The organism is Streptomyces sp. SP17BM10 (assembly GCF_036322405.1).
Lineage (GTDB): Bacteria > Actinomycetota > Actinomycetes > Streptomycetales > Streptomycetaceae > Kitasatospora.
Genome location: NZ_JAQYXB010000619.1, coordinates 169975 through 222114, shown reverse-complemented (window position 1 = coordinate 222114; position 52140 = coordinate 169975). Strand labels below are relative to the sequence as shown.

The following is a 52140-nucleotide window of genomic DNA, read 5'->3' as shown; positions in this document are numbered from 1 at the left end:
CCCGGTTACATTCCGAACCCGGAAGCTAAGCCTCACAGCGCCGATGGTACTGCAGGGGGGACCCTGTGGGAGAGTAGGACGCCGCCGAACAATCATTCACGAGAAGCCCCTGATCCCTTCGGATCAGGGGCTTCTCGCATATCCGGGCACGTCCTTTCTACTGCTGGACGATGCCGCGCTGGTACCAGGTGCCCGTCTTTCCGCCCAGGTCCGCCGGGCCGGCCGGTCCGACGGGGATGAATCCGGCTTTCGTCAGGACCTTCCGCGACGCGGTGTTCTCGTGGGAGGTCGCCGCCCGCAGGGTCCGCAGCCCGTACTGGGACGCGGCCAGTCGGCACAGCTCCAGCACGGTGGCCGTCGCCAGGCCGTGGCCGGCGGCGTGCCGGGCGACCCGGTAGCCGAGCTCCGCCGAGTGCTCCTCCTGCTCGATGTCGACCAGGTTGAACCGGCCGAGGACCGAGCCGTCCTCGGCGAGGAGCACGTGGAACGCGCAGAGGCCGGCTTCCTGCTCCGCCAGCAGAGCGCTGTAGCGGGCGGTGAAGTGATGGAAGTAGTCGTCACCGCGGTCGGTGATCGAGGCTGCGAAGTAGGCGCGGTTCGCCAGCTCGAAGGCCAGGACGGCGCGGGAGTGTTCGGCGTTCAGCCGTTTCAGCTCGGGCACCGCCCGACTCTATGCGGCCGGGGTCCCCCCCGGTTTTCACCGACGCGGACGTCGGCAGTGGCCTCAGAGCCGGCCGGCGGCCTTGAGAGCGAGGTAGGTGTCGGCGAGGGCCGGGGCGATCTTGTTCGGCAGGGCGTCGAGGACGGTGACGCCCTGCCGGCCGAGGCGGTCGGCGGTGCGGCGGCGGTCGGCGCGGGTCCGTTCCGCGGCGGCGGCCCCGTAGACGGCCTCCACGGTGCCGCGTCCGGCGGCGAGTTCGTCGAGCCGGGGGTCGGCGACCGACGCGAGCACCACCTCGTGGCGCTTCACGAGCTGCGGGAGCAGCGGGAGGAGGCCCTCTTCGATGGGGCCGGCGTCGAGGCCGGTGAGCAGGACGATCAGCGAGCGGTGCGGCGCCATCCGCAGGGCGGTGGCGACCAGCGACCGCACGTCGGTCTCGTAGAGAGCGGGTTCCAGGTACGCCATGGCGTTGGTGAACGCCGGCAGGACCTCGTTGGGGGAGCGTCCGGCGACGGTGACGCGCGGGCGGAGGTCGTGGGCGAGCAGGTCGACGCGGTCGCCGGCGCGCGTGGCGAGTGCCGTGAGCAGGAGGGCGGCGTCGAGCGAGGCGTCCAGGCGGGGGGCGTCGCCGACGCGGCCGGCGGAGGTGCGGCCGGTGTCGAGGACGACCAGGATGTGGCGGTCGCGCTCGGGGCGCCAGGTGCGGACGGCGACGGTGTGGCGACGGGCGCTGGCGCGCCAGTCGATGGAGCGGACGTCGTCGCCCGGCAGGTACTCGCGCAGGGAGTCGAACTCGGTGCCCTGGCCGCGGGTCAGCACCGAGGTGCGGCCGTCGAGTTCGCGCAGGCGGGCGAGCCGGGAGGGCAGGTGCTTGCGGCTGGCGAAGGGCGGCAGCGCGCGGACCGTCCAGGGGGCGAGGTGCGAGCCCTGACGGCCGGCCAGGCCGAGCGGACCGAGGGAACGGATCGTCACCCGGTGGGCGTGGTGGTCGCCGCGGCGGGTGGGTACGAGGACGGTGGTGGCGCGGCGCCGTTCGCCGGCGGGGACGGTCAGGGTGTGCCGGGAGCCGGGGCCGGCGGTGCCGGGGCGCCAGGCCGACGGGGCCCAGGCGTCGCGGATCCGGGCCCGGAGGGGCCGGCCGGAGGGGTTGGTGACGGTCAGTTCGACGGGTGCCGGCTCGCCGAGGCGGACCGTGGTGGTGCCGCCGCGGCCGAGCCGGAGGCTGCGGACGGGGGCGGCGAGCACCAGGTCGGCGACGACGGCGAGCAGGACGGCGCCGGTGACGACGCCGATCCCGGTCCAGGACGGCAGCAGCAGGCCCACGACGAGCGCGCCGACGGCGGCGAGCAGGGCGGTTCGCCCGGTGAGGGCCATGCGGTGCGCTCCTTCGGGTACCCGGTGCGGGCGGGGTGGGGCTGGGGTGCGTCCCTAGCGGGGGGCGGGCGTCTGGGCCAGGACGGCCTGGATGACGGAGTCGGCGGTGACGCCCTCCATCTCGGCCTCGGCGCGCAGCGCGACGCGGTGCCGCAGGGTGGGCAGGGCGAGCGCCTTGACGTCGTCCGGGGTGACGTAGTCGCGTCCGGCCAGCCAGGCCCAGGCCCGGGAGGCGGCGAGCAGGGCGGTGGCACCGCGGGGGGAGACGCCGATGGACAGGGACGGGGACTGTCGGGTGGCCCGGCAGAGGTCGACGATGTACGCGAGGACCTCGGGGGAGACGGTCAGCTTCGCGATCTGCTCGCGGGCGGCGGCGAGGTGCTCGGGCCCGGCGACCGGGCGGACGCCGGCGGCGGCGAGGTCACGCGGGTCGAAGCCGGCGGCGTGCCGGAAGAGGACCTGGAACTCCTGGTCGCGGTCGGGCAGCGGCAGGATCAGCTTGAGCAGGAAGCGGTCGAGCTGGGCCTCGGGCAGCGGGTAGGTGCCCTCGTACTCGACCGGGTTCTGCGTCGCGGCGACGAGGAACGGGACGGGCAGCGCGCGCGGTTCGCCGTCGACGGTGACCTGGCGCTCCTCCATGGCCTCCAGCAGGGCGGCCTGGGTCTTGGGCGGGGTGCGGTTGATCTCGTCGGCCAGCAGGAGGTTGGTGAAGACCGGGCCGGGCTGGAAGGAGAACTCGGCGGTGCGGGCGTCGTAGACGAGCGAGCCGGTGACGTCGCCGGGCATCAGGTCGGGGGTGAACTGGATGCGCTTGGTCTCCAGGCTGAGCGCGGTGGAGAGGGTGCGGATCAGCAGCGTCTTGGCGACTCCGGGGACGCCCTCCAGCAGGACGTGGCCTCCGCAGAGGAGCGCCACGACGAGGCCGGTGACGGCGGCGTCCTGGCCGACCACGGCCTTGCCGATCTCCGTGCGCAGGGCGGTGAGGGCCTGGCGCGGGTCGATGGTGGTGCCGGGGGTGGCGGGTGCCGTGCCGGGGGTGGGGTGCTGGGCGGTGGCCTGTTCGGTCACGGCTTCCGTACCTGCCTTTCGAGGGCGTCGAGGTCGTCGGCGAGCCGCAGCAGCGCGGCGTCGTCGGTCGGGTCGGGGCCGTAGAGGAGGGCCCGCACGTCCCCGGCGGGGCGCGTGGTGAGGCGGTCGGCGACGGCGGCGCAGAGTGCCTCGGGGTCGGGTGCGCCGGCGGTGATCGGGACGCCCAGGGTGGGGGCGAGGCGGTGGGCGGCGGCCCGGCGCAGGGCGTCGGCGGCGCGGCCGCGGGCCTTGGCGCGGTGGTAGAGCCGGGCGCGGCCCTCGGTGGTCTCGGCGGCGCGGACCACGACGGGCAGGTTCTCGCTGATCACCGGGCCGAGTCGGCGGGCGCGCCAGAGCGCGGCCAGGACGGCGGCGATCGCGAGTTGCAGGGTGGCCCAGTGCCAGCCGGCCGGGATGAGGTCGGTGAAGCTGCGGCGGGTGGTGGTCTCGGCGGCCGGCGAGCTGTAGTCGGGCAGGTGCCAGGTGAGGTGGGGCCGGGCGCCGAGGAGGCCGAGGGCGAGGGAGGCGTTGCCGTCCTTGGCGAGCTGCTGGTTCTGCAGGAGGTCGGCGCTGCCGAGGACGATCGCGTCGCCGTCCGGGGTCGGGACGCTGACCAGGGAGAAGCCGTGGGCGCGCGGGTAGCAGCCGGTGCCGCGGCTGCCGCTGGTGTAGACGAGGCCGCCGATGTCGACGCTGCCGGCGCGCTCGGCCTCGGGGAGGTCGCAGCCCGGGTCGGTGCTGCGGACGGTGGCCCAGGCGGGGGCGCCGCGTTCGTCGCCCGCGCGGACGCCGGGGACGAGGGCGCTGAGGGCCGCCGGGCCGGGGGCTATGAGGACGAGCCGCTTGTGCCGGGCGGTGGCGACGGCGCGCAGCTGGCCGGCGTCGAGCAGGTCGGGTTCGGGGATCACGAGGGTGTCGTCGCCGGTGGGGCGGACGGTGGGGTCGGTGGTGAGCGTGGTGGCGACGCCGCGCTGCTCGAGCAGGGCGACGACGGCGTGGGCGCCGTCCTTGTCGTAGGAGCGCGGGTCGAGCGGCGGGTAGCGGCGGTCCTGGCTCAGTCCGGCGATGACGACGGCGCCGATGAGCAGGAGGGCGAGGGTCACCAGGTACCAGCGGTAGCGGTGCCACGGGCTGCGGCCGGTGGGGGCCGGGCTGCCGGCGGCGTCGGCCGGCGCGGGTGCCGGCGGCGAGGTGGCGGGCGTGGGGGCGGTGGTCGTCATGCCGCGCCTCCCGGGGCCGGGGCGAGGGTCGGGCGGGTGCGCTCCAGCGCCCGGTCGAGGTCGCGGAGCGACTGGTAGGCGGCCTGGTCGGCGGTGCGCTCGCCGAAGGCGATGTCGTCGAAGGTGCGGGCGGCGGCGGCCAGGGCGGCGGCGTGTTCGGGCAGGGCCCGACCGGCCTCGGCGGCGGCCTCGTCGGCGGTGCGGCCGGGGCGGGCGTCGAGGAGGGTGCGTTCCTCCAGGGCGCGGACGAGGGCGCGCATCTGCTCGCGGACGGCGTCGGCCCACTGTCCGGCGGCGGCGTGGCGTTCGGCGTCGGCCCGGTGCTGGGCGGCGGTGCGGGGGCCGGTCGTGCCGTACACGTCCAGGGTGGTGCGGGCGGCCCGCTTGGGCGCCCCGAGGCGCCACCACAGCGCGGCGGCGATCAGGACGGCGACGACCAGGAAGAACACCAGGCCGGTGGCGCCGCTGGTGCCGTCGCCGGAGATGGCGTTCAGCGCGTCCGAGAGCTGCTCGTTCAGCCAGTTCAGGACGCGCTGCACGAGGCTCGGGTCGTGCCGGTGGTACTCGGCGTTGAGCAGTTCGTCGCGGGCGGCGTCCCGGGCCGGGTCACGCGGGACCGTGACCGGGGCGCCGCCCGCGGCGAGGAGCCTCTCCCCCCAGATCGGCATCCGGCTCAGAGCCTCGTCGGGTCGGTGGCGGCCTGGTCGCCCCAGCCGGTGCCGCCGTGCTCGGGCAGGCCGGCGGCGCGGGCCAGCTCGATGTCGAGCGCCTCGCGGCGGATCCGCTGGTCGACGTAGAGGAGCACGCCGATGCCCGCGGTGAAGGGGACGGTGAGGGTGGAGGCGATGACGCCGGCGATCGCCGTGGCGACCAGGAGGGCGACTGGCTGCTGGGTGGTGCCGCCGCTCTCGACCTGCTGCTGGAGGTCGCCGAGGCCGAGCACCAGGCCGATGATCGTGAACGGGACCGCGATGATCGCCGCCACGACGAAGGCGATGATCTGGCTGAGCACGGTGATGCCGCAGATCCGCCACCACGAGCCGCGCACGAGCCGGCGGGAGCGGGAGAGCGCCGTGATGACGCCCTGCTTCTCCAGCATCAGCGCGGGAGCGGCGAGGCTGAGCTGGATCCAGAGCCAGACCACGACGGGCAGGCTGAGCAGGCCGACGATCACCAGCAGCCCGACGATCGCGGGCGAGGCCGCACCGGCCGCCAGGTAGCCGATCAGCGGGCCGAACCCGAGCACCATGACGCCGCCGGTGATCAGCCCCGTCAGCAGCGTGAGCCCGAGCAGCTGGAGCAGCTGGGCACGGGCTCCGCGCCAGGCCTCCCGGATGGTGACGCCCTGGCCGAGGATCGCGCGGCTGACCACCACGGTGAGCAGGGCCGTCGCGATGACGCCGAGGAGCAGGTTGAGCGGCATGCTGGCGAGCGCGACGAAGACGGCGGTGAAGTCGCCGGTCTTGCCGCCGACCAGCAGTTGGGCGCCGACGCCGCCGGCCTGCTGGAGCACGGCGATGCCCAGCGACAGGCCGAGCGCGGTGCGCCAGTGCTTGCGGATGGTCGAGACGGAGCCGTCGAGGAGCTCGCCGAGGCCCAGCGGGCGCAGGGGGATGACGCCGGGCTTGGGGCTCGGCGGGGCGCCCCAGCCGTAGGGGCCGTACGGCCCCTGCGGGCCGGGCGGCGGGCCGCCCCAGCCGTTGCGGGCGGGCGGGACCTGCGGGCCGCCCCAGGCGGGCGGCGGGACGGGGGCGCCCTGGGGCGGTGCCGACGGCCCGGGCACGCCGGCGGGCGCGTCGGCCGGGGGCCGGGCGTCGTCGCGGGGTGGCTCGGACGAGCCGGGCGAGGCCCAGCCCGGAGTGTCGGTCATCACTGCTCCTCGGAGGGCGTCCTGGGGGCGCGGTGCCGGATGGATCTTCCACCCGCGCGCAGGCCCATCGTGCCATGGGGCGCCGACAGGCCTCAGGGGTATCCGGTCGCGGAACGGAATCGGGGGTGCCGCGGTGGTCCGGGCGCGGCTCCGGCACGGTTCGGAGACGTTCCATCGGGGGCTATTCGCCCGGTATGACCGTAATGCGGGGGTGGCCGAGTTGGCCGTTGTGGAGCATTGGCACTGCTGTGCGGCAGGTCACAATCCGGTAATGAGAGGATGGAGCCATGAAGGGACGCGTCCTCGTCGTTGATGACGACTCCGCACTGGCCGAGATGCTCGGCATCGTGCTGCGTGGTGAGGGTTTCGAGCCGTTTTTCGTCGCCGACGGGGACAAGGCGCTAGCCGCGTTCCGGGAGACCAAGCCCGACCTGGTGTTGCTCGACCTCATGCTGCCCGGCCGGGACGGCATCGACGTCTGTCGCCAGATCCGGGCCGAGTCCGGGATCCCGATCGTCATGCTGACCGCGAAGACCGACACGGTCGACGTCGTGGTGGGCCTGGAGTCGGGCGCCGACGACTACGTCACCAAGCCGTTCAAGCCCAAGGAGCTGGTGGCCCGGGTGCGCGCCCGGTTGCGCCGCGCCGAGGAGCCCACGCCCGAGCAGCTGACCATAGGCGACCTGGTGATCGACGTGGCCGGTCACTCGGTGAAGCGGGACGGCCGGGGCATCCCGCTGACCCCGCTGGAGTTCGACCTGCTGGTGGCACTGGCCCGCAAGCCGTGGCAGGTGTTCACCCGCGAGGTGCTGCTGGAGCAGGTCTGGGGCTACCGCCACGCGGCGGACACCCGCCTCGTCAACGTCCACGTGCAGCGCCTGCGGTCGAAGATCGAGAAGGACCCGGAGCGCCCCGAGATCGTGGTGACCGTCCGCGGCGTCGGCTACAAGGCCGGACCCAGCTGACGTGACGCACCGGGCTGACGAGTCCCCGTCGGGTTCCGCGACCGACGGGGCCGACGCCGTGCGCGGGGACGTGCTGAGTTCGACCACCCGGCGCCGGCGTGGTCCGGCCGCGTTGCTCGCGCTGGTGACCCGTCAGCTGCGTCGGCCCGCGCACCGGGTGACGGCGCTGTACCGCCGCTCGATCCAGCTGCGCGTGGTCGCGGTGTCGCTGCTGGCGTCCATCGCGGTCGTGCTGGTGCTCGGCGTGGTCGTCGTGGCGCAGGTGCGCACCGGCCTGTTGGACACCAAGCTGGCGTCCGCGCGCGAGCAGGCGCGGATCGGTTTCCAGGCCGAGCTGAAGAAGATCGACGAGGCCAAGGACCAGCGGCTGCGCGTCGGCGCGGCGGCGGACCCGAGCACCGACGAGGTCGGGTCCTGGCTGCTGCGGCAGGTCAACGACCTGGCCGCGAGCGGGCAGACGGTCTACTCGGTGATCGCGATGATGCCCGGCACCGGCCAGACGGTGATGCCGGACGCGGTGGGTTTCGGCCCGCGCTACTCGGGCGACATCCTGCCGATCAGCGTGCCCGACTCGCTGCGGGCCAAGGTGTACGCCGAGCCCGGCCAGATGTTCGACCAGCCGACCCGGATCCACCGCTCCGCCGAGAGCGGTGGGCACACCGAGCCCGGCCTGGCGCTCGGCATGCAGTTCGTCGGCCCGACCAACACGAGTTACCAGCTCTTCTACGTCTTCTCGTTCGGGCAGGAGACGGACACCCTCAACCTGGTCACGGGCACCCTGGCGACCGCCGGCGTGTTCGTGGTGATCCTCATGGGCGGCATCGCCTGGGTCGTGGTGCGCCAGGTGGTCACCCCGGTCCGGATGGCCGCCGGGATCTCCGAGCGGCTGGCCGACGGGCACCTGGAAGAGCGGATGAAGGTCACCGGCACCGACGACATCGCCCGCCTCGGTGAGTCGTACAACCGGATGGCCAACGCCCTCCAGGCGCAGATCCGGCAGCTGGAGGAGCTGTCCCGGGTGCAGCGGCGCTTCGTCTCGGACGTCTCGCACGAGCTGCGCACCCCGCTGACGACGGTCCGGATGGCCGCCGACCTGATCTACGACAGCCGCGAGGACCTGGACCCGATGGCGGCCCGCTCGGCCGAGCTGCTGCAGGGCCAGCTGGACCGCTTCGAGTCGCTGCTCGCCGACCTGCTGGAGATCAGCCGCTTCGACGCCGGCGCCGCGATCCTGGACGCCGAGCCGGTGGACCTGCGCGACATCGTGGCCCGCGTGGTGGAGGCCGCCGATCCGCTCGCCCAGGCCAAGGGCAGCGCCGTGGTGATCCGCGGCGACGGCGAGCCGGTGGTCGCCGAGGTGGACTCCCGCCGGATCGAGCGCATCCTGCGCAACCTGGTGGTCAACGCGCTCGAGCACGGCGAGGGCCGGGACGTCGTGGTCCGGCTGGGCTCGGCGGACGGCGCGGTCGCCGTCGGCGTGCGCGACTACGGCATCGGGCTCAAGCCGGGCGAGGCCTCCCGGGTTTTCCACCGCTTCTGGCGGGCCGACCCGTCCCGGGTGCGGACCACCGGCGGCACCGGCCTCGGCCTGTCGATCGCGGTCGAGGACGCGCACCTGCACGGCGGCTGGCTCCAGGCCTGGGGCGAGCCCGGCGGCGGCTCGCACTTCCGGCTCACCCTGCCGCGCACGCGCGGCGGGGAGATCAGCCGGGCGCCGTTCCGGCTGGAGCCGGAGGACTCGCGCAACAACCGGGGCCTCGGCACGTACGGCACGCCGTACCGGCGGGCGATCAGCCCGTCGGGGGCGACGGCCCTCACCGCGGCCGAGGAGCAGGCCGAGACGCCGGACGGCACCGGCAGCAGCCTGGGCAGCGGTCTCGGCGGGGTGCTGAACATCGGACCGGGCCTCGGCAAGGCCCGGCTGCCGCAGGGGCCGCGCGCGGACCCGTCCGACGTGCGCGCGGCGGGGGCCGGCTACCTGGCCACCGGTGCCCAGGTGATGGTGGACCCCACGCCCGGCCGGCCGTCGGTGGCGCAGCGCACGGCGGAGCCGGATCTGACGGGCGGGACGGACACGGAGGGGACGCAGCGTGCGAAGGACGAGCGGCAGGCCTGATCCGCGGCTCGCGGCGGTGGCCGGCGGGGTGCTCGTCGCCCTGCTGGCCGGCGGGTGCGCGGCCATGCCGGACTCGGGCGGCATAACGAAGGTCGAGCTCTCCCAGGGCTCGGCCGACAAGAACCTGCAGGTGCGGGTGTTCCCGGTGGGGCCGGCCAGGGGTGCCAAGCCGCAGGACCTGCTGGCCGGGTTCCTCGACGCGGTGACGGCGGACGAGGGCTACGACACGGCGCGCAAGTACCTCACCGAGGAGGCCGCCGCGGCCTGGAACCCGGACGCGGGCATCACGGTGCTCGCGGCCACGCCCCCGCCGTCCGCCCCCGACGTCCCGGAGACGGAAGCCACGACCACGCTGTCCATCACCGGGCAGGTCGTGGCCGCGGTCGACCCCGGGCACACCTACGCGCTGGTGACGGGGCAGAGCACGAAGTCGTCCGACTTCACCTTCCAGCGGCAGAAGGACGGGGAGTGGCGCATCGACAAGCTGCCGCCCGGCCTGATCATGAACGAGACCAACTTCCGCAACAGCTACCGGCAGGTGGACCGGTACTTCTACACCGCGCCGGACCCGTCGGCCGCGGGCTTCGGGCCGGCTCCCGAGGTGCTGGTCGCCGACCCGATCTACCTGCGGCGGCGGACGGACCCGCTGACGGCGGCGGCCAAGGCGCTGGTCGGCGGGCCGTCGAACTGGCTCGGACCGGCCGTCCGGACGGCCTTCCCGAGCGGTGCGAGCGTCGACCGGGTCAACGTCGACGACAGCCGGGTCGCCCACGTGCAGCTCGGCGGTACCGACCTCGCCGACGCGGTGTCCTGCCGGCGGATGGCGACCCAGCTCTTCTACACCCTCGCCGAGCAGGGCAAGGGCCAGGTCGAGCGGGCGGAGCTGAAGGGGCGGCGGGGCGGCTGCGCGGCCGGCCGCGGCGACTCGCCGTTCACCGGCCCCGGGGCGCTGGCCGGGGTGGGCAGCGAGCAGCAGTACCTGCAGCGCAGCGACAACGGCGCGCTGGTTCTGCTCAACGACACCACGACGAGCTCGGTGCGCGGTGTGCTCGGCAAGCCCCAGCCGGCCGGCCGGACCCCACTCGGCCCCGTCGCCGTCCGCCGGGACGGCTCCCAGGCCGCCGTGCTCAGCCGGGACCACCACCAGCTCTACTCGGTGCCGCTGTCCGACAACGCGGTCGCGCTGCCCGATCCGGTGCTGACCTCGGCGCACACCGGCGACGACGGGCTGGCCTCGCCCAGCTGGGACGGCCGCGGCGACCTCTGGGTGGTGGACCGCAGCCCGGAGAGCCCGCGCGTGGTGACGGTCCGCGGCAACCGGACGTACACCGTCCCGGTCGAGAAGCTGGACGGGCGGAGCGTGCAGATGCTCCGGGTCTCCTCGGACGGCGCCCGGATCGCCCTCGTGGTGAAGGACGCGAACTCCTCCGGCCGGTCGCTGATGTTCGGCGCGATCGTGCACGGCGGGACCCCGGAGGCGCCGACCGTCCGGATCGTCGGGCTGCACACGGCGGCTCCGGCGATCACCGACGTCTCCTCGCTGTCCTGGGCGGAGTCCGACCAGCTGCTCGTGCTGGGCAAGGAGGCCGACCGCCTCCCGCAGCTGCACTACGTCAGCACCGACGGCTCCCCGAGCACCGACGCCCCGGCACAGGGCGGGGAGGGCATGGCGACCGCCGAGGTCTCGGAGGCGAAGGCGAACGTGCTGTCGGCGGCAGAGCCGGTGCTGGCGCTGCAGGCCACGGAGGGCCGGATCTACCGGCTGATCAACAGCCAGTGGCGCGAGGTCACGCTGCCGGACCGGGCGAGCGCGTTCTTCTACCCGGGCTGATGTCCGGGCCCCGGCGCCGGGCTCATGGGGTGCGCTGCGGGCCGGCCGCCGCGACGGTGGCGCCCGCGCGGGCCGGCAGACCGGCGGCGGCCAGCGCCCGGGCGGCTTCGACGAGGCTGGCGCCGGTGGTCACCAGGTCGTCGACCAGGACGGGTTGACGACCCGCCAGGCTCCGCCGGGCGCGCGGCAGGACGGTGAGCGCGCCGTGCAGGTTGCGCCGGCGCTCGGCCGCGGTCAGGTCGGCCTGGTCGGCGACCGGGCGGGTGTGGCGCAGCAGTGGCGCGGCCACGGCGTCCAGGCCGGCCCGGCGCAGCGAGCGCGCGGCGGCCCCGGCCAGCCGGAGCGTCGGGTCGTGACCGCGGGCGCGGACGGCGGCCCGGGCGGAGGGCATCGGCACCAGCAGCAGCGGCGCGAGCCCGGCGCGCGGCCCGAGGGCGGAGCGCACCGCCAGGCCGAGCGCTTCGCCGAGCGGCCCGGCCAGCCGAAGGGCGCCGCGTTCCTTGTGGGCGAGCAGCAACTGCCGCACCGGGTCGGCGTAGGGGGCCGCGGCGTGTGCCCAGGGCAGCAGTGTGGGGCCGGGCCGGGAGGCGCTCAGGGCGTGCCGGCACGCGGGGCAGAGCTGGGTGCGGTCGGTGCCGCAGCCGGCGCAGCGGGTGGGCAGCAGGACGTCCAGCAGGTCCGCCAGTGCGTGACCGAACGGCCCTTGTGGGGAGGGCGGGCGGACGGGCTCGGTGGTGGGTGGCACGGCTGCTCCTGGCGGCGGCAGGCACGAAGAGTGAGCAAAGGATGCGCCGTACGGGGGGTGTTGTCCAGGTATTCGCCCATGCTTCACTCCTAGGAGGGTAAACAGGGTGCAACAGCTTGACCCTTCGCCCGCTGTTCCTGGCCCCTGCCCACGACCGAGCCTGGGGAGGCGAAAACCCCGTGTGAGGTGTTCGATAAGGCTTCAAGGGGTTTCAACCGTCCCTGGTGGGGAGGAAGTGAGGTGAGGGCCAGTCGTTCCCGCCGCTGGCGGTGGGGGCGGGGGGCCGGCAGTGGATGGGCTGGTCCAGCTGGGTCTCAGTCCGGTCCGGTAGCACCCGGATCGGCGTCAGCACGAGGGATCGGAGTTCTGCGTGGACATCGTCGTCAAGGGCCGCAAGACCGAGGTGCCCAAGAGGTTCCGCGAGCACGTGGCCGAGAAGCTGGAGAAGGTCCAGAAGTTCGACGGCAAGGTGATCAGCCTCGACGTCGAGGTGTCCAAGGAGCACAACCCGCGGCAGGCCGACCGGTCCGAGCGGGTGGAGATCACTCTCCGTACCCGTGGGCCGGTGATCCGGGCCGAAGCCGCCGCCGGGGACCCGTACGCGGCGCTCGACCTGGCCTCGGCGAAGCTCGACGCCCAGCTGCGCAAGTCGGCGGACCGGCGTCGGGTGCACAAGGGCGGCAACGGCCGCACCCCGATCAGCGTCGCCGAGGCGACCGCGGCCCTCGCCGGGCTGCCGGAGCCGGCGGCGCCGGAGAGCGAGACCAACGGGGCCGTCCGCAAGACCATGATGGGATCCCTGGAAGTGGAGGGCGAAGGCCCGCTGGTGGTCCGGGAGAAGACCCACCCGGCCGCCCCGATGGCGCTGGACCAGGCGCTCTACGAGATGGAGCTGGTCGGCCACGACTTCTACCTGTTCGTGGAGAAGGACAGCGGCCTGCCGAGCGTCGTCTACCGCCGGCACGGCTACCACTACGGTGTGATCCACCTGCAGACCGACCCCGCCGCCCAGTCGGCGGGTGGCGGCGCGGGCGGTGCGATCGGCGGGGCCAACGACGAGGACTGACCGTCCGGAGCGTCGAACGAGCGATGAACGGGTGACCCCGGTGGCTGCGGCCGCCGGGGTCACCGGCGTTCCGGGGCCGTCCGCGGTCGAACACCGGTCGAGAGCGGTCGCGGGCTGTGGTGGAGGGGTCACTCGTTGCGGGGGAATCGGCATCGGAGGGTGACCGTTGCGTGGCCGCGGCGTGGAATGATTGGCGCACGATGTCCTGCGAAGGGGGAGGAGCGGATGGGCGATCACTTCGGGCTTGGGCCCGCTGGGGGGCCGGTTGCCGGACTGTCCCCGGGAGCGGGGGACGAGCCCGCGTACGCACCGCGCCGGGGTGAGCCGATCCGTGTGCTGGTGGTGGACGACCACGCGCTCTTCCGCCGCGGGCTGGAGATCGTGCTGGCCGAGGAACCGGACATCAAGGTCGTCGGCGAGGCGGGGGACGGCGCCGAGGCCGTGCTGAAGGCCGCCGACCTGCTGCCCGACATCATCCTGATGGACGTCCGGATGCCGCGCCGCAGCGGGATCGAGGCGTGCACGGCGATCAAGGACGTGGCGCCCAGCACCAAGATCATCATGTTGACGATAAGCGACGAGGAGGCGGACCTCTACGAGGCGATCAAGGCGGGTGCCACCGGCTACCTGCTGAAGGAGATCTCCACCGACGAGGTCGCCACCGCGATCCGCGCCGTCGCCGACGGGCAGTCGCAGATCAGCCCGTCGATGGCCTCCAAGCTGCTCACCGAGTTCAAGTCGATGATCCAGCGCCGCTCCGACGACCGGGACCTGGTGCCCGCGCCCCGGCTCACCGACCGGGAGCTGGAGGTGCTGAAGCTGGTGGCGACCGGGATGAACAACCGGGAGATCGCCAAGGAGCTGTTCATCAGCGAGAACACCGTCAAGAACCACGTGCGCAACATCCTGGAGAAGCTGCAGCTCCACTCCCGGATGGAGGCCGTGGTCTACGCGATGCGCGAGAAGATCCTCGAAATAGGGTGACGCGGTGCACTGCGGGCGGCGCTCCCGGGGCCCGCGGTGCCGCTCACGCCGCGAGCAGCTTCTCCAGGGCGGGGCGCAGCCGTTCATCGTGCAGCGCCTCCACCCGCACGGCGTCGCAGCCCACCCAGGACGCCGCCTCGCGCAGTGCCGTCGCCAGCGGCCCGACGTGCCGGTCGGAGTCGAGCGAGACCTGGCGGGCGACCAGGGTGCGCCCCTCGCGGGCCGGGTCCACCCGGCCGACCAGGCGCCCGCCGGCGAGCAGGGGCATGGCGAAGTAGCCGTGCACCCGCTTGTGCTTGGGGGTGTAGGCCTCCAGGCGGTGCGTCATGCCGAAGACGCGTTCGGTGCGCGCACGGTCCCAGACCAGGGAGTCGAACGGCGAGAGCAGCGTGGTGCGGTGGCGTCCGCGCGGGGCGGCGGCCAGCGCGGCGGGATCGGCCCAGGCGGGGGCCGCGGTGCCGTCGGGGCCCCAGCCCGCCACCTCGACCGGGACGAGGCCGGTGTCGGCGAGGACCGGGTCCAACTCCTCGGCGCGCAGCCGGTGGTAGTCCTGCAGGTCGGCCCGGGTGGCCACGCCGAGGGCGGCGCCGGCCTGGGCGACCAGGGTGCGCACGCAGTCCGCGTCGGTCGGGTCCTGCCCGAACAGGGCGTCGGGGACGGCCTGTTCGGCCAGCGCGTAGACCCGCTTCCAGCTCCGGCGCTCGGTGCAGACCACGTCGCCGAAGGCCAGCGCCCGCTCGACCGCGATCTTGGTGTCGGACCAGTCCCACCACTCGGCCGTCCGCTTGGCGCCGCCCAGTTCGGTGGACGTCAGCGGCCCTTCGGCGCGCAGCTTGTCGAGCACGTGGCGGTACGTCTCGGGCGAGACCTGGTGGCCCCAGAGGTGGCCGCGGGCGCGGTAGCGGCGGCGCCGGAACGCGAACAGCGGCCACTCCTCGACCGGCAGGACGCAGGCCGCGTGCGACCAGTACTCGAAGCTGGTGCCGTGGCCCCAGTACGCGGCCTCCACGGCGGGCCGGCCGACGGCGCCGAGCCGGGCGTACGGGACCAGCTCGTGCGAGCGGGCCAGCACCGAGATCGTGTCCAGTTGGACGGCGCCCAGGTGCCGCAGCACCCCGCGCACCCCGGCCCGCCGGTCCGGTGCACCGAGCAGGCCCTGCGCGCGCAGGGCGATCCGGCGGGCGTCGTCGGCACTCAGGACGGCGACGGGGGAGCTGTGGGCGGGCGCGGAGCTCATGCCGGGGAGCGTAGCGCCCGGCACCGACAACGCACGGGCCCGGTCCGCCCGGTCGGGCCCGGACCGGGCGGCCGGCGGCTCAGGCCAGGTCGGACGGGAGCAGCGAGGCGATCCAGGAGTCGTGGAAGACGCCGCGCTGCTGGGCGTACGAGCGCAGCGTGCCCTCGAAGCGGTAGCCGACCCGCTCGGCGACGGCCCGGGAGCCGTCGTTGCCGACGTAGGCGAGCCACTGCAGGCGGCGGACCCCGAGCTCGGTGAGGGCCCAGCGGGCGACCTCGCGGGCCGCCTCGACGGTGTAGCCGCGGCCGCGCTGCTCCTTCGCCGTCCACCAGCCGACGGAGGCGGCGGCCGGGTCGGCGGCGAAGCGGGAGACCGACTGGGTGCCGACCAGGCGCCCGGTGGCGCGGTCGGTCACGCACCAGATGTACTCGGAGCCGTCGCGCAGCCCGTTCGGGGCCAGGGTGCGCACGAAGAACTCCGCGTCCTCGCGCCGGTAGGGGACCGGCACCACCGTCCAGCGCTGGATCTCCTCGTCCTGGCAGGCGGCGAGGATCGCGTCGATGTCCGACTCCTGCGGGGCGCGCAGCACGAGGCGCTCGGTGGTGAGGGTGACGGGCGTGGTCAGGGGCTCTTCCATGCCCGGATTATTCCGTGCCAAGTGGAGGGCGGGCATCCGAATATCCCCCCAACTCGGCGGGGCCGGGACCGTTTTGCCCCGGTGGGCGGTGCTATCGGTCGGGTGCCCGTGCGAGTGACACGGGAATACCGTGCTGACGCACCTCCCGGGGCATTGGACTCCTCGCATACGATGGCCCGTGCGGTGGGGTGGACCCCCCGTGCAGTCGTCCAGTGCCAATACAGGCAAGGAGCCCGCTCTAGTGTCCGTCTTCGACAAGATCCTGCGCGCCGGCGAAGGCAAGATCCTTCGCAAGCTGCAGCGGATTGCTGCCCAGGTCAACTCCATCGAAGAGGACTTCGTCAACCTCACCGACGCGGAGCTGCGCGCGCTGACCGACGAGTACAAGCAGCGGCTCGCCGACGGGGAGTCGCTGGACGACATCCTCCCCGAGGCGTTCGCCACCGTCCGCGAGGCCGCCAAGCGCGTCCTCGGCCAGCGGCACTACGACGTCCAGCTCATGGGCGGCGCCGCGCTGCACCTCGGCTACGTCGCCGAGATGCGCACCGGTGAGGGCAAGACCCTCGTCGGCACCCTGCCCGCGTACCTGAACGCGCTCACCGGCAAGGGCGTCCACCTGATCACCGTCAACGACTACCTCGCCGAGCGCGACTCGGAGTGGATGGGCCGGGTGCACCGCTTCCTCGGCCTCGAAGTCGGCGTGATCCTGGGCAACATGACGCCCGCCGAGCGCAAGCAGCAGTACGCGATGGACATCACGTACGGCACCAACAACGAGTTCGGCTTCGACTACCTGCGCGACAACATGGCCTGGTCGAAGGACGAACTCGTCCAGCGCGGCCACAACTTCGCGGTGGTCGACGAGGTCGACTCGATCCTCATCGACGAGGCCCGCACCCCGCTGATCATCTCCGGCCCGGCCGACCAGGCGACCAAGTGGTACGCCGACTTCGCCAAGCTGGTGATGCGCCTGAAGGTCGACCGCGACTACGAGGTCGACGAGAAGAAGCGCACCGTCGGCATCCTGGAGGAGGGCGTCACCCGGGTCGAGGACTACCTCGGCATCGACAACCTCTACGAGTCGGTGAACACCCCGCTGGTCGGCTTCCTGAACAACGCCATCAAGGCCAAGGAGCTGTACAAGGCGGACAAGGACTACGTCGTCATGAACGGCGAAGTCATGATCGTCGACGAGCACACCGGCCGCATCCTGGCCGGCCGCCGCTACAACGAGGGCATGCACCAGGCGATCGAGGCCAAGGAGGGGGTGGAGGTCCAGAACGAGAACCAGACCCTGGCCACCATCACCCTGCAGAACTTCTTCCGCCTGTACGACAAGCTCGCGGGCATGACCGGTACCGGCACCACCGAGGCGGCCGAGTTCCACCAGATCTACAAGCTGGGCGTCGTGCCGATCCCGACCAACAAGACGCCGCTGCGCATCGACCAGCCCGACCTGATCTACAAGTCGGAGCCGGCCAAGTTCGCGGCCGTGGTCGAGGACATCGCCGAGAAGCACGAGAAGGGCCAGCCGGTGCTGGTCGGCACCGTGTCGGTCGAGAAGTCCGAGTACCTGTCGCAGGAGCTGCGCAAGCGCGGCATCCCGCACGAGGTGCTGAACGCCAAGCACCACGAGCGCGAGGCGCAGATCGTCGCGCAGGCCGGTCGCAAGGGCGCCGTCACCGTCGCCACCAACATGGCCGGCCGCGGCACCGACATCATGCTCGGCGGCAACGCCGAGCACCTGGCCGCTGCCGAGCTGGCGCAGCGCGGGCTCACCCCGACCGACACGCCGGACGAGTACGAGGCCGCCTTCCCGGCCGCGCTGGAGAAGGCGAAGGCCTCGGTCAAGGCGGAGCAGGACGAGGTCAAGGAGGCCGGTGGCCTCTACGTCCTCGGCACCGAGCGGCACGAGTCCCGCCGGATCGACAACCAGCTGCGCGGCCGCTCCGGCCGTCAGGGCGACCCGGGCGAGTCCCGCTTCTACCTGTCGCTCGGCGACGACCTGATGCGCCTGTTCAAGGCCGGCATGGTCGAGCGCGTCCTCTCGATGGCCAACGTGCCCGAGGACGTGCCGATCGAGTCGAAGATGGTCACCCGCGCCATCGCCTCCGCGCAGACCCAGGTCGAGCAGCAGAACTTCGAGATCCGCAAGAACGTCCTGAAGTACGACGAGGTGCTGAACCGCCAGCGCGAGGTCATCTACGGCGAGCGCCGCCGCGTCCTGGAGGGCGAGGACCTGCAGGAGCAGGTCGGCCACTTCATGGACGACACCGTCGAGGCCTACGTCAAGGCGGCCACCGGCGAGGGCTTCGAGGACGACTGGGACCTGGAGAAGCTCTGGTCGGCGCTCAAGCAGCTCTACCCGCTCTCCCTGGACCTCGGCGAGCTGGAGGAGGAGGCGGGCGGCTCCGGCGGCCTGACCTCCGAGTTCCTCATCAAGGTCATCCAGGAGGACATCCAGGCGCAGTACGGCGCCCGCGAGGACCAGCTCGGCGAGGAGATCATGCGCGAGCTGGAGCGCCGGGTCGTCCTGTCGGTGCTGGACCGCCGCTGGCGCGAGCACCTCTACGAGATGGACTACCTCCAGGAGGGCATCGGCCTGCGGGCCATGGCGCAGCGCGACCCGCTGATCGAGTACCAGCGCGAGGGCTTCGACATGTTCACCGCGATGATGGAGGGCATCAAGGAGGAGTCCGTCGGCTACCTGTTCAACCTGGAGGTCCAGGTCGAGCAGCAGGTCGAGGAGGTCCCGGTCGAGGACGCCGAGGTGGTGCTCGACAAGCTGGAGAAGGACGCCGCCCGTCCGGAGATCAAGGCCAAGGGCCTGGAGGTCCCGAAGCCGCAGCGCCTGCACTACACCGCCCCCTCGGACGAGATCGGCGGCGGCGTGGTCGAGGGCGACTTCGACGACCTCGCCCCGGAGGACGAGGGCGACGGCCTGACCCGCGCCGAGCGCCGCAAGGCCGCGAAGTTGGCCAAGGGCCGCCGCCGCAAGGCCTGAGCAGCCACCGCGCCGCAGCGCAGGGCGCCGTTCCCGTACGGGGGCGGCGCCCTGCGCCGTCACCGGGCCTCCACGGCGGTGCACTGCCACTGCCCGGCCGGACCGCGTTGTTCGAGTCGGAAGGCCACCATGTGGTGCCGTCGGCCGAGGTCGACCCGCACGCACGCCTCGACGGCGTCGGGCGAGGGCGATCTGTCGTGCACCGGGCCCAGGCGCGGCCGGGCGCCGGCGCCGCCGCGGCGCAGGGCGCCGGTGCGCACGAGCGAGGCGAGCTGCCCGTAGCCGTCCAGGCTGGTGTGCCGCATCAGCTGGCCGGACGGGCGGGCGCCGGTGAGCACCTCGACGAGCTGGTGCGCGAAGCGCGCCGCGAGGGCGCGGGTGTCGTGCCCGGATGGGGCGCCGGCGCAGTCGGCCCGGGGGTGGCGTGGCCGGCGCCCGGCGGGGTGCGGTGCGCCGTCGTGCAGGTGGCGGTGCGGCCGGGCGGCGAGCGGTGCGGTCACGGGTGTCTCCTCGGGGCCGTGCGGGCGGGCGGGGGTGCTCCGGGGCGTGGTCACGGGTGCTTCCTCGGGGGCGAACAGGGACGGTGCGGGTACGGACGGGTCCTTGGTAGCGGCGGCGGGGAGAGGGCGGCAAGGGGGTTCCGCAACCATGGGGAGCGGAGGGTGAAGTTCACCTATCCGGGTGAACGGTCCGTTGCGGTGGCGGCCTCCCGGGCCGTCCCGGAGGCACGCGGTTGACGTGCGGGGACGGACGGGTAGGCCCGAAAGGGGACGGCCGGGTTCGCCGGTCCGGGTGGTGCGGCCGGGGTCACGCGTTGCGGTGGCCCGCGGTTCGCGCGCAGGATCGGATCCTGACCGGGAACCGCGGCAGCGGGCGCGACGCCCCACGACGACAGGCGGCCGGCATGACGACACCGGGCATGACGAGACCCGTAGCAGCGGCGCAGGCTCCGACCCGGGCGGGCGCCGCCAGGGGAGCACCCCGGCGCGGGCTGGTCCTGGGCGGCGGCGGCATGCTCGGCGCGGCCTGGACGGTCGGCGCGCTGTGCGCCGTCGAGGAGGCGACCGGCTGGCGTCCCGGCGACGCCGACGTGCTCCTCGGCACCTCGGCCGGCTCCATCCTCGGCGCGCTGCTCGCCGCGGGCGTGCCGGCCGACCAGCTGCGCGACCACCAGCGCGGCCTGCCGCTCACCGAAGGCCCGCTGGCCGGCGTGGCGTTCGACTACGAGACGGCCGTCGGCGGTGCCCTGCCGCCCCGCCCGCGGGCCGGGATCGGCTCGCCGGGCCTCCTACGGGACGCCGTCCGCCACCCGCGCGAGTACCCGCTGCTGACCATGGTGTCGGCGGTGGCACCGCACGGCCGGGGCTCGCTCGCCCCGGTCGGCGCGCTGGTCGGCGACCTGCACGGGCCGGGAGACTGGCCGGCGGGCTCCCCGCTGCGGGTCGCGGCCGTGGACTACCGCAGCGGCCGCCGGGTGGTCTTCGGCGACCCGGACGCCCCGGCGGTCGCGATCGCCGACGCCGTGATGGCCTCCTGCGCGATCCCCGGCTGGTTCGCGCCCGTCCGCCTGAACGGCTCGGCGTACGTGGACGGCGGCTGCTGGTCGGCCACCAACGCCGACCTGCTGCTCGGCCGCGGCCTGGACGAGGCGTACGTGCTCGCCCCGATGGCCCTGCGCCTGCGCCCCCGCGGCGACCGGGCCGACCGGGCCGACCGTTCCGACCGGGCTGACCGGGCCGACCGCGGCACCCTCGCCGCGTTGCAGGAGTGGCGCGCCCGGGACCGCCCGCGCGGCGTGCTGGCCCAGCTGGTCAGCCGCTACCGCCGCGCGGTGACCAGGCAGCTGCTGCGCGAGGCCGCGCTGCTGCGGGCGGAGGGCGTCCGGGTCCGGCTGCTCGCGCCGACGCCCGCGGACCTGGTGGCGATGGGCCCGAACATGATGGACCCGGCCCGCCGCGGCGCCGTGCTGGAGAGCGCGCTGCGCACCAGCCGGGAGGCGCTGGCGGCGGCGCGCTGAGCCGCGGCCCGCCGATCCGGCGGGACGTGATCACGGCGGGCGCCCGGCGCTTATTCTTGGGGTCGCTGGAAGCTGTGCCGCTGGACGAACGCTGGACGAACCGGAGAGTGCCACCGATGCGCGTGTACGTGCCCACCACCCTGACCGGCCTGGCGGCGGCGCACCCGGGCGGCGTCCTGGACCAGTCGGCGGCCTACGCCGTGACGCCCGCGCTGCGCGAGTGGTACGTCAGCGACGACATCGAGGAACTGGAGTACGCGGCGCTGAACCGGGCCGCGCAGTCCTCGCTGCGGCTGCTGGCCGCCGACCCGCACGCGCCGCGCCGGCGCGTCGTGGTGGCGCTCGACGTGGCGGACTCCGCCGTCGAGCCGTTCCCCGGCGACGAGTACCAGGACCAGGCCTCGCTGGGCCGCGTGGTGCTGGCCGGCCCGGTGAAGCTCGCGAAGGCGGCGGCCGTCCACGCGGACGTCGCCGACGACGAGGTGCTCGCGGACGTGACGGCGGCCGTGGCCGCGGTGGCCGCCGCCGACGAGGGCGACCAGGACGCCCAGTTCACCGTGGACGGCGCCGAGGACCACGACCTGCTCTGGTTCGCGACCCAGGAGATCCCCGGGCTCCTCGCCTGACCGGGGCTCCTCGCCTGACCGGTCGCTGCGCGGCCGCCCCCGCGTGAGCGGCCGGAGCGCGTGAGCCCCGTCCTACCGGCGCGGCGGCGTGCGAGTTACCGTTCGGACCGTGCGCAATCACATCGTCTGGGACTGGAACGGCACGCTCTTCCACGACATGGAGGCGGTGCTCGGAGCGAGCAACGCCGCGTTCGCGACCATCGGCGTCGGGCCGATGACCATGCAGGAGTACCGCGAGCAGTACGAGGTCCCGATCCCCCGCTTCTACGAGCGCCTGCTCGGCCGGATGCCGTCCCCGGCCGAGTGGCTCCGCCTCGACGGCGCCTTCCACGACCGCTACCGCGAGCTGAGCCCGGCCTGCGACCTGACCGACGGCGTCCGCGAGCTGCTGTCCGGCTGGCAGGAGGCGGGGCACAGCCAGTCCCTGCTGTCGATGTACGAGCACGAGAAGCTGGTGCCGCTGGTCGACGCCTTCGGCCTGACCGGCACCTTCCTGCGGGTGGACGGCCGCAGCGGCCCCTCCGGCGGGCAGAAGGGCGAGCACCTGGTCCGCCACCTGGCAGCCCTGGGCGAGCACGTGGACCCCGCCCGCACGGTCCTCATCGGGGACGCCGCGGACGACGCCCTCGCGGCGATCGGCGCGGGCGCGCACGCCGTGCTGTACACCGGTGGCTCGCACACCAGGGAGAAGCTGGAGCCGGTCGGCGTGCCGGTCGTGGACACCCTCGCGGAGGCGGTCGAGCTGGCCGGACGCCTGACGTCCTGAACTGCGGCGATGCCGCCATGACGACGGCGGACGTGGCACGCGCCACGTCCGCCGTCGGCGTGTCTGGACGGGCGGATCCGCCGGAGGCTGGTCAGGCTGGACTGACACCGGTACAGCAGCAGGACGGAGCCGCGATGCCCATCGACGCAGTGACCCAGGTGCCCGAGCCGGCCAACGAACCGGTGCGGGCGTACGGGCCCGGCAGCGCCGAACGGGAGCGCCTGGTGCGCCGGCTGGACGAGCTGGCGGCCGAGCAGGTGCCGCTGCCGATGACGATCGGCGGGGAGCAGCGCTTCGGCGGCGGCGAGCGGATCGACGTCGTCCAACCGCACCACCACGCCGCCAAGCTGGGCGTGCTGGGCAACGCCACCCGGGAGGACGCCCGCGCGGCGGTGGACGCGGCGCTGGCGGCCGGCCGGGAGTGGCGCTCACTGTCCTTCGACGACCGCGCGGCGGTGTTCCTGCGCGCCGCGGACCTCCTCGCCGGGCCCTGGCGGGAGACCCTCAACGCGGCCACGATGCTCGGCCAGTCCAAGACCGTGCAGCAGGCGGAGATCGACTCGGCCTGCGAGCTGATCGACTTCTGGCGCTACAACGTCCACTTCGCCCGGCAGGTCCTGGCCGACCAGCCGGTGTCGTCACCGGGGGTGTGGAACCGCACCGACCACCGTCCGCTGGAAGGATTCGTCTACGCGATCACGCCGTTCAACTTCACCGCGATCGCCGGGAACCTGCCCACCGCCCCCGCGCTGATGGGCAACACGGTGGTCTGGAAGCCCGCGCCGACCCAGATGCTGGCGGCCCACCACCTGATGCGGCTGCTGGAGGCGGCCGGCCTGCCGCCCGGCGTGATCAACCTCGTCACCGGCGACGGCCTCCAGGTGTCCCCGGTCGCGCTCGCCGACCCGGCGCTGGCGGGCCTGCACTTCACCGGCTCGACCGCCACCTTCCAGTCGCTGTGGCAGACGATCGGCGCCAACATCGGCGGCTACCGGACGTACCCGCGGATCGTCGGCGAGACCGGCGGCAAGGACTTCCTGCTCGCCCACCGCTCCGCCGACCCGGAGGTCCTGAAGACGGCGCTGATCCGCGGCGCCTTCGAGTACCAGGGCCAGAAGTGCTCGGCGCTCTCCCGGGCCTACCTGCCGCGCAGCCTCTGGCAGCGGATCAAGGACGACTTCCTGGCCGAGGTCGACGCCCTCGCCGTCGGCGACGTCTCCGACCTGTCCAACTTCATGGGCGCGCTCATCGACCGGCGGGCCTTCGAGAAGAACCGGGACGCCATCGAGCGCGCCAAGCGCGACCCCACGATCGAGCTGGCGGCCGGCGGCCAGTACGACGACGCGATCGGGTGGTTCGTGCGGCCCACCGTCCTGGTCTCCTCCGACCACCGCGGCGAGATCTTCCGGACCGAGTACTTCGGCCCGATCCTCGCCGTCCACGTGTACGAGGACTCCCGCTGGGAGGACGTGTTCGCCCGGATCGACGCCGCGGCCCCCTACGGCCTGACCGGCGCCGTCATCGCCCAGGACCGCTACGCGATCGCCAGGGCCGTGGAGGAACTGCGCTTCACCGCCGGGAACTTCTACATCAACGACAAGCCGACCGGCGCGGTGGTCGGCCAGCAGCCCTTCGGCGGCGCCCGCGCCTCCGGCACCAACGACAAGGCGGGCGCCGCCCAGAACCTGCTGCGCTGGACCTCGGCCCGCTCGATCAAGGAGACCTTCGTCCCACCGACCGAGCACACTTACCCACACATGGGCTGAAAGCGAACAGAACGTTCCGGTTTGGACATGCTGTCCAGGACGGACCGGTCACCCGGCAGCTTTGCGCCTCCCTGTCCCTGTCCACCTTCGATTGATCCGGTTAGGCTGGCTGGCGTCGTCGGGTGTCTCCGCAGGACGAATCGTCCTACCCACTGCGAAGGCGTTTCATGCGCGCCATGAGGCCTTTTCAGTCGGATGGTGCGGCAGGATTGCGGTAGACCCGTCGGTGTTCATCCACACACGACCGAGTCACGCAACGGCGCGCGACAGGAGCCAAGAAGTCATGCAGACCAAGCTGGACGCAGCCAAGGCCGACCTGCTCAAGAAGGCAGCCGCAGCCGCTGAGAACAGCCAGGTGGGGGGAGCGGCGCCGGGGGAGGGCCTGAGCAACGGCGCTCTTGCCGCGTACCTGCACCACTACTACCTCCACACCGCGCCCGAGGACCTGGTCGACCTCGACCCGGTCGACGTGTACGGCGCGGCCGCCTCGCACTACCGCCTGGGCCTCAAGCGCCCCCAGGGCACCGCCGAGGTGCGGGTGCACACCCCCTCGGTCGAGGAGAACGGCTGGTCCTGCGGCCACACGGTGGTCGAGGTCGTCACCGACGACATGCCCTTCCTGGTCGACTCGGTCACCAACGAGCTCTCCCGCCAGGACCGCGCGATCCACATCGTGATCCACCCGCAGCTGGTCGTCCGCCGTGACATCACCGGCAAGCTCCTGGAGATCCTCGACGTCGACGCGTGCGCGCGCAGCCAGGCCGCCGGCGCCGAGTGGCCCGCCGACGCGACCGTCGAGTCGTGGATGCACATCGAGATCGACCGCGAGACCGACCGCGAGGACCTGCGCTCGATCGAGTCCAACCTGCGCCGCGTGCTCGGCGACGTCCGCGAGGTCGTCGAGGACTGGACCAAGATGCGCGACAGCGCGCTGCGCCTGGCCGACGAACTGGCCGAGGAGCCCCCGGCGGGCCTGCCCGAGCAGGAGGTCGGCGAGGCCTGGGAGCTGATGCGCTGGCTCGGCGACGACCACTTCACCTTCCTCGGCTACCGCGAGTACGACCTCGTCGAGCACGAGGGCGAAGAGGTCCTCAAGGCCGTCGCCGGCACCGGCCTCGGCATCCTGCGCGCCGACCCGCGCAGCCACGACGACCGCCACCACGCCGTCAGCGAGGCCTTCGGCCGCCTCTCCGCGCCGGTGCGCGCCAAGGCCCACGAGAAGAAGCTGCTCGTCCTCACCAAGGCCAACAGCCGTGCCACCGTGCACCGCCCGGCCTACCTGGACTACGTCGGCGTGAAGAAGTTCAACGCCGCCGGCGAGCCGATCGGCGAGCGCCGCTTCCTCGGCCTGTTCTCCTCCGCCGCGTACACCGAGTCCGTCACCCGGATCCCGGTCGTGCGCCGCAAGGTCCAGGAGGTGCTGGACGGCTCCGGCTTCTCCAGCGAGAGCCACGACGGCCGCGACCTGCTGCAGATCATGGAGACCTTCCCGCGGGACGAGATGTTCCAGACGGCGGCCTCCGAACTGCTCTCGATCGCCACGAGCGTGCTCTACCTGCAGGAGCGCCGCAAGCTGCGCCTCTTCCTGCGCCAGGACGAGTACGGCCGCTACTACTCGGCGTTCATCTACCTGCCGCGCGACCGGTACACCACCCGGATCCGCCTGCTGCTCACCGACATCCTCAAGGAAGAGCTGAACGGTGACGCCATCGACTACACGGTGTACGCCACCGAGTCGGTGCTGACCCGCCTGCACTTCGTCGTCCGGGTCGCCCCCGGCACCGAGCTGCCGCAGCTCACCGACACCGACATCGAGCGGATCGAGAACCGCCTGGCCGAGGCCGCCCGGTTCTGGATGGACGGCTTCCACGACCAGCTGCACACCGAGCTGGGCGAGGAGAAGGCCGCCGAGCTCGGCCACAAGTACGCCAACGCCTTCCCCGACGGCTACCGCGCCGACTTCCCGCCGCGCACCGCCGTCGCCGACATCAAGCAGATCGAGGCGCTGCACGGCGCGGGCGACTTCCGCCTCAACCTGTACCAGCCGGTCGGCGCGGGCGACGACGAGCGCCGCTTCAAGATCTACCGGGTCGGCGGCCCGATCTCGCTCTCCGAGGTCCTGCCGGTGCTTCAGCGCCTGGGCGTCGAGGTGCTGGACGAGCACCCGTACGCGCTGCGCCGCTCCGACGGCACCACCGCGTGGGTGTACGACTTCGGCCTGAAGCTGCGCGAGGCCACCGAGCTCACCGACGAGGCGCGCGAGCGCTTCCAGGAGACCTTCGCCGCCACCTGGACCGGCCGGGCCGAGAACGACGGCTTCAACGAGCTGGTCCTCACCGCCGGGCTGACCTGGCGCCAGGCGATGATGCTGCGCGCGTACGCCAAGTACCTGCGCCAGGCGGGCTCCACGTTCTCCCAGGACTACATGGAGGACGCGCTCCGCAACAACACCCACAGCACCCGCCTGCTGGTCAACCTGTTCGAGGCCCGGCTGAGCCCGAGCCACCGCTCGGGCGCCCTGGAGCTGACCGAGGGCATCCTGGAGGAGCTGGCCGGCGCGCTCGACGAGGTCGCCTCGCTGGACGAGGACCGCATCCTGCGCTCCTTCCTGAACCTCATCAAGGCCACCCTGCGGACCAACTTCTTCCAGCACGCCGCCGACGGCGAGTGGCACTCCTACGTGTCGATGAAGTTCGACCCGAAGGCCATCCCGGACCTGCCGGCCCCGCGCCCGGCGTTCGAGATCTGGGTCTACTCGCCGCAGGTCGAGGGCGTGCACCTGCGCTTCGGCAAGGTCGCCCGCGGCGGTCTGCGCTGGTCCGACCGGCGCGAGGACTTCCGCACCGAGATCCTCGGCCTGGTCAAGGCGCAGATGGTGAAGAACACCGTCATCGTGCCGGTCGGCGCCAAGGGCGGGTTCGTCGCCAAGCAGCTGCCGGACCCGTCGGTGGACCGCGACGCGTGGCTGGCCGAGGGCGTCTCCTCGTACAAGACCTTCATCTCGGCCCTGCTCGACATCACCGACAACCTGGTCGGCGGCGAGGTCGTCCACCCGGCCGACGTGGTCCGCCACGACGAGGACGACACCTACCTGGTCGTCGCCGCCGACAAGGGCACCGCGACCTTCTCCGACATCGCCAACGGCGTCGCCGAGTCCTACGGCTTCTGGTTGGGCGACGCGTTCGCCTCCGGCGGCTCGGCCGGCTACGACCACAAGGGCATGGGCATCACCGCCCGCGGTGCCTGGGAGTCGGTCAAGCGCAACTTCCGCGAGCTCGGTGTCGACACCCAGACCGAGGACTTCACCGTCATCGGCATCGGCGACATGTCCGGCGACGTCTTCGGCAACGGCATGCTGCTCAGCGAGCACATCCGGCTGGTCGCGGCCTTCGACCACCGCCACATCTTCCTCGACCCGAACCCGGACGCGGCCGTCTCGTACGCCGAGCGCCGGCGCCTGTTCGACCTGCCGCGCAGCTCGTGGGACGACTACGACAAGTCGCTGATCTCGGCCGGCGGCGGCGTGTTCCCGCGCAGTGCCAAGTCAATCCAGGTCAGCGCCCAGGTCCGGGCCGCGCTCGGCATCCAGGAGGCCCGGCTCACCCCGGCCGAGCTGATGAAGGCGATCCTGCAGGCGCCGGTCGACCTGTTCTGGAACGGCGGCATCGGCACCTACGTCAAGGCTTCGACCGAGACCAACGCCGAGGTCGGCGACAAGGCCAACGACGCCATCCGCGTCAACGGCGAGCAGGTCCGGGCCCGGGTCATCGGCGAGGGCGGCAACCTCGGCTGCACCCAGCTCGGCCGCATCGAGTACGCGTCGGCCGGCGGCCCCGAGGGCGCCGGTGGCTGGATCAACACCGACGCCATCGACAACTCGGCCGGTGTGGACACCTCGGACCACGAGGTCAACATCAAGATCCTGCTCAACGGGGTCGTCTCCGAGGGCGACATGACGGTCAAGCAGCGCAACGCCCTGCTGGCCGAGATGACCGACGAGGTCGGCCACCTGGTGCTGCGCAACAACTACGCGCAGAACGTGGTGCTGGCCAACGCCGTCGCCCAGGCGCACAGCATGGTCAACGTCCACTCCCGGATGATCAACCGCTTCGAGGCGGCCGGCCAGCTCGACCGGGCGCTGGAGTTCCTGCCCGCCGAGCGCCAGATCCGCGAGCGCCAGCAGAACGGCCGCGGGCTCTCGCAGCCCGAGATGTCCGTCCTGCTCGCGTACACCAAGATCACGCTGGCCGAGGAACTGCTCGCCACCGACCTGCCCGACGACCCGTACTTCCGCACCGCGCTGCACGAGTACTTCCCGAGCGCGCTGCGGGCCCGGTTCGCCGACGCGATCGACAACCACGCGCTGCGCCGCGAGATCATCACCACGCTGATCGTCAACGACACGATCAACCGCGGTGGCTGCACCTTCGCCTTCCGCCTGAAGGAGGAGACCGGCGCGACCTACGAGGAGATCGCCCGGACGCACACCGCCGCGCGGGCCGTGTTCGGCCTGGAGGAGATCTGGGCCGAGATCGAGGGCCTGGACAACAAGGTCCCGGCCCGGGTCCAGACCAAGATGCGGCTGCACTCGCGCCGCCTGGTCGAGCGCGCCACCCGGTGGATGCTCAACAACCGCCGCCAGCCGCTGGACATCGCCGCCACGATCGCGTTCTTCCGCGACCGGATCGCCCAGGTCTGGGGCTCGCTGCCCAAGCCGCTGCGCGGCGAGGACCTGGCCTGGTTCGAGTCGATCCACGGCGAGCTCGCAGCGGCGGGCGTACCGGAGGAGCTGGCCACCCGGATCGCCGGTCTGTCCTCGGTCTTCCCGACCCTGGACATCACCGAGGTCGCGGACCGCTCCGGCAAGGACGTCGCGGACGTCGCCGAGCTCTACTACGACCTCGGTGACCGCCTGCAGATCTCGCACCTGCTGGACCGCATCATCGACCTGCCCCGCACCGACCGCTGGTCGTCGATGGCCCGGGCCGCGATCCGCGAGGACCTCTTCGCGGCGCACGCGGCGCTGACCGCCGACGTCCTCGCCTGCGGTCCCGAGGGCGCCACCCCGGAGGAGCGCTACACCGCCTGGGCGGAGCTCAACGGGACGCTGCTGAACCGCGCGAAGAGCACCCTCGACGACATAAGGGGTTCGGACAACTACGAGCTGTCCAGCCTCTCGGTCGCGATGCGCGTCATCCGCACGCTCCTGCGCACCGGCTCCATGCGCTGACGGCTCCACAGAACGGCGGGCCCGCGTCCAGGAATTGGACGCGGGCCCGCCGTCTTCAGGCGGTGACGAGCAGCCCGCACAGGGCCGCGCCGTCAGCGGGTCGCCGCGCGCTGGAGGGCGCTGGCGAGGAGTGCCAGGTCCGTCGGGCCGTTGCCGAGTTCGCGGACCGGGCGGCGGGCGGGCGGGGCTCCGAGCTGGAGCGGGTCTATCGCGACGACCGTCGGGCGCAGGGTCGCGGTGCGCGGGATGCGTCCGCTGATCCGGGCGGTCTGGAAGGCGCAGACGCCGCCGTCCGGCAGCCGCAGGTAGCCGCGGCCCGGGGTGTCCTCGGGGAGGGCGGCGGCGTCGCCCAGGTGGATCAGCAGGTCGGAGTCGGCCGGGTCCTCGGTGCGCAGGGCGATCCGGAGCAGGGCGGCCTCGTCCACCTCGGTGCCGGCGCTCTCCTCGGGCCGGCCGGTGGTGACCGCGAGGTGGATGCCGAGCGGGCCGCCGCGGCGGGCGACGGCGGCGAGCGCGCGGGCCAGCGGGCGGCCGGCCGGGGAGGTGGGGGAGAGCAGTGCGTCGTAGTCGTCGACCACGACGACCAGCCGGGCGGGGACGGGGGCTCCGGGGGCGGCGGCGGGCCGGGGGCCGTCGGCGCTGCGCGGTCCGATGATCCGGGGTCCGGCGGCCGCGGCGGCCCCGACGACGGCGGGCACCGGCACCTGCGGGGCGTCCGGGCCGTGCTGGGCGTCGAGGCCGTGCTGGCCGTCCAGGATCCGGGTGGCGTGCCAGGAGGCGAAGTCGAGGCCGTCGAACAGCCGCTCCCGCAGCGCGAGTTCGTCCTCGAGCGCCTCTGCGGCGAGCAGCGCCTGGCGCGGGTCGGAGGCGGCGTTGACCCGGCCGGTGACGTGCGGGAGCTCGGTGCAGCCGTCCAGCCCGCCCTCGGTGGCGCGGCCCTCGACGATCGTGACGGCCAGCCGCTCGGGCCGCTCGGAGACGGCGAGCGAGGCGACCAGCGTGCGCAGCAGCTCCGTCTTGCCGGAGCCGCGGGCGCCGCCGATCAGCAGGTGCGGGCCGCCCGGGTCGGGGGAGGGGAGGGCCAGTTCGGGATCGGCGAGGTCCAGCGTGCAGAGCTCGTCACGGGTGGTGCCGAGCAGCGCGGTCGCGGCGCCGATGCCGCCGGCGTGGGCGTCCCAGCGGGCGGAGAGCTTGGCGGGGGTGACGGTGTCGAGCTGCAGCAGGTCGAGCAGCCGCAGCGCGTCCGGCAGGGGGCCGCGGGCGGCCGGGGCGGCCTCGCGCAGCGGGGCGAGCAGCCGGGCCAGCCGCTCGGCCCAGGTGTCGGAGACGGCGTCCAGTGAGACCTCGTGCAGGGTCTCGCGGCCGCGGGCGACCGGGCGGTCGAGCGAGAGGTGGGTGCCGACCTCGCCGGTGATCAGGGCGGTGGCGCCGATGCCGCGGGGCAGCAGCTCGGGCTGCTCGGCGAGGCAGACCGGGAAGATGCCGACCGCCGGGCCCTGGCGCAGCAGCAGGTCGAGCGCCTGCCGGGCGCTCTCGGTGGGCGGGCGGCCGTCGACCACGACGACGGTGGCGGGGTGGCCGCCGAGGCCGACCGGGCCGCTGAGCCGGGCGGTCAGCTCGGTGAGCCGGGCGGTGGCCTGTTCGTCGTCGAGGCCGAGCAGCAGGCGGCAGTCCTGGCCCTCGACGGGGCGCAGGTGGGGCAGCCAGAGGGCCCAGGCCCAGGTGTCGACGCGGTCCTGCGGGGTGCGGGCGTGGTCGGCGTCGACGACGACGAGGCTCAGGCCGCTCGGCGGGTGCAGGGCGGCGAGCTGGGCGACGACGGCGCGGGTGAGCGCGTCCAGGCGCTCGCGCGGGCCGCTGAGGCCGAGGCTGCCGGCGGTCTGCAGGTCGAGGGTGACGGGGACGGCGGGCAGCGTCGTGCCGGGGGTGGTGCCGGGGCCGCCGGGGCGGTCGGCGGTGCCCAGGCGCAGGGTGAGCGCGTCGGGGTGGCCGGGGCCGCGCTCCCAGAGCCGGGGGCCGGGGCCGACCGCGTTGAGCAGGAGGGTGGCGAGGTCGGGCCAGCGTTCGCGCTGGGCGGCGGCCTGGCGGATCCGGACGGCGGTGTGGTGGCGCTCGGCGCTCTCCTGGCCGGGCGGTTCGGCCGTGCGGCCGAGCCGCAGCGAGAGCAGTCCGCGGCCGCGGCCCGCGGCGGGCTCGGGGACGGCGGGCGGCTCGGCGACGGGCGGTGCGGGCCGGACCGGGCCGGGGGCGGCGAGCTGGAGGTGGCCGTGGCCGTCCGGGACGGCGGCGCGGGCGGCCCCGCCGGGTTCGGGGGCGGCGAGCTGGAGGGTGGACTCGCCGATCCGCAGCAGGGCGCCGGGGTCGAGCGGGACGGCCTCCTCCAGCGGGCCGGGCGGCACGATCCGGCCGTCCAGGGTGGTGCCGTTGGTGGAGCCGAGGTCGCGGACGGTGACCCGGCCGTCCTCGGCGAGGTGCAGGGACAGGTGCAGCCGGGAGACGTCCGGGTCGTCGAGCGGGACGTCGGCCTCGCCGGAGCGGCCGACCCGGATCTCCCGGCCGTGCAGGCGGTGCACGCCGCCGGCGTCGGGACCGCCCACCACGCGCAGTTCGGCGGCGGCCGCGGCGTCGTCGGGGTCGTCGGCGGTCGGGTCCGGCTCGTTGAGGCTGAGGACCGCACCGTCGAGCAGCGGGGGATGGCCGAGGAGGGTGTGCTCGTCCACCCGGTGCGCCCCGGCGTAGAGGTGCACGTGGGTGGCGGCCCGGGGCCCGCGCACGCCCACGGCGCCGGCGAGCGCGCCCGCGAGGGCGCCGAGCGCGGTGCCCACGGGTGCGGTGACCAGTACGTCCACGTAGGGGATGGCGGTGCCGGCGGCGGTCGGGCCGCTGCGCGGTCGGAGGACGGTCAGCCGGATCTGCATCTCGCCCGCGGTTCCCTTCTGCTGATGTGAAGCCTGGTACCGCTGCCTCGCGGCTCGGGCGGCCGCTGGGCCACAAGAGTGGCGAGTGTCCATCCTGCCATCCGTCACCGACGGTCCGCGCACGGTACCGGATTTGACGATCTTGCGATGATCGCCATGTTGGAGGTGGCGCAGGGTCAGGTCAACCGGTGCTCCGGCGGTGCCCGTGACCCTTCCCTAGGGGATGTCCCCCAACCCGTCCCCGAGACCGCTCGGACGGCCTGCCGGTCGCCTCCGAAACCCGAACGGACACCGTTAGAGTGGCCGCACACAGGGGCCCGGCAGGCTCACCGCACCGGCGGAGGAGCGCCCCGCGCGGGCGGCACGGCGAGGAGTGCGACAGGTGCGGCCAGTCGGCAGCAAGTATGTGCTTGAGGAGACCCTCGGGCGGGGGGCCACCGGCACCGTCTGGCGCGGGCGGGTGCGCGCGGACGCCGACGTGCCGGGCGGCGAGCCCGGCCAGGCCGTGGCGATCAAGGTGCTGCGCGAGGAACTGGCCGCCGACCCCGACGTCGTGATGCGCTTCCTGCGCGAGCGCTCCCTGCTGCTGCGGCTCACCCACCCGAACATCGTCCGGGTGCGCGACCTGGTCGTCGAGGGCGAGCTGCTGGCCCTCGTGATGGACCTCGTCGAGGGCCCCGACCTGGCCCGCTACCTGCGCTCCAACGGCCCGTTCAGCCCGATCGCCGGCGCCCTGCTGATGGCCCAGGTCGCGGACGCGCTCGCGGCCAGCCACGCCGACGGCATCGTCCACCGCGACCTCAAGCCGGCGAACGTCCTGCTCGCCTCCGTCCTGGTGGACGGCACCGAGCAGATGCACCCGATGCTGACCGACTTCGGCATCGCCCGCCTCGCCGACTCCCCGGGCATCACCCGCACCCACGAGTTCGTCGGCACGCCCGCCTACGTCGCCCCGGAGTCCGCCGAGGGCCGCGCCCAGACCTCCGCCGTCGACGTCTACGGCGCCGGGATCATGCTGTACGAGCTGGTCACCGGCCGCCAGCCGTTCCAGGGCGACGGCGCGCTCGCGGTCCTCCAGGCGCACCTGGCCCAGGAGCCGCAGCGGCCCAGCACGATGCCCGAGCCGCTGTGGACGGTGATCGAGCGCTGCCTGCGCAAGGAGCCGGCGCAGCGGCCGTCCGCGACCTCGCTGGCGCGGGCGCTGCGCGTGGTGGCGGCGGGCGTCGGCGTGCACGCCTCCCCGGCGGCCGTGGACGCGGCGATCGCGGTCGGCGCGCTGCTGATGCCGGACCCGCAGCCGACCGAGGTGCCGGGCACGGCCACGGGCGCGCCGTTCTCGCCCCCGAGCGAGGACCGCACCCAGGTGCTGCCCGCAGGCGGACCGGGCGCGCCGCAGTTCGACCCGGCCGCGGCGACCCGGGTGATGGGCACCCAGCCGCCGCCCGCGCCGCCGTACGGCAGCGCGGACCGCACGCAGGTGATGCCGCCCACCGCGGTGCCGCCGCCCCCGCCGGGCCCGCCGCAGGAGGAGGCGCCGCACCCGTGGCAGACGCAGCTGCGCGCCGCGCGGGACCGCAACCAGCAGACGCAGGTCGGCTACTTCGGGCCGGAGGACTTCGACGAGCCGCAGGTCGCCCCGCAGCCCTACCAGGCGGGCCAGGGCGGCCAGGGCGGATACCCGGGCCAGGGCGGGTACCCCGGGGCCTACCAGCCCCAGGAGCCCGGTGGCCCCCGCCCCGACCAGCGCCGCCAGGGCCCGACGCCGCCCGGGTACGCCCAGCGGCCGCCGGTGGCCCCGCCGCCCTACCAGGCGAACCAGGGGGGCCAGCCGGGCCAGGGCGGCCGTCCGCAGCCGCCCGGCGGCTACCGGCAGGCCCCCGAGGGCTACGGCCGCTCGCAGGCCGGCTACCCGCCGCCGCCCCCGCCCACCCCGGTGCGCCGGGCGGAGCCGCCCGCGCCGCAGCGCCGGGAGGCCCCGCAGCGCCGAGAGGAGCCGCCGGCGCCGTCGCGCCGCGAGCCCGCCCCGCCGCGCGAGCGGCGCCCGCGCAGCCGCAACCGGATGTACATCCCGGGGCTCGGCTGCCTCAAGGGCTGCCTGATGGTCCTGGTGGTGCTGGCGATCGCCGCCGTGGCGCTGTGGAACTTCACGCCGCTGCCGCACTACTGGGACAACGTCCAGAGCTGGTACCACACGGCCTACGACTGGGTGACCAACCTCGTCGACAGCGCCAAGAACTGACGCTCCGCCGGGGTCGGCCGTCCTCCGGCGGGCGCCCGGACAGCGGGATTGACGCTTTGTCGACAATTTCGAAGATTTCTCGCCCGCGAGTGCCGCCCCGGGGCCCTCAGGCGGCCCGCGAGGGGGGTCGGGGCGCGTAGGTTGGTCGGTGTTGTCCCGCCCCACCGAGCGCACCGGACCCCCGGACGCGCTCCCGCGCCGCCCACGGAGCAGCATTGGCACGCAAGATCGGCAGCCGGTACACCGTCCACCAGGTGATCGGCCGGGGTTCGGCCGGGACGGTCTGGCTCGGTGAGGGGCCGGACGGCCCGGTGGCGGTCAAGCTGCTGCGCGAGGACCTGGCCGCCGACCAGGTGCTGGTCGGCCGCTTCGTCCAGGAGCGCGCCGCGCTGACCAGCCTCGACCACCCCCGGGTGGTCGGCGTGCGCGACATGGTCGTGGACGGCAGCGACCTCGCCCTGGTCATGGAGCTCGTCCAGGGCACCGACCTGCGCTCCCGGCTCGAACGCGACGGCGCCCTGCCCCCGCAGACCGCCGCCTCGGTCATCGCCGACGTCGCCGACGGCCTGGCCGCCGCGCACGCGGCCGGCATCGTCCACCGCGACGTCAAGCCGGAGAACGTCCTGCTCGACCTCGCCGCCGCTCCCGGCCCCGGCGGCGCCCCGCGCGCCAAGCTCACCGACTTCGGCGTGGCGCGCCTGGTGGACGCCCCGCGCCGCACCCGGGCCACCCGGATCATCGGCACCCCCGACTACCTCGCCCCCGAGATCATCGAGGGCCTGGAGCCGCGCGCCGCCGTCGACATCTACGCCCTCGCGACCGTGCTCTACGAGCTGCTGGCCGGCTTCACCCCCTTCGGCGGCGGCCACACCGGCGCCGTGCTGCGCCGCCACGTCACCGAGCAGGTGCCGCCGATCCCCGGCCTGCCGGACGGGCTGTGGCGGATCGTCTCCGAGTGCCTGGCCAAGGCCCCCGCCTCCCGGCTGCGCGCCGCCGAGCTCGCCGCCCGGCTGCGCGAGCAGCTGCCCGCGCTGGCCGGACTGCCGGTGCTCGCCGTCCCGTCGCAGGGCCGCGCCCCGGCGGAGGAGGCGATCACCCCCGGCGAGGCCGTCTACGCCGAGGTGGACGCCGCCCCCGGCGCCCACAAGCGCCGCCGCGGCCCGGCCGTCCCGCTGGTGCCCGGCGTCGTCCCGGACTCCACCCGGGACACCCACACCAGCCTGCGCCGCCCGTCCGCGGAGGAGCTGGCCGCCTACGCCGCCGAGTCGCGCGCCCAGCGCACGGCCCCCGGCGCCGGCCACCGCCGCGACCGCCAGGCCCTGCTGCGCCGCCGCCGGCTGCTCGCCGTCGTGCTGGCCACCGTCCTGCTGCTGGCGGGCGCCGCCGCGGCCTGGACGGCCTTCGCCGCCACCACCCCGGACCGCGGCCACCCGGCCCGCCCGGCCGTCCACAGCACCGCCCCGCGGGCCCCCTAGGACCCCTGCGGCACCCGTCCCGGGCGGCCGGAGGACCCCGGTGTCGTCATGACCACCCCCGGAACCATTACGCTGGGGGCGTGGCAGCCGTCGATCCTTCCGAAGAGCTCAAGAACCTCGAATCGACCATGGGGTCGATCGAGGCCGTCCTCGACCTGGACAAGATCCGGGCCGACATCGCGGTCCTGGAGGAGGAGGCAGCCGCCCCCACCCTGTGGGACGACGTCGCGAACGCGCAGAAGGTGACCAGCCGGCTCTCCTTCCTCCAGGGCGAACTGCGCCGGGTCGAGGGCCTGCGCAGCCGCATCGACGACCTGGGCGTGCTGTTCGAGCTGGCCGAGGCCGAGGACGACGCGGACACCCGCGCCGAGGCCGAGACCGAGCTCAAGTCGCTCCAGAAGGCCGTCGAGGAGCTGGAGGTCCGCACCCTCCTGTCCGGCGAGTACGACGCCCGCGAGGCGCTGATCAACATCCGCGCCGAGGCCGGTGGCGTCGACGCCGCCGACTTCGCCGAGCAGCTCATGCGCATGTACCTGCGCTGGGCCGAGCGGCACGGGTACCCGACCGAGGTGTACGACACCTCGTACGCCGAAGAGGCCGGCATCAAGTCCGCGACCTTCACCGTCAAGGCGCCCTACGCCTACGGCACGCTCTCGGTGGAGCAGGGCACCCACCGCCTGGTCCGCATCTCGCCGTTCGACAACCAGGGCCGCCGGCAGACCTCCTTCGCCGGCGTCGAGGTGCTCCCGGTCGTCGAGCAGTCCGACCACGTCGACATCGACGAGGGTGACCTGCGCGTGGACGTCTACCGCGCCTCCGGCCCCGGCGGCCAGGGCGTCAACACCACCGACTCGGCGGTGCGCATCACGCACCTCCCGACCGGCATCGTGGTCTCCTGCCAGAACGAGCGCTCGCAGATCCAGAACAAGGCGTCCGCGATGAACGTCCTCCAGGCCAAGCTGCTCGAGCGGCGCCGCCAGGAGGAGAAGGCCGCGATGGACGCCCTCAAGGACAGCGGCAGCTCCTGGGGCAACCAGATGCGCTCCTACGTCCTGCACCCGTACCAGATGGTCAAGGACGTCCGGACCGCCTTCGAGGCCGGCAACCCGCAGGCCGTCCTGGACGGCGACATCGACGGCTTCATCGAGGCCGGCATCCGCTGGAGGAAGCAGCGGGAGACCTCGAACGAGGCGTGAGGATCCCGGCCTCGATGAAGATCGAGCACAGCATCGAGGCCAGCATCCGCCGGCGCGGGCAGCGCGAGACCAGCGCCCGGTGATCGGGCGAACACGGAGAAGGGCCCCCGACCGGGATCGGTCGGGGGCCCTTTCGTTCGGTCCGTGTCGTCGTGCCTCAGGCCAGCGCCTGCCGGGCGATCAGCGCCACCGCGAGCAGTCCCGCCAGCAGGGCCAGCAGCATCGCGGGGGAGAGCGCGGCGAACGGACCCTGCTGCTCCTGCAGCCGGGCCCGGTTGGCGCGGCACACCGGGCAACGGCCCTCGCTCACGCGTCCGTTGCAGTTGGCGCACACCAGATGGTCGCAGGTCATGCGATCTCCTCCTCGCTGCTAGAACCAACGCACCGGACGGGGCTTTGGTTCCTTCGCGTGCCCTGTGCGGGGGAGCGGCCGGGCACGGTCGCTCCCTCCACTCTGCCAGGTTCTGACCGTTCCGGCTCCCGGGCTGTGAGATGCCTCGCAATTTTCGGGGCATAAGGGGACGTTCTCCCCCAACCTCCGGTAGCCGTCCGCTCCGGGCCCTGCGGGCCGACGGCGGATTCGCGTATGGTCCCAAGCCGGGAGCGGCCCTTTCCGTTCCCGTCGCCCGCCCCCGGACCGGGCCCACAGGGGCGGACCGACCGAGGACTGGCGCCGCCTAGGATGGCCTCCGTGATGCAGCCGTGATCAGATTCGACAACGTCTCCAAGACCTATCCCAAGCAGAACCGTCCCGCCCTGGACAACGTCTCGCTGGAGATCGAGAAGGGTGAGTTCGTCTTCCTGGTCGGCTCGTCCGGCTCGGGCAAGTCCACCTTCCTGCGCCTGTGCCTGCGCGAGGAGCGCCCCTCCACGGGTGAGGTGCACGTGCTCGGCAAGGACCTGGGCAAGCTGTCCAACTGGAAGGTGCCGCACATGCGCCGCCAGCTTGGCACCGTCTTCCAGGACTTCCGCCTGTTGCCCAACAAGACCGTCGCGCAGAACGTCGCCTTCGCCCTCGAGGTGATCGGCAAGCCCAAGAGCGCCATCAACAAGGTGGTGCCCGAGGTGCTGGAGCTGGTCGGCCTCGGCGGCAAGGAGGACCGTATGCCGGGCGAGCTCTCCGGTGGTGAGCAGCAGCGCGTCGCGATCGCCCGCGCGTTCGTGAACCGGCCGATGCTGCTGATCGCGGACGAGCCCACCGGCAACCTCGACCCGCAGAACTCGGTCGGCATCATGAAGCTGCTCGACCGCATCAACCGCACCGGCACCACGGTGCTGATGGCGACCCACGACCAGGCCATCGTCGACCAGATGCGCAAGCGCGTCATCGAGCTCGACAAGGGCCTGCTGGTCCGCGACCAGGCCCGCGGCGTCTACGGATACCAGCACTGACCCACCCCCGCTGAACCGTAGGGCCGCCGGCCCGAGCCGTCCGACCAGCAGTACCGACCCTGGAGTTGTTACACGCATGCGCGCCCAGTTCGTCCTGTCGGAGATCGGTGTGGGTCTCCGCCGCAACCTGACCATGACCATCGCGGTCGTCGTCAGCGTCGCGCTCTCCCTCGCCCTCGCCGGTTCCTCGCTCCTGGTCCGCGACCAGGTGAACTCCATGAAGGGGTACTGGTACGACAAGGTCGAGGTGAGCATCTACTTCTGCACCAAGTCCGACGCCCGGAACTCGCCGCAGTGCGGGCAGGGCGCGGCCACCGACCAGCAGGTGCAGGACGTCAAGGCCCAGCTGGACAAGATGGACTCGGTGGTCCAGTCGTCGACCTTCGAGAGCTCGGCCGAGGCGTACAAGCACTGGAAGGAGATGAACCCGGACAACCCGCTCATCTCCGTCCTGGGCCCGGACGCGATGCCGCAGTCCTGGCGGGTGAAGCTCAACGACCCGACGAAGTACGACGTCATCCAGAGCGCCTTCGCCGGCAAGCCCGGCGTCAAGTCGGTCGAGGACCAGCGGAAGATCCTGGAGAACCTCTTCGGCCTGCTGAACGGTCTGCAGACGGCGGCCTTCGTCATCATGGTGCTGATGCTGTTCGTCGCCCTGCTGCTGATCGTCAACACCGTCCGGGTGTCGGCGTACAGCAGGCGGCGTGAGACCGGCATCATGCGCCTGGTCGGCGCCTCCAACTTCTACGTCCAGATGCCGTTCATCGCGGAGGCCGCGTTCTCCGCGCTGCTCGGGGCCGTGATGGCCTCCGGACTGCTGCTCGGCGGGCACTTCTTCGTCCAGAACTGGCTGGCCGACCGGGTGCAGTTCATCCACTTCATCGGGCTGAGCTCGGTGCTGGCGGTGATCCCGCTGCTGGTCGTCGTGGGTATGGCGATGGCCGGTGTCGCGGCGTTCTTCACGCTGCGCAAGTACCTCAAGGTCTGATCCCCCGGCCCCGGGCGGCCCCGGACGGCACTGCGCCGTCCGGGGCCGCCGTCGTTCCGCGCTCGGCCGTTCCGGCCCGCGGCGCCGCGCGCGGTGTCTACACTCCGATGCCATGCTGGAAACTCCACGCAGGGCACGTCAGGTGGCCACCCTCAGCCTGGTGTTCGGAGCCGTGCTGCTGGCCGGGGCCGCCACCGGCGCCTGGGGGGACCCGAGCGCACCGCCGCGCCGTCCGTCCGCGGACACCGTCCGGCCCGCCTCCGTCGCCCCCGGCGTCACCGCGGACCCGGCCGGCAGCTCGCTCTCCGAGCAGCAGGCCGAGCACCTGCTCGGCGCCAGCGGCGACCGCTGGGGGGCGTACTACAGCGCCCAGGAGTACGCGGAGTTCAGCCAGGGCCTGGACGGCCGCTACCTCGGGGTGGGCCTGTCGGTGGGCCGCGGCGAGGACGGCGTCACCGAGGTGTCCCAGGTCGCCCCGGGCGGGCCGGCCGCCGCGGCCGGGATCGCCCCCGGCGACCGGCTGCTGAGGATCGACGCCGACCAGGCCGACCGCCTGCCGGTCACCGAGGTCGTGGCCCGGCTGCGCGGGCGCGACGGCGAGCGCAGGGCCGGCTCCGAGGTCACCCTCGACGTCCGCCGCGGCGACGGCGAGGTGCGCGAACTGCGGCTTCGCCGGGCGCTTCTGGACAGCCAGCAGGTCACCGCGGAACACCTGGACAAGGGCGCGCTGCGGATCGTCGTGCGGGCCTTCACCACCGGCGTGGCCGAGCAGCTGCGCGCCGCGCTGCGCGCCCCGCACACCGGCGTGGTGCTCGATCTGCGCGGCAACTCCGGCGGGTTGGTCGACGAGGCCGTCGCCACCGCCGGGGCCTTCCTGGACGGCGGCGCGGTCGGCTCGTACCAGGAGCGCGGAGACACCAGGGAGTTGACCGCCCCGGCCGGCGGCGACCAGCGCACCCCGCTCGTGGTGCTGGTGGACGGCGGCACGATGAGCGCCGCCGAACTGCTCGCCGGCGCGCTCCAGGACCGCAGCCGCGCCGTCGTGGTGGGCTCGCGGACCTTCGGCAAGGGCACCGTCCAGCAGCCGAGCCGGCTCGCCGACGGCGCCGTGCTGGAGATGACCGTCGGGCGTTACCACACCCCGGCCGGCCGCTCCCTCGACGGCACGGGCCTCACCCCCGACGTCCCCGCGTCCGGCTCCGAGGACGCCGACGCCCTGGCCCTGCGCGTCCTCGCCGGGCTGGGCACCCGCGCTTAGGGGCGACCTAAAGGGGCTGCCCCGGCCGGTCCGAAGTGCGAGAATGACCGGGCTGTGACTCCTCCCCCACGGCCGGAGCCGGGGGCTTCCCTTCGGCCCGGCGGCCGAGGCGCGGACAAGCCCTGCCCGCTGCCCGAGGGCAGGCGGTCGCCGTATCAGGGCTGCGTCGCCCCACGACGCCGAATCGAGAAATGGTCTGATGGCGAAGGAAACCGGACACAAGCTGATCGCGCAGAACAAGAAGGCGCGACACGAGTACTCGATCCTCGACACCTACGAGTGCGGCCTCGTGCTCACCGGGACCGAGGTGAAGTCACTGCGCGAGGGGAGGGCCAACCTGGTCGACGGCTACGCCTACATCCAGAACCACGAGGCCTGGATCGACAACGTCTTCATCCCCGAGTACACCCAGGGGACGTGGACCAACCACGCCGCGCGGCGCAAGCGCAAGCTGCTGCTGCACAAGCTGGAGATCCGCAAGATCGAGACCAAGGTCCGTGACGCGGGCCACACCCTCATCCCGCTGTCGCTGTACTTCAAGGACGGCCGGGTGAAGCTCGAACTCGCGCTCGCGGTCGGCAAGAAGCTGTACGACAAGCGCCAGACGCTGCGCGAGAAGCAGGACACCCGCGAGACGGCACGCGCCGTGGCGGCCGCCCGGCGGCGTCAGAGTTAATCCGCTGGACCCTCGCCCGTCGCCTCGCGTACTATGGCGACAGCAACACGGACGGTCACCGTCCGAGCTGTTTCTCAAAAAAACATGGGGATGATCGGTTTCGACAGGGGATGTTGAAACAGGGGAAGCGAGCCGAGGAACGCGGCAATGATCTCGTTAACCACGTGTCGCAAAAAAATAATCGCCAACTCTAAGCGCGATTCCCAGCAGTTCGCTCTCGCTGCCTAATAAGCACCGATAGCGCTTGGGTGTCAGACCGGGGAGTTCCCGACCCGGACCCTGGCATAATCTAGGGAACTCAACCGTCCGCCCGGGCTGCGGGGGTGGATGGGAAATAAAACAGCAGCTGGGCCTGTTGGCGGCTTGTCCGTGTGACCGCCAGGGCCGAGAAAAGCACAGCGGACTGCGCTCGGAGAAGCCCTGAATTAACTCCACTGGACCCGGGTTCGATTCCCGGCATCTCCACCACCCCATGTTCACAGTGAAGGCCGTCCCCCGCATTGCGGGGGACGGCCTTCACGTTTCCGGCGGCCGAGGCGTAGGATCATCCGTCCGCTCGTCTTCCGGAGCCGGATTCCGCCGCAACCACCGAGGCCATGCAGAGCAACACGGACACCACCCCCGCCACCGACCACGAGACCGTGCGCGAGCGCGAGATCGCCGGTGAGCAGCAGCACCTCGACACCGTCTACCACCGGCTCGAGGAGAAGCTCGCCGAGGCCGAGTACATCCTGGAGGACGCCGCCAAGCGGGTCCACGTCGGCACGCCCGGCGCGCTCGCCGAGCGTGATGCCCAGGTCTACCGGGCCGGCGCCCACCTCCAGCGGCTCAACAACGAGTTCGAGGACTTCCTGTTCGGCCGGATCGACCTCCAGCGGGCCGACGCCCCGGAGGAGCACGGCATCCCCTCCGACACGCCGCTCGACCCGGCCGACCCCGCGGTGGCCGAGACCCTGCACATCGGCCGCCTCGGCGTCCTGGACGCCGAGTACGGCCCGCTGGTGATCGACTGGCGGGCGCCCGCCGCCGCGCCGTTCTACCGCGCCACCCCGGTCGAGCCGGGCCGGGTGATCCGCCGCCGGGTGATCCGCTCCAAGGGCCGCAAGGTGATCGGCGTCGAGGACGACCTGCTGCGCCCCGACCTCACCCCCACCCTGGACGGCGAGGAGCTGGCGGTCGTCGGCGACGGCGCGCTGATGGCCTCGCTCGGCCGCGCCCGCAGCCACTCGATGCGCGACATCGTCTCGTCCATCCAGAAAGAGCAGGACGAGGTCATCCGCGCCGCCGCGGGCGGGGCCACGCTGGTCACCGGTGGCCCGGGCACGGGCAAGACCGCCGTCGCCCTGCACCGCGCCGCCTACCTGCTCTACCAGGACCGCCGGCGCTACGCCGGGGGCATCCTGGTCGTCTCGCCGACCCCGCTGCTGGTCTCCTACACCGAGGGCGTGCTGCCCTCGCTCGGCGAGGAGGGCCAGGTCGCCATCCGCGCGGTCGGCTCACTGGTGGACGGCATCGAGGCGGGCACCTACGACAGCCCCGAGGCCGCCCGGGTCAAGGGCTCGGGCCGCATGGTGCAGCTGCTGCGCCGGGCCGCCCGCGCGGCGCTGGAGCTGGGCGCGCCGCAGGAGCTCAAGGTGGTCGCCCGCGGCGAGGTGCTGAAGCTCGACGCGGGCCGGCTGAAGGCCGTCCGCGGCAACGTGGTGGGTTCGGGCGGCACGCCGCTGAACCTGCTGCGCCCGCGCGCCCGCCGGCTGCTGCTGGACGCCCTGTGGCAGGAGGCCACCCGGCACCTGCCGAAGCCCACCGACCACTACGCCCGCGAGCAGCGCCAGGAGGAGAAGGAGTCCTTCGACGAGTACGTCTCGGACGAGGCGTCGTTCCTGGACTTCCTGGACGCCTGGTGGCCGGCGCTGACCCCGCGCAAGGTGCTCGGCACGCTCAAGCACGCGCGCCACACCAACCGGATCGCCCGCCGCGCCGTCACCCCGGACGAGGCGAGGCTGCTGGCGGGTTCCTGGCGCCACCTGTCGGCGGCCGGCGAGGGCGCGCTGTCGGCGCACGACGTCGCGCTGGTGGACGAGCTCCAGGTGGTGCTCGGCGAGCCGGCCCGGCCGAAGGTCCGCGAGGTGGACGCGGTGGACCTGCTGACCGGCCTGGAGGAGGTCACCACCTTCGCCGACCGCAGCGCCCGCCAGCGCGAGCGCCAGCCGGTGGAGCGCAAGGAGTACGCGCACGTGATCGTGGACGAGGCGCAGGACCTCACCCCGATGCAGTGGCGGATGATCGGCCGCCGGGCCCGGATGGCGACCTGGACGATCGTCGGGGACCCGGCGCAGTCCTCCTGGCCGTTCCCGCAGGAGGCGCAGGCCGCGCTGGACGAGGTGCTCTCGGGCAAGCAGCGCCGGCGGTTCACGCTGACCGTCAACTACCGCAACCCGGCCGAGATCGCCGAGGTGGCGGCCAAGGTGCTGGCGCTGGCCGCGCCGGGCACGCCGTCGCCGAGCGCGGTGCGCCGCGTCGGCGTGGAGCCGCGCTTCGCGGCCACCGCCGACCCGTCGCCGGAGGCCTTCGGCGCGGCCGCCAGGGCGGAGCTGGAGCGTCTGCTGTCCGAGGTGGACGGCACCGTCGCGATCGTCGTCCCGATGGACCGCCGGGCCGAGGCGGCCGGTTGGGCCCGGGGCCTGGGCGAGCGCGTGGTGGCGCTGGGCAGCCTGGAGGCGAAGGGCCTGGAGTACGACGCGACCGTGGTGGCCGACCCGACCGGCATCGCCGGGGAGTCCGAGGCGGGCCTGCGGGTGCTCTACGTGGCGCTCACCCGCGCGACCCAGCGGCTGACCGTGCTGTCCGGCCCGGACGACCTGCCGGACGCGGCCGGCGTGCCCGCGCTGCTGCACGGCTGACGCGCGGCTGACGGCGGGTCCGAGGCCCACGAAGAAGGCCCCTCACCGGGTGGTGAGGGGCCTTCAGACGTTTACGACACCGACCCGCCATGCTCGCCTCGCGGCAAGTGGTCCCTCTGAGGGACGAAGGTTGGGCCCGGGGGCTTGGATCGAGCCGGTGTCCCGTCCAATGTAACGCATCGGCCCGGAGAGGCAAGAAGTCGCGGGCCGCGTCGTCGCCCTCCTGTCACTCGCCCGTCGGCCGCCCGGGGGCCGCTTGTGGGGTCCACACACTCAATGAACGTTATTTCTGGCTACGCCCTGGTAGGTGCGACGATCGAGGTCTAGCATGCGCAGGTGATGCCTTCAACAAAATGTTGAACCTGCCGATGGACGGAAGAAGGAAGCGTCGATGGCGACGGTGCCAAGTGTCTCCAACTCGATCACGGTGCGGCTCGAGGTCCCGGCCCAAAGCAACGCGGTCAGCGCGATCACCACGGCGGTCGAGTCCTCGGGCGGATCGGTCACCGGCCTCGACGTCACCGCTTCCGGCCTGGAGGCGCTGCGGATCGACGTGACCGTGGCCGCCTCCTCGGTGGCCCACGGCGAGGAGATCGTCGAGAAGCTGCGGGCGATCGACGGCGTGTCGATCGGCAAGGTCTCGGACCGGACGTTCCTGATGCACCTCGGCGGCAAGATCGAGATGTCGTCCAAGCTGCCCATCCGCAACCGTGACGACCTCTCCATGATCTACACCCCGGGCGTGGCCCGCGTGTGCATGGCGATCGCCGAGAACCCCGAGGACGCCCGCCGCCTCACCATCAAGCGCAACAGCGTCGCCGTCGTCACCGACGGATCGGCGGTGCTGGGCCTGGGCAACATCGGCCCGGCGGCCGCGCTGCCGGTCATGGAGGGCAAGGCGGCCCTGTTCAAGCGCTTCGCCGGCATCGACGCCTGGCCGATCTGCCTGGACACCCAGGACACCGACGAGATCGTGGCCATCGTCAAGGCGATCGCCCCGGGCTTCGCCGGCATCAACCTGGAGGACATCTCCGCTCCGCGCTGCTTCGAGATCGAGGCCCGGCTGCGCGAGGCCCTCGACATCCCGGTCTTCCACGACGACCAGCACGGCACCGCGATCGTGGTGCTCGCCGCCCTCACCAACGCGCTCAAGGTGGTCGGCAAGGACATCGCCGACATCCGCGTGGTGATGTCGGGCGCCGGCGCCGCCGGCACCGCGATCCTCAAGCTGCTGCTGGCCGCCGGCGTCGAGCACGCCACCGTCGCCGACGTGCGCGGCGTGGTCCACCAGGGCCGTGACGACCTCAACGACAGCCTGCGCTGGATCGCCGAGCACACCAACCGCTCGGGCCGCACCGGCAGCCTCAAGGAGGCCGTGGCGGGCGCGGACGTCTTCATCGGCGTGTCGGCCCCGAACGTCCTGGACGGCGACGACCTGGCCACCATGGCCGAGAACGCGATCGTCTTCGCGCTGGCCAACCCGGACCCGGAGGTCGACCCGGCGATCGCCCGTCAGACCGCCGCCGTGGTGGCCACCGGCCGCAGCGACTTCCCCAACCAGATCAACAACGTGCTGGTCTTCCCGGGTGTCTTCCGCGGCCTGCTGGACGCCCAGAGCCGCACCGTGAACACCGAGATGATGATCGCCGCCGCCCGGGCGCTGGCCACCACCGTCGGCGACGACGAGCTGAACGCGAACTACATCATCCCGAGCGTCTTCCACAAGGACGTCGCCAAGACGGTGGCCTCCGCGGTGCGCGAGGCGGCCCTGGCGGGGGCTCAGGGCGAGCCGGTGCCGGCCCGTCCGACCCCCGGCATCGTCGGCACCCTCGACACGGCCTCCTTCCCCACCGTCAAGCTCTGACGGGGGAGCCCGCGGCGGCGCCGCGGATCGGTCAAATGACCGGATAGCGCCCGTACTCGCCCAAGCCCGCCCCGAACCCTTGCGACACAAGGGCGAGGGGCGTGTTTGGGCTTGTCAGTCCTAGGGCGTACGGTAGCCCTGCACGGGGCAGGCGTGTCCGACAAGTACGGAACGTCCCCCTGGTCTTCCGGCGTGTCGTCCCGACCGCCGCTCGCGCCCGGTCCGCCGGAGCCGACGGAGCGTCACACCTCCGACGGGCGGGCGATGTTCGGGTGGCTCGGCCGGGGCCCGATTGGCTTTCTCGGGGCCGGTCGGGGCAGGATTCGTATCCAGGCAGGCAGGCGGGCGGGCCCTTCGAAGGCTCCGGCGTGCGGCATCGGGTACGGACCCGGCCTGCGACCACGCATTGCCTGCACGAGCACCGTGTGCGGACCTGCGGCCCATCCGGGTGCCCCCCGGTGGGAGCACCGATGGGCCCCCGCACACCGCAAGCGAACAGACCACAGGAGTACACATGAACCGCAGTGAGCTGGTGGCCGCGCTGTCCGAGCGCGCCGAGGTGACCCGCAAGGACGCCGACGCCGTTCTGGCCGCCTTCGCCGAGATCGTCGGCGAGGTCGTCGCCAAGGGCGACGAGAAGGTCACCATCCCCGGTTTCCTGACCTTCGAGCGCACCCACCGCGCTGCTCGCACCGCCCGCAACCCGCAGACCGGCGAGCCGATCCAGATCGCCGCGGGCTACAGCGCCAAGGTGAGCGCCGGCTCCAAGCTGAAGGAAGCCGCCAAGGGCGCTGCCTGAGCCACCCCTTGAACGCCCGAGAGGCCGGGCTCCCCGCGGGGAGCCCGGCCTCTCGCCGTCGTCGCCGGAGCCGGCCGGTCAGGCGTCGACCAGCTGCTCGCTGGGCAGCTCGACGTGGGCGCCGAGGTCGCGCAGCTTGTCCATGAAGTTCTCGTAGCCGCGGTTGATCAGGTCGATGCCGTGGACGGTCGAGGTGCCCTCGGCCGCGAGCGCCGCGATCAGGTACGAGAAGCCGCCGCGCAGGTCGGGGATGACCAGCTCCGCGCCCATGAGCTTGGAGGGGCCGGAGACGACCGCGGAGTGCAGGAAGTTGCGGGCGCCGAAGCGGCACGGGGTGGCGCCGAGGCACTCGCGGTAGAGCTGGATGTGGGCGCCCATCTGGTTGAGCGCGCCGGTGAAGCCCAGGCGCGACTCGTACACCGTCTCGTGGACGATGGACAGGCCGGTGGCCTGGGTCAGGGCGACCACCAGCGGCTGCTGCCAGTCGGTCTGGAAGCCCGGGTGCACGTCCGTCTCCAGGGCGATCGCCTTGAGCTCGCCACCCGGGTGCCAGAAGCGGATGCCCTCGTCGTCCACCTCGAAGGCGCCGCCGACCTTCCGGAAGGTGTTGAGGAAGGTCATCATCTCCAGCTGGCGGGCGCCGCGGACGTAGATGTCGCCCTTGGTGGCGAGCGCCGCGCAGGCCCAGGAGGCGGCCTCCAGACGGTCCGGCAGGGCGCGGTGGGTGTAGCCGCCCAGCTCGTCCACACCGGTGATCAGGATGGTGCGGTCGGTGCCCAGGGTGATGATCGCGCCCATCTTCTGCAGCACGCAGATCAGGTCGACGATCTCCGGCTCGATGGCCGCGTTGCGCAGCTCGGTGACGCCCTCGGCGAGGACGGCGGTGAGCAGCACCTGCTCGGTCGCGCCGACCGACGGGTAGGGCAGCTCGATCTTGGTGCCGCGCAGCCGCTGCTGGGCGACCAGGTAGGTGCCCTGCGGGTGCTTCTCGATGGTGGCGCCGAACTGGCGCAGCACCTCGAAGTGGAAGTCGACCGGGCGGCCGCCGATGTCGCAGCCGCCGAGGCCGGGGATGAAGGCGTGGCCGAGGCGGTGCAGCAGCGGGCCGCAGAACAGGATCGGGATCCGCGAGGAGCCGGCGTGCGCGTCGATGTCCGCGACGTTCGCGCTCTCGACGTGCGACGGGTCGAGGATCAGCTCGCCGTCCTCGTCGCCGGTGCGCACGGTCACGCCGTGCAGCTGCAGCAGGCCGCGGACCACCTTGACGTCGCGGATGTCCGGGACGTTGCGCAGTCTGCTGGGGCCCTGGCCGAGGAGGGCGGCGACCATGGCCTTGGGGACCAGGTTCTTCGCACCGCGGACGCGGATCTCGCCTTCGAGCGGGTTTCCGCCGTGGACCAGCAGGACGTCGTCGGTCATCGTTCTCGCAATCCGGGGTGCCAGAGGAGTTTGGGGAAGGGCTCCGGTAGAGAGCCGGTGGTGGACCGGTCGTACGGGCGCGTTCGGGCCCCCGGCGAAACCGAGTCGGCACCGTATAAGGGCGTCCACCAGAGGTAGATGGTAGTGGGCGTCCCGATGGTTCCCGTGAGCCTCTCCCGTGATGGTGCTCTCTCCGGGGGTCGCCACGCCCGCCGATGCACCCGTGCGGGTGTTCGTCCGGCGTGGCGGGGTTTCGTGTGTTGCGGTGTCCGCGCCCGCCCGTTCTGCGGGATCATGTGTGGCATGACGGCGGCCCATTCGCACGGAGGCCGGTCCCACACCGGCCGTCTGCTCGTCGCGACGCCCGTGCTCACCGATCCGAACTTCGCCCGGGCGGTGGTGCTCCTCCTCGACCACGACGCCGAGGGGGCGCTCGGCGTCGTGCTCAACCGGCCGACGCCGGTCGAGGTGGGCAGCGTGCTGGACGGCTGGGGACGGCTGGTCGGCCAGCCGGCCGTGGTGTTCCAGGGCGGGCCGGTCGCGCTGGACTCGGCACTCGGACTGGCGGTGGCCCCGGGGGAGCCGGGCACCGGCGAGCCGCTCGGCTGGCGACGGGTGCACGGCGCGATCGGACTGGTGGACCTGGAGGCGCCGCCCGAGGTGCTGGCCGGCGACCTGGGCGCGCTGCGGATCTTCGCCGGGTACGCGGGCTGGTCGCCCGGCCAGCTGGAGGCGGAGATCGAGAGCGGCGCCTGGTACCTGGTGGATTGTGAGCCGGGGGACATCTCCAGCCCCGAGCCGGAGCGGCTGTGGCGCTCGGTGCTGCGCCGCCAGCGCGGCCCGCTGGCGCTGCTGGCGACCTACCCGGACGACCCGACGCTGAACTGAGCGCGGGGGCCTGCGGTGCGACACTGGCCCGGTTTCCCGGGGCGCCCATAGACTTGGCACCCATGAGCACTCTTGAGCCCGAGCGCGGCCTCGGCACCGGCACCCTGGTCGAGCCCGTCCCCCAGGTCTCCAACGGGGACGGCGACCACGAGCGCTTCGCGCACTACGTCCAGAAGGACAAGATCATGGAGAGCGCGCTCTCCGGGTCCCCCGTGGTGGCGCTCTGCGGCAAGGTGTGGGTGCCCGGGCGCGACCCGAAGAAGTACCCGGTCTGCCCGATGTGCAAGGAGATCTACGACGGCATCGGCAAGCCGCAGGGCGGGGACGACGACAAGTAGTCCCGCGGGCCCGCCGCACCGCGCCGTTGTCTTGCAGGGTGCGGCGTTTCCGCAGTGGTCTATGCCAATCGTTCCGGGTGCGGGCAGGATGTCGGGATGGACCTCATTCCCGCACCTTCGAGTGCCGTCCGCCGCCCGGGCGAGGACTTCCCCCTCGACGACGCCACGACGCTGACCGCCCCGCCCGCGCTGGCCGGTGCCGCCCGCTGGCTGCGCACGGCGCTGTCCGCCGCCACCGGGCTGCCGTTCGCCCCGGGCGCCCCCGGGGCGGGCGTCGAGCTGGTCCACGACACCGCGCTGGCCGCCGAGGCGTACCGGATCTCGGTCCGCCCCGGCCACGCGGTGATCGCCGCGGGCGGTCCGGCCGGCGCGCTGTGGGGCGCGCAGACGGTCCGCCGGCTGCTCGGCCCGGACGCCTTCCGGCGGGCCCCGCTGCGCCGCACCGGCTGGGTGCTGCCCGGCGCGGACGTCGAGGACGCGCCGCGCTTCGGCTGGCGCGGCGCCCTGCTGGACGTCGCCCGGCACTTCCTGCCCAAGGCGGACGTGCTGCGCTTCGTCGACCTGCTGGCCGTCCACAAGCTCAACGTCCTGCACCTGCACCTGACCGACGACCAGGGCTGGCGGGTGGAGATCAAGCGGTACCCGGAGCTGACCGCGCGCGGCGCGTGGCGGGAGCGCTCGATGGTCGGCTACCGCAGCGCCGGGCGCCGCGACGACCGGCCGCACGGCGGCTTCTACACCCAGGACGACCTGCGCGAGATCGTCGCGTACGCGGCCGAGCGCGGGGTCACCGTCGTGCCGGAGATCGACCTGCCCGGCCACGCCCAGGCCGCCGTGGCCGCCTACCCCGAGCTCGGCAACACCGACGTCGTGGACACCTCGGCGCTCGGCGTGTGGACGGACTGGGGCGTGAGCCACAACGTGCTCAACGCCTCCGAGGCGACGCTGCGCTTCTTCGAGGGCGTGCTGGAGGAGGTCCTGGAGCTCTTCCCGTCCGAATTCGTCCACCTCGGCGGCGACGAGTGTCCGAAGGAGCAGTGGAAGGACAGCGCCGCCGCCCAGACCCGCATCCGCGAGCTCGGCCTCGCCAACGAGGACGAGCTGCAGAGCTGGATCATCCGGCACTTCGACCGCTGGCTGGCCGAGCGCGGGCGGCGGCTGATCGGCTGGGACGAGATCCTGGAGGGCGGCCTCGCGCCGGGCGCCGCCGTCTCGTCCTGGCGCGGCTTCGGCGGCGGGATCGCGGCCGCGCGCGCCGGGCACGACGTCGTGATGTGCCCGGAGCAGCACGTCTACCTGGACCACCGGCAGGCGGACGGCCCGGACGAGCCGATCCCGGTCGGGTTCGTCCGGACGCTGGAGGACGTGTACCGCTTCGAGCCCGTGCCGAAGGAACTCGACGAGACCGCCGCCCGGCGGGTGATCGGCACCCAGGCCAATCTGTGGAGCGAGTTCGCGGACACCGCCAGGGACGTCGACTACCGGGCCTTCCCGCGGCTCGTGGCCTTCGCCGAGGTGGCCTGGTCCGCCCTGCCCGTCGAGCCGGCCGAGCGCGACTACCCGGACTTCGCACGCCGGCTGGAGGCGCATCTGGCGGTCCTGGACGCGCTCGGCGTCGAGTACCGCCCGGCCGACGGCCCGCACCCGTGGCAGCGCCGGCCCGGCGTGGTCGGCCGTCCGATCGACGGGCCGCCGCCGGTCCGATAGGCGTTCGAGCAGGGCGGGGAACACCGGTGAGCCGGAACGCGGGGAACTTCCGGATGGTCATCCGACGTCAAGAACAGATGAACATCTGTTCCGGCCCGGCCCGGGCCGGGGCAGATACCGCCCGGTATCCGCCCCAAACGGGCAGTCCCGTTCACCGGCCCCGAAGTGATCATCGAGCATTGTGTGCCAGAGTTGCCCAACCCGGCCCGATCGCCCGTACCCTACGGGCCAGGCCGGGCTGCTGACGCGGACACCGGCCGAAGGCCGCGGGCGGCAGGCGATCGATGAGCAAGTGGAGCACGGTGGGACCCAGGTGAACCGGACGATCATGCTGCCGGCCTCGCTCGACGAGGCCGTCGACGCGCTGGCCGCCGCCCCGGCCGCGGTACCCGTGGCCGGCGCCACCGACCTGATGGAGGCCGTCAACGCCGGCCGGCTGCGCCCCGCCGCCCTCGTCGGCCTCGGCCGGATCACCGAACTGCGCGGCTGGCGCTACGAGGACGGCGGCACCGCCGTCCTCGGCGCCGGACTCACCCACGCCCGGATGGACCGCCCGGACTTCGCCGCGCTGATCCCCGCCCTCGCCGACGCCGCCCGCACCGCCGGACCCCCGCAGGTCCGCAACGTGGGCACCCTCGGCGGCAACATCGTCACCGCCGCCCCGGCCGGCGACACCCTCCCGGTGCTCGCCGCCCTGGAGGCCACCGTCACCCTGGCCCGGGCCGGCGGCAGCCGCGAGGTGCCGGTCAGTCACCTCCTCACCGGCCTCGACCCGGTGCGCCCCGGCGAACTGCTCACCTGGGTGCGCGTCCCGCTGCTGCACGCGCCCCAGGTCTTCCTCAAGGCGACCGGCCGCAGCGGCCCGGCCCGCGCCACCGCCTCCGTCGCCCTCGTCCTCGA

At 73.3% G+C, this 52140-nt stretch carries 38 protein-coding genes, 1 rRNA gene and 1 other RNA gene (1 of these 40 only partly in view); 27 read left to right on the top strand and 13 right to left on the bottom strand.

The window, feature by feature from the left end; genetic code table 11:
* A 5S ribosomal RNA gene (gene rrf, locus PUR71_RS24365) occupies nucleotides 1-90 on the top strand; the annotation flags it as partial.
* A 67-nt stretch (nucleotides 91-157) separates the two neighbouring features.
* Here the strand turns inward: rrf and PUR71_RS24360 are convergent.
* The 6 genes from PUR71_RS24360 to PUR71_RS24335 all read right to left on the bottom strand — a co-directional run bounded on the left by PUR71_RS24360 (nucleotide 158) and on the right by PUR71_RS24335 (nucleotide 6193).
* Entirely contained in the window at nucleotides 158-661 is a 504-nt protein-coding gene (locus tag PUR71_RS24360; RefSeq protein ID WP_329929213.1) for a GNAT family N-acetyltransferase, read from the bottom strand.
* Nucleotides 662-724: 63 nt separating this feature from the next.
* Nucleotides 725-2035, bottom strand: a complete 1311-nt coding sequence (locus PUR71_RS24355; protein WP_329929212.1) for a DUF58 domain-containing protein — start codon at nucleotides 2033-2035, stop codon at nucleotides 725-727.
* 54 nt (nucleotides 2036-2089) lie between these two features.
* On the bottom strand, nucleotides 2090-3037 hold the full coding sequence (locus PUR71_RS24350) for an AAA family ATPase (protein ID WP_329929228.1): 948 nt from the start codon (nucleotides 3035-3037) through the stop codon (nucleotides 2090-2092).
* A 62-nt stretch (nucleotides 3038-3099) separates the two neighbouring features.
* Nucleotides 3100-4323 carry a DUF4350 domain-containing protein gene (locus PUR71_RS24345; RefSeq protein WP_329929211.1) on the bottom strand — a complete coding sequence of 408 codons (1224 nt, stop codon included), beginning with the start codon at nucleotides 4321-4323 and terminating at the stop codon, nucleotides 3100-3102.
* Nucleotides 4320-4991 carry a DUF4129 domain-containing protein gene (locus PUR71_RS24340; protein WP_329929210.1) on the bottom strand — a complete coding sequence of 224 codons (672 nt, stop codon included), beginning with the start codon at nucleotides 4989-4991 and terminating at the stop codon, nucleotides 4320-4322. The genes PUR71_RS24345 and PUR71_RS24340 overlap by 4 nt, the downstream gene beginning before the upstream one ends.
* Before the next feature lie 5 nt (nucleotides 4992-4996).
* Nucleotides 4997-6193: a hypothetical protein gene (locus PUR71_RS24335; RefSeq protein WP_329929209.1), complete on the bottom strand. Its 1197-nt coding sequence runs from the start codon at nucleotides 6191-6193 to the stop codon at nucleotides 4997-4999.
* A 287-nt stretch (nucleotides 6194-6480) separates the two neighbouring features.
* Between PUR71_RS24335 and mtrA the strand changes: the two genes are divergently transcribed.
* The 3 genes from mtrA to PUR71_RS24320 are packed head-to-tail and all read left to right on the top strand — an operon-like array spanning nucleotide 6481 to nucleotide 11105.
* Complete coding sequence (gene mtrA / locus PUR71_RS24330) at nucleotides 6481-7158, top strand: MtrAB system response regulator MtrA (protein ID WP_030061806.1); 678 nt, start codon at nucleotides 6481-6483, stop codon at nucleotides 7156-7158.
* Between the two features lies 1 nt (nucleotide 7159).
* Entirely contained in the window at nucleotides 7160-9274 is a 2115-nt protein-coding gene (gene mtrB / locus PUR71_RS24325) for an MtrAB system histidine kinase MtrB (RefSeq protein ID WP_443077542.1), read from the top strand.
* Nucleotides 9249-11105, top strand: a complete 1857-nt coding sequence (locus PUR71_RS24320) for an LpqB family beta-propeller domain-containing protein (RefSeq protein WP_329929208.1) — start codon at nucleotides 9249-9251, stop codon at nucleotides 11103-11105. The genes mtrB and PUR71_RS24320 overlap by 26 nt, the downstream gene beginning before the upstream one ends.
* A 22-nt stretch (nucleotides 11106-11127) precedes the next feature.
* On the opposite strand, the gene PUR71_RS24315 is transcribed toward PUR71_RS24320, so the two are convergent.
* Nucleotides 11128-11769 carry a ComF family protein gene (locus PUR71_RS24315; protein ID WP_443077547.1) on the bottom strand — a complete coding sequence of 214 codons (642 nt, stop codon included), beginning with the start codon at nucleotides 11767-11769 and terminating at the stop codon, nucleotides 11128-11130.
* 451 nt (nucleotides 11770-12220) lie between these two features.
* Here PUR71_RS24315 and hpf point away from each other — a divergent pair, with 451 nt between their 5' ends.
* Both hpf and PUR71_RS24305 read left to right on the top strand, forming a co-directional pair.
* On the top strand, nucleotides 12221-12916 hold the full coding sequence (gene hpf, locus PUR71_RS24310) for a ribosome hibernation-promoting factor, HPF/YfiA family (RefSeq protein WP_329929206.1): 696 nt from the start codon (nucleotides 12221-12223) through the stop codon (nucleotides 12914-12916).
* 225 nt (nucleotides 12917-13141) lie between these two features.
* Nucleotides 13142-13900 (top strand): response regulator transcription factor, encoded by a 759-nt coding sequence (locus tag PUR71_RS24305; RefSeq protein ID WP_329929205.1) that lies wholly within the window; start codon nucleotides 13142-13144, stop codon nucleotides 13898-13900.
* A 43-nt stretch (nucleotides 13901-13943) separates the two neighbouring features.
* Here PUR71_RS24305 and PUR71_RS24300 read toward each other — a convergent pair whose 3' ends face one another.
* Nucleotides 13944-15137, bottom strand: coding sequence for a winged helix-turn-helix domain-containing protein (locus tag PUR71_RS24300; protein WP_329929204.1), 1194 nt, complete (start codon nucleotides 15135-15137; stop codon nucleotides 13944-13946).
* Nucleotides 15138-15216: 79 nt separating this feature from the next.
* Nucleotides 15217-15774: a GNAT family N-acetyltransferase gene (locus PUR71_RS24295; RefSeq protein WP_329929203.1), complete on the bottom strand. Its 558-nt coding sequence runs from the start codon at nucleotides 15772-15774 to the stop codon at nucleotides 15217-15219.
* A gap of 241 nt (nucleotides 15775-16015) precedes the next feature.
* Between PUR71_RS24295 and secA the strand changes: the two genes are divergently transcribed.
* Nucleotides 16016-18778, top strand: coding sequence for a preprotein translocase subunit SecA (gene secA, locus PUR71_RS24290; protein WP_329929202.1), 2763 nt, complete (start codon nucleotides 16016-16018; stop codon nucleotides 18776-18778).
* 59 nt (nucleotides 18779-18837) lie between these two features.
* On the opposite strand, the gene PUR71_RS24285 is transcribed toward secA, so the two are convergent.
* Nucleotides 18838-19332, bottom strand: coding sequence for an Rv3235 family protein (locus PUR71_RS24285; protein WP_329929201.1), 495 nt, complete (start codon nucleotides 19330-19332; stop codon nucleotides 18838-18840).
* Between the two features lie 365 nt (nucleotides 19333-19697).
* Here PUR71_RS24285 and PUR71_RS24280 point away from each other — a divergent pair, with 365 nt between their 5' ends.
* The 5 genes from PUR71_RS24280 (at nucleotide 19698) to PUR71_RS24260 (ending at nucleotide 29183) form a co-directional block, all read left to right on the top strand.
* Nucleotides 19698-20795 (top strand): patatin-like phospholipase family protein, encoded by a 1098-nt coding sequence (locus PUR71_RS24280; protein WP_329929200.1) that lies wholly within the window; start codon nucleotides 19698-19700, stop codon nucleotides 20793-20795.
* Between the two features lie 116 nt (nucleotides 20796-20911).
* On the top strand, nucleotides 20912-21421 hold the full coding sequence (locus PUR71_RS24275) for a DUF6912 family protein (RefSeq protein WP_329929199.1): 510 nt from the start codon (nucleotides 20912-20914) through the stop codon (nucleotides 21419-21421).
* A gap of 109 nt (nucleotides 21422-21530) precedes the next feature.
* Entirely contained in the window at nucleotides 21531-22187 is a 657-nt protein-coding gene (locus PUR71_RS24270; protein WP_329929198.1) for an HAD family hydrolase, read from the top strand.
* A 140-nt stretch (nucleotides 22188-22327) separates the two neighbouring features.
* The gene (gene pruA, locus PUR71_RS24265) at nucleotides 22328-23953 is read left to right on the top strand and encodes an L-glutamate gamma-semialdehyde dehydrogenase (protein ID WP_329929226.1); all 1626 of its coding nucleotides are present in this window, start codon (nucleotides 22328-22330) and stop codon (nucleotides 23951-23953) included.
* A gap of 283 nt (nucleotides 23954-24236) precedes the next feature.
* Nucleotides 24237-29183, top strand: coding sequence for an NAD-glutamate dehydrogenase (locus tag PUR71_RS24260; RefSeq protein WP_329929197.1), 4947 nt, complete (start codon nucleotides 24237-24239; stop codon nucleotides 29181-29183).
* Nucleotides 29184-29275: 92 nt separating this feature from the next.
* On the opposite strand, the gene PUR71_RS24255 is transcribed toward PUR71_RS24260, so the two are convergent.
* A complete protein-coding gene (locus PUR71_RS24255; protein WP_329929196.1) occupies nucleotides 29276-32101 on the bottom strand; it encodes an FtsK/SpoIIIE domain-containing protein in 2826 nt (941 codons plus the stop codon).
* Nucleotides 32102-32483: 382 nt separating this feature from the next.
* Between PUR71_RS24255 and PUR71_RS24250 the strand changes: the two genes are divergently transcribed.
* From PUR71_RS24250 to prfB, 3 genes are all read left to right on the top strand, one after another.
* Complete coding sequence (locus PUR71_RS24250; RefSeq protein ID WP_329929195.1) at nucleotides 32484-34340, top strand: serine/threonine-protein kinase; 1857 nt, start codon at nucleotides 32484-32486, stop codon at nucleotides 34338-34340.
* 215 nt (nucleotides 34341-34555) lie between these two features.
* A complete protein-coding gene (locus PUR71_RS24245; protein WP_329929194.1) occupies nucleotides 34556-35815 on the top strand; it encodes a serine/threonine-protein kinase in 1260 nt (419 codons plus the stop codon).
* A gap of 80 nt (nucleotides 35816-35895) precedes the next feature.
* Entirely contained in the window at nucleotides 35896-37011 is a 1116-nt protein-coding gene (prfB, locus tag PUR71_RS24240; protein WP_329929193.1) for a peptide chain release factor 2, read from the top strand.
* Between the two features lie 157 nt (nucleotides 37012-37168).
* On the opposite strand, the gene PUR71_RS24235 is transcribed toward prfB, so the two are convergent.
* A complete protein-coding gene (locus tag PUR71_RS24235; protein ID WP_329929192.1) occupies nucleotides 37169-37363 on the bottom strand; it encodes a hypothetical protein in 195 nt (64 codons plus the stop codon).
* 350 nt (nucleotides 37364-37713) lie between these two features.
* Between PUR71_RS24235 and ftsE the strand changes: the two genes are divergently transcribed.
* From ftsE to PUR71_RS24195, 8 genes are all read left to right on the top strand, one after another.
* Entirely contained in the window at nucleotides 37714-38403 is a 690-nt protein-coding gene (gene ftsE, locus PUR71_RS24230; protein ID WP_063349173.1) for a cell division ATP-binding protein FtsE, read from the top strand.
* Between the two features lie 76 nt (nucleotides 38404-38479).
* Nucleotides 38480-39391 (top strand): permease-like cell division protein FtsX, encoded by a 912-nt coding sequence (ftsX, locus tag PUR71_RS24225; RefSeq protein WP_329929190.1) that lies wholly within the window; start codon nucleotides 38480-38482, stop codon nucleotides 39389-39391.
* 112 nt (nucleotides 39392-39503) lie between these two features.
* A complete protein-coding gene (locus PUR71_RS24220; RefSeq protein WP_329929188.1) occupies nucleotides 39504-40649 on the top strand; it encodes a S41 family peptidase in 1146 nt (381 codons plus the stop codon).
* A 199-nt stretch (nucleotides 40650-40848) separates the two neighbouring features.
* Nucleotides 40849-41325: an SsrA-binding protein SmpB gene (gene smpB / locus PUR71_RS24215; RefSeq protein ID WP_329929187.1), complete on the top strand. Its 477-nt coding sequence runs from the start codon at nucleotides 40849-40851 to the stop codon at nucleotides 41323-41325.
* 86 nt (nucleotides 41326-41411) lie between these two features.
* Nucleotides 41412-41793, top strand: a transfer-messenger RNA (tmRNA) gene (ssrA, locus tag PUR71_RS24210).
* A 128-nt stretch (nucleotides 41794-41921) separates the two neighbouring features.
* On the top strand, nucleotides 41922-44225 hold the full coding sequence (locus PUR71_RS24205; protein ID WP_329929186.1) for a HelD family protein: 2304 nt from the start codon (nucleotides 41922-41924) through the stop codon (nucleotides 44223-44225).
* Between the two features lie 391 nt (nucleotides 44226-44616).
* Entirely contained in the window at nucleotides 44617-46089 is a 1473-nt protein-coding gene (locus tag PUR71_RS24200) for an NAD-dependent malic enzyme (RefSeq protein ID WP_329929185.1), read from the top strand.
* A 514-nt stretch (nucleotides 46090-46603) separates the two neighbouring features.
* Complete coding sequence (locus PUR71_RS24195; protein ID WP_030242980.1) at nucleotides 46604-46888, top strand: HU family DNA-binding protein; 285 nt, start codon at nucleotides 46604-46606, stop codon at nucleotides 46886-46888.
* 78 nt (nucleotides 46889-46966) lie between these two features.
* On the opposite strand, the gene murA is transcribed toward PUR71_RS24195, so the two are convergent.
* On the bottom strand, nucleotides 46967-48307 hold the full coding sequence (murA, locus tag PUR71_RS24190) for a UDP-N-acetylglucosamine 1-carboxyvinyltransferase (RefSeq protein ID WP_329929184.1): 1341 nt from the start codon (nucleotides 48305-48307) through the stop codon (nucleotides 46967-46969).
* 294 nt (nucleotides 48308-48601) lie between these two features.
* On the opposite strand from murA, the gene PUR71_RS24185 reads away from it, so the two are divergent.
* The 4 genes from PUR71_RS24185 to PUR71_RS24170 form a co-directional block, all read left to right on the top strand.
* Nucleotides 48602-49195 (top strand): YqgE/AlgH family protein, encoded by a 594-nt coding sequence (locus PUR71_RS24185; RefSeq protein WP_443077541.1) that lies wholly within the window; start codon nucleotides 48602-48604, stop codon nucleotides 49193-49195.
* A 62-nt stretch (nucleotides 49196-49257) separates the two neighbouring features.
* Complete coding sequence (locus PUR71_RS24180; protein ID WP_329929182.1) at nucleotides 49258-49533, top strand: DUF3039 domain-containing protein; 276 nt, start codon at nucleotides 49258-49260, stop codon at nucleotides 49531-49533.
* Between the two features lie 96 nt (nucleotides 49534-49629).
* Nucleotides 49630-51240 (top strand): beta-N-acetylhexosaminidase, encoded by a 1611-nt coding sequence (locus tag PUR71_RS24175; RefSeq protein WP_329929181.1) that lies wholly within the window; start codon nucleotides 49630-49632, stop codon nucleotides 51238-51240.
* A gap of 328 nt (nucleotides 51241-51568) precedes the next feature.
* On the top strand, nucleotides 51569-52140 hold the 5' portion of the coding sequence (locus tag PUR71_RS24170; RefSeq protein WP_329929225.1) for an FAD binding domain-containing protein. 295 nt of this gene lie beyond the right edge of the window; the window shows 572 of its 867 coding nt (coding positions 1-572); its start codon is at nucleotides 51569-51571; its stop codon lies off the right edge, out of view.

Bases quoted from the DNA above. Each gene is read 5' to 3' on its own strand.
- PUR71_RS24340 (WP_329929210.1), bottom strand. From the start codon at position 4,991: ATGCCGATCTGGGGGGAGAGGCTCCTCGCCGCGGGCGGCGCCCCGGTC.
- PUR71_RS24260 (WP_329929197.1), top strand. From the start codon at position 24,237: ATGCAGACCAAGCTGGACGCAGCCAAGGCCGACCTGCTCAAGAAGGCA.
- PUR71_RS24295 (WP_329929203.1), bottom strand. From the start codon at position 15,774: ATGGAAGAGCCCCTGACCACGCCCGTCACCCTCACCACCGAGCGCCTC.
- PUR71_RS24275 (WP_329929199.1), top strand. From the start codon at position 20,912: ATGCGCGTGTACGTGCCCACCACCCTGACCGGCCTGGCGGCGGCGCAC.
- murA (WP_329929184.1), bottom strand. From the start codon at position 48,307: ATGACCGACGACGTCCTGCTGGTCCACGGCGGAAACCCGCTCGAAGGC.
- mtrA (WP_030061806.1), top strand. From the start codon at position 6,481: ATGAAGGGACGCGTCCTCGTCGTTGATGACGACTCCGCACTGGCCGAG.
- smpB (WP_329929187.1), top strand. From the start codon at position 40,849: ATGGCGAAGGAAACCGGACACAAGCTGATCGCGCAGAACAAGAAGGCG.
- PUR71_RS24255 (WP_329929196.1), bottom strand. From the start codon at position 32,101: ATGCAGATCCGGCTGACCGTCCTCCGACCGCGCAGCGGCCCGACCGCC.
- PUR71_RS24305 (WP_329929205.1), top strand. From the start codon at position 13,142: ATGGGCGATCACTTCGGGCTTGGGCCCGCTGGGGGGCCGGTTGCCGGA.
- PUR71_RS24200 (WP_329929185.1), top strand. From the start codon at position 44,617: ATGGCGACGGTGCCAAGTGTCTCCAACTCGATCACGGTGCGGCTCGAG.
- PUR71_RS24205 (WP_329929186.1), top strand. From the start codon at position 41,922: ATGCAGAGCAACACGGACACCACCCCCGCCACCGACCACGAGACCGTG.
- PUR71_RS24175 (WP_329929181.1), top strand. From the start codon at position 49,630: ATGGACCTCATTCCCGCACCTTCGAGTGCCGTCCGCCGCCCGGGCGAG.
- PUR71_RS24345 (WP_329929211.1), bottom strand. From the start codon at position 4,323: ATGACGACCACCGCCCCCACGCCCGCCACCTCGCCGCCGGCACCCGCG.
- PUR71_RS24335 (WP_329929209.1), bottom strand. From the start codon at position 6,193: ATGACCGACACTCCGGGCTGGGCCTCGCCCGGCTCGTCCGAGCCACCC.
- PUR71_RS24280 (WP_329929200.1), top strand. From the start codon at position 19,698: ATGACGAGACCCGTAGCAGCGGCGCAGGCTCCGACCCGGGCGGGCGCC.
- ftsX (WP_329929190.1), top strand. From the start codon at position 38,480: ATGCGCGCCCAGTTCGTCCTGTCGGAGATCGGTGTGGGTCTCCGCCGC.
- PUR71_RS24185 (WP_443077541.1), top strand. From the start codon at position 48,602: ATGTGTGGCATGACGGCGGCCCATTCGCACGGAGGCCGGTCCCACACC.
- PUR71_RS24180 (WP_329929182.1), top strand. From the start codon at position 49,258: ATGAGCACTCTTGAGCCCGAGCGCGGCCTCGGCACCGGCACCCTGGTC.
- PUR71_RS24235 (WP_329929192.1), bottom strand. From the start codon at position 37,363: ATGACCTGCGACCATCTGGTGTGCGCCAACTGCAACGGACGCGTGAGC.
- PUR71_RS24195 (WP_030242980.1), top strand. From the start codon at position 46,604: ATGAACCGCAGTGAGCTGGTGGCCGCGCTGTCCGAGCGCGCCGAGGTG.
- PUR71_RS24300 (WP_329929204.1), bottom strand. From the start codon at position 15,137: ATGAGCTCCGCGCCCGCCCACAGCTCCCCCGTCGCCGTCCTGAGTGCC.
- PUR71_RS24220 (WP_329929188.1), top strand. From the start codon at position 39,504: ATGCTGGAAACTCCACGCAGGGCACGTCAGGTGGCCACCCTCAGCCTG.
- PUR71_RS24355 (WP_329929212.1), bottom strand. From the start codon at position 2,035: ATGGCCCTCACCGGGCGAACCGCCCTGCTCGCCGCCGTCGGCGCGCTC.